This is a genomic window from Kitasatospora sp. NPDC023120 (assembly GCF_055560835.1).
This window is the reverse complement of the sequence record NZ_JBVHHY010000005.1, coordinates 1-55,312: the sequence shown is the minus strand read 5'-3', so window position 1 is coordinate 55,312 and position 55,312 is coordinate 1. Positions and strand designations below refer to the sequence as shown.

The following is a 55,312-nucleotide window of genomic DNA, read 5'->3' as shown; positions in this document are numbered from 1 at the left end:
CCCGAGCGGGTGTACGAGGCGCTGGCCGACTACCAGGTGACCCGCCCGAAGCTGCTGCCCGCGCAGTACAGCGAGTACGAGGTCCGGGTCGGCGGCACCGGCGCGGGCACCCAGGTGCACTGGAAGCTGCAGGCCACCGAGAAGCGGGTGCGCGACTGCCTGTTCACCGTCTCGGCGCCGAAGCCCGACCAGCTGGTGGAGAAGGACGCCAACTCCAGCATGGTGATCACCTGGACCGTCTCGGCCGCCGGCGAGGGCCGCGCCAAGGTCACCGTGACCGCCACCTGGCAGGGCGCGACCGGCATCGGCGGCTTCTTCGAGCGCACCTTCGCCCCGAAGGGCCTGAACCGGATCCACGACCAGGTGCTGGCCAACCTGGCCGCCGAGGTGCGTTAGGACACGGGTCCGACATTTCCCGCCGGGCGAATCTCCGGACAGGCTCCGGAGCCGCACGGCGCGAATCGAGCGCGTGAATCGATCGCTGATCCGTCAACCCGCATGAATCGCTCGGCAATTCGAGCGGTTCGGCCGCCCGTACGACCGGAAAGCCGTACGGGTGGCCGAACCGCCACCTCCGGGTGACGCGGGCCGCCCGGCACGGGGGAGCCACCCTAGGCTCGCCGCCGTGCATATGACGATCCTTCACATTTCGCAACCGGTGGACGGCGGCGTCGCCCGCGTCGTCACCGACCTGCTCCGGGGGCAGCGGGAGGCCGGCCACCGGGTGCTGGTCGCCTGTCCGCGCGACGGGCGGCTGGCCGAGGAGGCCGCCGCGGTGGGCGCGCTGGTCCAGGACTGGCCCGCCGACCGCTCGCCGGGCGCGGGCACCGCCGCCGAGGCCTGGCGGCTGCGCCGGATCGTCCGGGCGGCCGCCCCCGACGTGGTCCACCTGCACAGCGCCAAGGCCGGGCTGGCCGGCCGGTTGGCGGTGCGCGGCGCGGTCCCGACCGTCTTCCAGCCGCACGCCTGGTCCTTCGCCGCCGTCGACGGGCCCCTGGCCGCGGCCACCCTGCGCTGGGAGCGCTTCGCCACCCGCTGGGCGCACCGGCTGCTCTGCGTCAGCGTCCAGGAGCGGGCCGACGGCGTGGCCGCCGGGGTGCACGCCGACTGGGCGGTGGTGCCCAACGGGGTGGACGTCCGGCACTACGCGCCCACCGACCGTCGGGCCGCCCGGATCGCGCTCGGCCTGGACCTGGACGCCCCGCTCGCGGTCTGCGTCGGTCGGCTGTGCCGGCAGAAGGGCCAGGACGTGCTGCTGGCCGCCTGGCCGGAGGTGCTGCGCCGGGTGCCGCAGGCCCGGCTGGCGCTGGTGGGCGGCGGGCCGGAGCAGCAGCGGGTGGCGGAGCTGGTCCGGGCGAGCGCCGAGCCGGCCCGGATCCGGCTGGTGGGGGACGTGGCGGACCCGCGCCCGTGGCTGGCGGCGGCCGATCTGGTGGTGCTGCCCTCGCGCTGGGAGGGGATGGCGCTGGCCCCGCTGGAGGCGATGGCGGCCGCCCGTCCGGTGCTGCTGACCGATGTTCCGGGGGCGCGGGAGTGCCTGCCGCCGGCCGAGCGGGAGCAGGCGGTGGTCCCGCCGGAGGACGCGACGGCCCTCGCCACCCGAATGGCGGAAGCGCTGTCCGATCCGATCGAATGCGAGCGACGCGGCGCCCGGCTGCGCGAGCACGCGGTCGTCCGGCACGACGTGCGCACCGTGGTCGAACAGGTGGACGTCCTCTACCGGCACCTGCTGGGCGCGGGACCGTCGTCGGGGCGGCGCCGGGCCCGTGTCCCAGAGCGGATCTGATCGTTTCACATGCCGTGAATGCCCGCCGTTCCGGCGCTGTCGTATTCGCACCCTCAACCGGATATGGGGTGAGGCATCAAATCCGCAATACCTATTAATGGGCGGCTGGAATGAAACGGCAAGTCACCTTCCTGCCCTTAGCTCCCGGTTCGGTATTGTCGGATTTTGCCTGCTTCGTTCAGATTCCATACCGGGAATTCACGGCAGAGCCCCTCGCAACCGAGTCCTCCATGACCGGCCCCTCCGCGATCGGCGCCGCCACCGGAGATCCGAAAGCCGCCAGCGGCAGCAGGTGCTGTCAGGACCGCGCCCACCAGGCCGGGACGGCCGCCTCGCGCCAGTCGGTGCCGGGGAACCGTCACCCCGGGCACACAGCAGGGGAGATCGTGCGCTGATGACCATTGACCACGACAGTGTGCCGCGCTCGGGCGGGCACCTGTCCGGCCCCCCTCGGCCGGGCACCGGGCTGCTCGACCGCCCGGTGGGAGCGGCGCACACCCGGGCGGTGCCGGCGCAGCGCCGGCACCGCGGGGCGGTCCGCAACCGGCTGGCCCTGCCGCTGGCCCTGGTCCAGGCCGACACCATCGCACTGTGCTCCGCCGGCGGCATCGCCAACCGGGCCCTCGACCCGTCCGCCCCGCTCGACCCGCTGCTCGGCGTCCCCGCCGTCCTGCCCCTGCTGCTCCTGCTCAACCTGGCCGGCGGCCTCTACCGGGCCCGGCTCACCCTGTCCGTCCTGGACGAACTGCCCGCGCTGGCCGCCCGGTCGGTGGTCGCCACCGCCTTCGCCGTCACCCTGTCCGGCTGCCTGGGCGGCCACTGGCCCGACTGCGGCCCGGCCACCCCGGCCCGCCTCACCGCCCTGCTCGGTGCGCAGCTGCTGATCGCCGCCGTCGGCCGCGCCGTCCTCTACCACCTGGTCCGACGGATCCGCCGCAGCCGCCCCAGCCCCGCCCTGGTGCTCGGCGCCGGCGGGCTCGGCCGCCGGATCGCCGCCGCCCTCGGCGAGCACGGCGAGTACGGGATGCGCCCGGTCGGCTTCCTCGACGCCGACCCGCCGCTGCTGGCAGGTGCCAGCCGACTGCCCGTCCTCGGCGGCCGCGAGGTGCTCGAGCGCGAGGTGCGCCGGTACCGGGTCCAGCATGTGATCGCCACCGCCGGCGCCGCCGACGAGGCCGACACCGCCGCCACCCTGCGCGAGGCCGCCCGGCTCGGCTGCCAGGTCTGGCTGGTGCCCGCGCTGCGCGAGTTCGGCTCGCTGCCCACCCCTCCGATCGCCGGCGGCGACCACCTGTGGGGCTTCCCCTGCCTGCGGGTCGGCCGACCGGCGATGCGCCGCCCCGGCTGGGCCGCCAAGCGTGCCCTGGACATCACCGCCGCCGGGTTCGGCCTGCTGCTGCTCGCCCCCGTCCTGGCGCTCTGCGCCCTCGCCGTCCGCTTCGACACCGGCCCCGGCGTGCTCTTCCGCCAGCAGCGCACCGGGCTGGACGGCAAGGTCTTCACCGTCCTCAAGTTCCGCACCCTGCGCCCGAGCAGCGAGCACGAGTCGGCGACCCGCTGGAACATCTCCCAGGACCACCGGATGGGCGCCGTCGGCCGGCTGCTGCGCAAGAGCTCGCTGGACGAGCTGCCCCAGCTGTGGAACGTCCTGCGCGGCGACATGAGCCTGGTCGGCCCGCGCCCCGAACGCCCGTACTTCGTCATGCGGTTCGGCCAGGCCTACCCCGAGTACGCCGACCGCCACCGCGTGCCGGTCGGCCTCACCGGCCTCGCCCAGGTCCACGGCCTGCGCGGGGACACCTCCATCGAGGACCGGGCCCGGTTCGACAACCGCTACATCGAGAGCTGGAGCCTCTGGCAGGACGTCAAGATCCTGTGCCGCACCGCGCTGCTGATGCTCCATCCGGACGGGAGCTGACCCACGTGGCCCTGACCCTTCCCGCCGATCCCGCTTCCAGTCCGAGGGGCGCGCCGCCGCCGGAGCACGGCGACACCCGCCGATCGCCGGGCCGGGCGAGCGCGTCGGCAGGGGACCCGAGCGCCCCGCAGGCGAACGGGCGAGCGGCACTCCTGCGCCGGGCGCTGCCCGCGCTCGCCGACCGGACCAGCCTGCTCGCCGCGGCCACCGTTCTGCTGGTCTGCGTGCCGACCGGCGAGAAGGACGTCACCGCCGCCGTCCACATCACCGCCGCCGACCTCGCCTCGCTGGCCCTGGTCGCCCTCACCGCGCTGAACCTGCTGCGCGGGCGGCTGCCCGTCGTCGACCGGACCACCTGCGCGCTGCTCGGCGGGATCGTGGTCGCCGCCGCCGTCGCCACCGTCGGCTCGATCGACCCGGTCGGCAGCGTCACCGGCTTCGTCCGGCTGGTCCAGGTGTTCGTGCTGGTGCCCGCCGCGGTGCTCTGCTCGCTGCGCGACCGCACCGACCAGCGGCTGGTCCTCGGCTCCTTCGTGCTCGCCGCCCTGATCCAGGGCGTAGTCGGCGCCAAGCAGTACCTCACCCACACCGGCGCCTCCTACACCGGCCAGCCGATCCGGGCCGTCGGCACCTTCGGCGCGCTGGACATCATGGCGATGTCCACGGTGGTCAGCTTCGGACTGCTCGCCGCCCTCGCCCTGGCGCTCGGGGAACGGAGGCCCGGGGGCAGCGCCCGGCTGCGGCGGTCGATGTTCGCGGCCGCCGCCTTCCTCGCCTTCCCGCTCGCCGTCTCCTTCAGCCGCGGCAGCTGGATCGCCACCGGCATCGCCGCCACCGTGCTGCTGCTGCGCGCCGACGCCCGGCTCGCGGTCCGCGGCGCCGTCGTCGGCCTGGCCGCCGCGGTCGTCCTGGTCGGCGGGCTCGGACTCGGCGGTTCCGGCGTCACCAAGCGGCTCAGCTCGATCGGCTCCGTCTCCGAAGCCCCCGACCAGTCCGTCTCCGACCGCTACGACCTGTGGGCCACCGCCGGGCGGATCTGGCAGGACCACCCCGTCCACGGCGCCGGGCCGAAGGCCTTCCAGCAGCTGCGCGACAGCCGCGCCCCGCTGCGGCTGTCCTCCGGCAGCGACGCCGCCGACCCCACCATCGGCTTCCAGCGCGAGCCGCTGCTCTCCCCGCACAACATGTACTTCCTGGTCCTCAGCGAGCAGGGCCTGATCGGCATCACCGCCTACGCGGCGCTGTTCCTCGCCCTTCTGCTCGGCTGCCTGCGCCGCTCCCGGGGCTCCGGCCTCGCCGCGCTCGCCCTGCTCACCTGGGTGCTGGTCGACTACCTGTACGCGGACATCGGCGGCACCACCACCGTGCTGACCTCCGTCGTCCTCGGCCTCGCCGCCCGCGCCGCCGGCGGGGAGGCGGACCGCCCCCAGTCGAAGGGGCGATGACACCGTGACCACCGACCAGCCCGCCGCCGCCGTGGCCTCCACGCTCCCGGCCCCGCGCAGCGCCCCCGGCGGGCACCCGGTGCCCGCCTCCGGCCCGGCGCCCCGGCGCGGCTTCCTCGCCAGGGCCTTCGGCATCACCGCCCTGCTCAGCGCTGCCGGCTCCGGCCTCGGCCTGCTGCGCGACCTCCTGCTGGCCCGCTACTTCGGCGCCAACCAGGGCACCGACGCCTTCCTGGTCGCCTGGACCGTCCCCGAGACGGCCGCACCGCTGCTGATCGAGGACGCCATGTCCTTCCTCATGGTGCCCGCCTTCGCCCTCGCCCTGGTGCTGCGCGAGGAGGACCCGGACGCCCCCGACCCGGTCCGCCAGCTGGTCCGCGCCACCCTGCCCTGGCTGCTGCTCGCGCTCAGCGTCCTCGCCCTGGCCGCCGCCCTCGGCGCCCCGCAGCTGGTCGACCTGCTCGCCCCCGGCCTGCCCGACCCCGGCCTGGCCGTCACCTGCACCCGGATCACCGCGGTCACCGTGCTGCCCTTCGGCGTGGCCGGCTTCCTGGCCGCCGCGCTGCGCGCCCACCACGGCTTCACCGCTCCGGCCGGCATTTACGTGGTCTACAACCTCGGCATCCTCGCCGTCCTGCTCTGCTTCCACGCCGCCCTGGGCGTGCGCTCCGCCGCCCTCGGCGTCGCGGCGGGCAGCCTGCTGATGGCCGGCCTGCTGGTGGGCCCGTTCCTGCGCCGGCTGCGCGAGGGCGACTCCGGTACCGGTACCGGCAGCGGCCGCAGCCGCCGCGCGCGCAAGGCGCTGGTGCTGATGCCGCTCGCCCTGCTGCCGGTCGGCGCCTTCACCCTGACCCGCCAGGCGCAGGTCTTCGTCGAGCGCTACCTCGGCTCGGCGCTGCCGCCCGGCACCATCTCGCACCTCAACTACGCCGCCAAGGTCTCCCAACTCGCCATGACGGCGGGCATCCTGATCTGCACCGTCACCTTCCCGCTGGTCGCCCGGGCGCTCGCCGCCGGGGACCTCACCGCCGCCCGGGACCGGGTGGAGAAGGACCTCGGCCAGGCGGCGGCGGTCGTCCTGCTCGGCACCGCCTTCCTGATGGCCTGCGCCCCCTCCGTCGTCTCGCTGCTGTTCGAGCGCGGCGCGTTCGGCCCCCGCGACACCGCCGCCACCGCCGACGTCATCCGGGTGTACAGCTTCGGACTGCCCGCCCAGGCGCTGATCGGCGTGATGATCCGCCCGTACTTCTCGCTGCGCCCGGTGGTCCGCCGGGCCGACGACCCAGGCACCGACGACGGCCGCCGCCGGCTGCTGGACTGGTACCCGGCCGCCGTGATGGTGCTCGGCCTCGGCGTCACCGTCACCACCGGCCTGCTCGCCACGCCCGGCTTCGGCGCCCTCGGGCTCGCCGCCGGCAATGCCGCGGGCATCACGACCTCCGCCGCCCTGCTGCTGCGCGGCCTGGTGCTGCGCGGCATCCCGCTGCGGCTGCGCCGGGTGCTGGCCGGCCACGGCCGGCTGGTGGCCGCCGCCGCCGGGGCCACCCTGCTCGGCACCGCCGCGGCCGGACTGGTCGCCGACCCCCTGCTCTCGACCCTCCTCGGGGGCCTCACCGTGGCGCTGGCCTTCGCCGCCCTCGGCACCGGATTCGGTGCCCGCGAGGTACGCGGCCCGGTCCTCGCCGCCGCCCGGCTCCTCAACCCGCCAAAACTCGCCGAAGAAGGGAAGCGTCCCCATGGACAATGAACGGGGCACCGTCCGTTCGGCCCAGGCGGGCGTCAGCAGCGCCCCGCCGCACCGGGCGCGACTGCCCAGGAGCCGCCACCCGGTGGGCGAGCCGCCGATTCCCGGCCCGTCCTCGCCGTGGATCCTGATGTACCACTCGGTGGCGGTCGAGAAGGAGGACCCGTACCGGCTCACCGTCAGCCCCGAGCGGTTCGCCGAGCAGATCGCCTGGCTGCACCGGCGCGGGCGGCGGGGCGTCTCGGTCCGCGAGCTGATGCGGGCCCGCGCCCTCGGCCGGGACGAGAAGCTGGTCGGCCTCACCTTCGACGACGGCTACGCGGACTTCGCCCGGTACGCCGTGCCGATCCTCCAGGCCTACGGTTTCACCGCCACCGCGTACGTGGTCGCCGACCTGCTCGGCCGCGACAACGACTGGGACACCGAGGGCCCCCGCAAGAAGCTGCTCACCGTCCAGGAGGTCACCGAACTCGCCGCCGCCGGCTGGGAGATCGGCTCGCACGGCCTCGGCCACCAGGCGCTGCCCGGCCTGTCCGCCGAGGACCTCGCGGTGCAGGCCCGGGAGAGCCGGCGCCTGCTGGAGGAGGTCGTCGGCGGCCCGGTCACCGGCTTCTGCTACCCGTACGGCGCCGTCGACCTGCCCGCCACCCTGGCCGTGCGCGACGCCGGGTACGACTACGCCTGCGCCATCGCGCACTCCCCGCTCACCGGCCGCTTCGCGCTGCCCCGCTGCTACGTCGGCGACCGCGACGGCGCCTGGCGGCTGCGCGCCAAGAAGGGCCGGCACCGGCTGCGCGACGCCGTCGCCGAGCTGCGCCGCGCGCACCGGGAGCGCCCCGAGCCGAGGACGGAGCGCCCCGAGGCGAAGACGGAGCACCGGTCATGAGGGTGCTGCACATCGTCACCGGGCTCGCCTCCGGCGGCGCCGAGCGCCAACTCCACCTGCTGCTGCGGCACCTGCCACCGCACCAGCAGTGCGAGGTGCTCGCCCTGACCAACCCCGGCACGGTCGCCGCCGCGCTGCGCGCCGACGGCGTGACCGTCCACCACCTCGGCATGCGCGGCAACCGGGACCTCGGGGCGTTGCCCCGACTGGTCCGGCTGGTCCGGGCCGGCCGCTACGACCTGGTGCACACCCACCTCTACCGGGCCCAGCTGTACGGCCGGCTGGCCGCGCGGCTGGCCGGGGTGCGCGCGGTGGTCTCGACCGAGCACTCGCTGCACGCCGGGGTGATCGAGGGCCGGCCGGTCACCCGGGGCGTCAAGGGCCTGTACCTGGCGGCCGAGCGGCTCGGCAGCACCACCGTCGCGGTCTCCCGGCAGGTCGCCCAGACGCTGCGCTCCTGGGGGGTGCCGCCGGCCCGGATCGAGCTGATCCCCAACGGCATCGACACCGGCCGCTACTGCCTCCCGCCCGCCGAGCGGGTCGCCGCGCGCCGCCGGCTGCGGGCCGAACTCGGCCTGCCGGAGGGGAGCTGGGTGGTCGGCGGGGTGGGCCGACTGGTCCCCGGCAAACGCTTCACGGTGCTGGTCGAGGCGCTCGCCGAGCTCGACCCGGCCACCCGGCTGGTGCTGGTCGGCGAGGGTCCGGAGCGCGCCGCGCTGGAGCACCGGGCCGCCGAACTCGGCGTCCGGGAGCGGCTGGTGCTCACCGGCGAGCGCGACGACGTGCCCGAGCTGCTGGCTGCCCTGGACGTGCTGGCCGCGCCCTCCACCGCGGAGACCTTCGGACTCGGTGTCCTGGAGGGCCTCGCGGCCGGGCTGCCGGTGCGGCACAGCGCCTGTCCCGCGCTCGACGAACTGCCGCCCCGCGCCGCTCCGCAGGCCCGCCGCGTTCCGTCCGAGCCCGCCGCCTACGCGGCCGAGCTGCGCGACCTGCGGCACCTGAGCGAGCACATCGCCGACCCGCTGCCGCACCCCCCGGCCGTCGGCCACTACGACATCGCCCGGGTCGCCGCCCACCTGGGCGCCCTCTACGACCGGCTGGCCCGCGCTTGACCGCCCGCCACCGCCGGAACCGCCGTCCCATATCCAAGGAGCCACACCCATGACCACACCGCACCGAAGCGCCCGCCGCCTGGTCCGCCGCTGGTGGCCGGTGGCGCTCGCGGTTCCGCTGGGCGCCGCGGCCGGCGCCGGGTACGCCGTCGTCTCGCACCCCTCGTACGCCGCCAACGCCTACGTCCTCGTGGTCCCGCAGAACCCGGGGGAGGCCGCGACCGCGACCAACTTCGCCCAGGCGTACGGGCGGCTGGCGGGCCAGCCGCAGGTGCTCGCGGTGGCGGCCGCCGAGACCGGCCGCACCCGGGCCGAGCTGGAGTCCCTGGTGCACGGGACGACCTCCCCGGACGCGCCGATGATCGAGATCACCGGCACCGGGACGCGCGCTCAGGAGGCCGCCCAGACCGCGGACGCGGTGGCACGCTCGCTGGTCGCCTTCGCCAACACCAGCAGCAAGGACACCAACGTCCGGCTGGTGACGCTGGCCCCGGCCGCGGCGCCGGACGAGCCGACCACGCCCTCCGCCGAGCTGGACGTCGCGGTCGGCGGCTCGGCCGGGCTGCTGGTGGGCACGCTGGTGATGATGACCCGCCGCCGGGGCGGGGCCGGTGACCCGGAAGCCGCCGAGGCCACCGCGGTCCCGGATGCCCCTGCGCCCGCCGAACCGGCCGGGGCTCCGACGACGCCGCGACCGCGCAGCGAGGAGCAGCCGGCCGGTGCCGGGCCGGACGCGAAGCCCGACACCGCGAAGGAAGCCCTCAAGGCCGCGGCGAAAACCGCTGTGAAGACTGCTGAGAAGACCGCAGCGAAGACCCCGGCGAAGACCGCGGCGAAGACCGAGGCGAAGACCGAGGCCGAGCCCGAAGCGGCGGCGAAGTCCCCGGCCGAGGAGAAGACCGCGGCCGGGAGCCGTCGATGAGCACCGAGACCCGCGACGCCGCCGGACTGCCGGCCCAGTCCGCCGCGCCGTCCTGGACCACCGAGCTGCGCTGCGAGGACGACGCCCTGGACACCCTCGCCGAGGAGTGGGACGCCCTCGCCGCCCGCTGCCGGAGCGCCACCTTCTTCCAGGCCGCCGACTGGCAGCGCTCCTGGTGGCGCCACTACGGCCGCCCGGGCGCCCTGGTCGTGGTGCTGGTCCGCCGGGACGGCCGGCTGGTCGGTGCGGGCGCCTTCCGGCGCCGCGGCGGTCCGTTCGGCGGGCTGACCGGCCTCGGCGCCGGACTGGTCGACTACACCGACGTGCTGCTCGACGACGAGTGCGCCGACCGGGCCGCCGCCGAGTTCGCCGCCGCGCTCCCGCTCACCCGCCCCTGGCACTGGTTGGAGCTGCGCGAGGTGCACCCCGAGGCGGCGGTGCAGCGGGTGTTCGAGCACTGGCGCGGCAACCGCCGCCGCTTCGAGGACTCGCCCTGCCAGTACCTGCCGGCCGTCCCGATGGAGCGGCTGCTCAAGCGGATGCCCGGCAAGACCGCCCAGCGCAGCAGGGTGAAGCTGCGCAAGATCGCCGAGGCCGGGGTGCGGGTCAGCTCGACGCCGCCGGCCGAGGTGCCGGAGGCGGTGGAGGGGCTGCTGCGGCTGCACTTCCTGCAGTGGCAGGCGCGCGGCGTCACCCCGGAGCACCGCACCGAGCGGTTCGCCCGGCACCTGACCGAGTCCACCACCGGCCTGGTCGCCACCGGCAGGGCCGCCGTCCACCGGTTCCACCTGGACGGCGAGCTGGTCGCGGTGAACCTGCTGCTGCTCTGCCCCTCCTTCGGCGGGCTGTACCTGTACGGCGCGCACCCGACGCTGCGCGAGCGGCTGGACATCGCCGGGCTGCTGTTCAGCGCGGCGCTGGACGAGACGGTCGGCGCGGGCATCCCGGTGCTCGGCCTGCTGCGCGGGCAGGAGCCGTACAAGCAGCGCTGGCGCCCGGACCGGCTGTCCAACCAGCGGCTGCTGCTCGGCCCCGCCGGGCCGGCGCCGGCCGCGGCCGTCCGGGCGCAGCTGGTGCGCGCCCGCCAGGCGGCGGCGCACGAGCTTCGCACCCGCTTCCCCGAACTCAAGGAAGCGCTGCTGGCCCGGCGCCGCGGCTGACCGCTCAGCGCCGGGCGGGCGTCGGGCTCGCCGACGGGCTCCGGGTCGGGCTCGCCGACGGGCTCCGCGTCGGGCTCGCCGACGGGCTCTGGGTCGCGCCCGGCAGGGCGGGGACGACCGGCGCGACGGGCGGGGTCGGCACCGGGGGAGCGGTGGGCACCGGGGGCGCCGTCGGGACGACCAGCGGCGCCCCCTTCGACCCGGACATCAGCTGCCTGAACCGCGCCGCCGAGCGCGGATTGCTGCGGCACTGGAAGAAGCCGTGCGGGCAGTAGTCGGTGATGGTCTGGTAGGCGGTGTCGTGGGTGCGGACCCAGTCGAGCATCCGCTGGACGTACTCGGGGTTGTCGCCGTTGCGGAACAGCCCCCACTCCGGGTACGAGACCGGCTTGCCGCGCTTGGCGGCGAACTCGACCTGGTCCTGCAGGCCGTACGGCTCGCGCACGTAGTCGTCGAAGGTGCCCCCGGCGGGCTGGTCGTAGCTGTCCATGCCGATGATGTCGACCACGTCGTCGCCGGGGTAGCACTTGGTCCACGGGATGGCGTCCAGGCCCCGGTTGGGGGCGAAGTCGAAGCGGAACCGCTGCCCGGGCACCGAGCGCATCACCCCGACGATCCGCCGCCAGTACGCCTTCCACGCGGAGGGGTCGGGCTTGCAGCGGTGGGTGTAGGTGGTGCCGTTCATCTCCCAGCCGAGGGTGAGCACGGTGTCCGTGCCGCCCAGCGCGACCAGCCGCCGGGCGAGCTTGAGGAAGTGCGCGTCGAAGTCCCCGCGGACCCCCTGGGCCAGCAGCTGGGCGACCTCGCCGTCCGGCACGTTCGCCTCGTTGGGCACCAGCATCGGCACGCCGAGCACCAGCAGCCGGGACGGGTCGGCCAGCCGCCACTGCGACCACAGGCCGAGCACCACCGACTCGCCCTCGATGTCGGCCCAGTCGTTGCCCGCCAGGTAGGTGTGGCCGACCTGCAGGTTCGCGTCGCCCAGCCACTGGGCGTACCGGGCGATCTGCGGGATGTACCTGTCCCAGGAGCCGACGAAGGCGCCGAACGGCGGCTCGTGCCTGGGCCGCTGGACCGGCGGGCGGGAGGTGGCGCCGCGCGGCTCGGAGGCGTCCGCGGAGAGGGTGTGCCGTTCGGTCTGGCTGAGCGGCGTCCCCGCGGGGACGCTGGCCGTGGCCATCAGCAGCAGGGCGGCGGCGGCCAGCGTCAGGCGGCCGATTCGCATGATCTCTCCTCCGGACGTCGCGTGGACGGGGCGCCCGGTCTCGGCGTGGACGGACCGTGGCACCCCGGTCGCCGACAGTAGGGCCGCCGGAGGACGGAAAAGCCGAATGTCACCCTAAAGTGGGCGATATTCGAACGCCGTCTGCCGCAACGGTCGGCGACCGGCCGCCATGTATCAGATCTGTAACGGTCCGGCCGGGCCCGCGCGGCCCGCTCCGGCACGGTCCGCGGAGCGGTCGGGGTGCCGACGACGCAGGTGGGCGGGCGGGCGTACGGGCGGGGCGCGCGCGGCCGAGCGTGCGGATCGCGGCGCGGGCGGGGCCGGGAACCGGGCTGACTCCCGCGCCCGCCGAAAGGTACGCTCCGGCCGTGTCCCGGAAGCCGCTGCGTGTACTGACCCCCCGCTCGATCCTGCCTGCCCTGGCGGTGATGCTGGTCCTTGCGGCGGGAGCGGCGGCCCACGCGAACAAGCCGGTGCCGTTCGGCGACCGGGTGGCGGGGCCGGGCGACGCGGAGGCGACGCCGGTGAACTCGGAGTCGCTCAGCGCGGCCGACCTGGACCTGCGGGTGGGCCCGGGCCTGGAGGCCTTCCACAAGCAGACCGGCGAGCAGGCCTGGTCCTACCGCCGCGAGGGCGCCGAGGCGCTCTACCTGGCGATGGCCGGGGACAACGCGATCGTGCTCTGGGACGACGGCATGGTCACCTCGGTGCGTCCGGGCGACCACCAGGTGCGCTGGCACCGCGCGGTGCCGGGCCTCGCGGACTGGCTGCGCGGCGACGGCGAGCCCGGCGCCGACAAGCGGACCGACGCCCAGCGCAAGCAGCTCGCCAAGCAGCGGGCCGCCGCCGCGCTGCACACCGTCCAGCGCGACGGCTCGCCCTGGCTGGCCCTGGTGACGCCGAACCTGACCATGGGCCTGCGCGACGCCGACGGCGACCTGCGCTACAACGACAAGCCGGCCAACGGCTGCGCCTACGACCCGCTGCGCGCCGTGCACACCGACTACGCCGTGCTCATCCCGCGCACCTGCACCAACAGCAGCGGGCAGGCCGTCTCCGGCGGCATCACCGGATACCGGCTGGACAGCAACGGCTGGGCGATGAGCACCGGCCCGGCCGCGACCGTCAAGGTGATGGACCGCAGCCGGGTGGAGATCACCGACGGCCCGATCCTCCCGCCCAGGGTCTTCGACACCAAGGCGGCCGCGTCCGAGACGGCCTGCGGCGCCCCCGCCGCGCCCTTCGCCGCCGTCCGGCCGCAGGCCGGCTGCGTCGACCCGTCCGCCGCCCCGACCGGGGGCGCACCGGTGGCCCCGGCCACCCCGGACGCCCCGGTCGTCCCGGCGGCGACCGACACCGCCGCCCCCTCGGCTCCCGCGGGCGACCAGCCGTCCGCGCAGCAGCCGTAGTCGTCGTCACAGCCGTGGCCGACGGGCCGTCGGGTCCGCGGGTACCCCGGGGCGGTCCGTCCCCCGGGGTGTTCCGCACGGCCCGGTAGACTTGCCGCCATGGCCATCTCCTCCGGGCAATAGCGGGCGGCGGCGCCCCACGTACCGCGCCGACCGCCGATTGAAGCCCCTTCCCGCTCGCCCGGCCCCGGGCCCCAGCCCGGCCGCCCGCCCACGTCCCAGGAGTAGTTCCCAGCCATGATTTCCGCCAATGCCCTCGAGCTGCGCGCCGGTGCCCGGATCCTGATCGAGTCCGCGAGCTTCAAGGTCGCCGCCGGTGACCGGATCGGCCTGGTCGGGCGCAACGGCGCCGGCAAGACCACCCTCACCAAGGTGCTGGCCGGCGAGGGCCTGCCCGCCGCCGGGACCGTCACCCGTTCGGGCGAGGTCGGCTACCTCCCGCAGGACCCGCGCACCGGCGACCTGGACGTCCTCGCCAAGGACCGCATCCTCTCCGCCCGCGGCCTCGACACCGTGCTGAAGAAGATGCGCGAGAACGAGGAGCGGATGGCGAACGGCAAGGGCGCCACCCGGGACAACGCGATGAAGAAGTACGCCCGGCTGGAGACCGAGTTCCTCACCAAGGGCGGGTACGCCGCCGAGGCCGAGGCCGCCACCATCGCCGCCGCGCTGGGCCTGCCGGACCGCATCCTGAACCAGGAGCTGCACACCCTCTCCGGTGGTCAGCGCCGCCGCGTCGAGCTGGCCCGGATCCTCTTCTCGGACTCCGACGTGCTGCTCCTCGACGAGCCCACCAACCACCTGGACGCGGACTCCATCGCCTGGCTGCGGGACTTCCTGAAGACGTACAAGGGCGGCTTCATCGTCATCTCGCACGACGTCGACCTGGTCGAGACGGTCGTCAACAAGGTCTTCTACCTGGACGCGAACCGGTCCGCCATCGACGTCTACAACATGGGCTGGAAGCAGTACCAGCAGCAGCGCGAGGACGACGAGAAGCGCCGCAAGCGCGAGCGGGCCAACGCCGAGAAGAAGGCCGCGACCCTCAACGCCCAGGCCGACAAGATGCGCGCCAAGGCGACCAAGACCGTGGCCGCGCAGAACATGGCCCGCCGGGCCGAGAAGCTGCTGTCCGGGCTGGAGCAGGTACGCCAGAGCGACCGGGTCGCCAAGCTGCGCTTCCCGGACCCGGCCCCGTGCGGCAAGACCCCGCTGACCGCGGCCGACCTCTCCAAGTCCTACGGTTCGCTGGAGATCTTCGCGGGCGTGGACCTGGCGATCGACCGCGGCTCCCGGGTCGTCGTCCTCGGCCTCAACGGCGCCGGCAAGACCACCCTGCTGCGGATGCTCGCCGGGGTCGAGGAGCCGGACACCGGCGAGGTGATCCCGGGCCACGGCCTGAAGATCGGCTACTACGCCCAGGAGCACGAGACCCTGGACCCGGAGCGCACCGTCCTGGAGAACATGCGCTCCGCCGCGCCGGACACCGACCTGGTGCAGATCCGCAAGATCCTCGGCTCCTTCCTGTTCTCCGGCGACGACGTGGACAAGCCGGCCGGGGTGCTCTCCGGTGGTGAGAAGACCCGTCTGGCGCTGGCCACCCTGGTGGTCTCCTCCGCCAACGTGCTGCTGCTCGACGAGCCCACCAACAACCTCGACCCGGCCAGCCGCGAGGAGATCCTGGGCGCGCTGCGCGAGTTCTCCGGCGCGGTCGTGCTGGTCACCCACGACGAGGGCGCGGTCGACGCGCTCCAGCCGGAGCGGATCATCCTGCTGCCGGACGGCGTGGAGGACCTCTGGAGCCCGGCCTACGCCGATCTGGTCTCGTTGGCCTGACCGGAAGTAGACGCGGCATCCGCTTTTCGGACCAGAAAAACTAGTCCTTACGGCGTGTCCGGGAATGAAGTAGACCCGGATTCCGTTTAAGGACTTCCTGTCGGCCCGCCACTCGATCGTGGTCGGGCCGACACTGCTGATCAGCCCTTTCGCGGCGAACGGCGGAATCAGCCCGGGGGCGTGCACTCTGCGTGAGCGCCCTGGTGCGCTCGGATCACCACCGGAGGACCACGCATTTCCGACATCGACCTTGTCGAATGGGTGGCCAGGAGGCGGTGGATGGGTGATCATGGGAATCTGACCGAGCAACGCTACGAGGAGGCACGGGTGGCCGAGACTCTGAAAAAGGGCAGCCGGGTGACCGGTGCCGCGCGTGAGAAGCTCGCGGCCGATCTCAAGAAGAAGTACGACTCCGGGGCGAGCATTCGCGCTCTCGCGGAGGAGACCGGTCGTTCGTACGGCTTCGTGCACCGGATGCTGAGCGAGTCCGGAGTGATCCTCCGGGGCCGCGGTGGTGCCACGCGTGGCAAGAACAAGGCAACTGCCGGGGCCGGTTCCTGACGGTTCGTCAGCTATTGGCTGGATGACGCGGCGGCAGGGCGCCGACCGAGGAGACGACGGCTGACCGACAGCCGGGCGTCCGCCCTCGGGTCGTGTGGACCGGCCGCCGATCGTCATGTCCGGGGCGTCCGTCCGCCCCGATCCGCTCTCCGCGCGGGCCCGTCGATCTTTCCGGGCCGCGCCCCTGCCCGCGCGCGCCCAGGTTTGTTACTCTCCGGTAGCCACCATCCCCCGCCACCGGAGGTCCCCGCATGACCGCCCCCGCCACCGAACCGCAGGCCCCGAGCTGGGAGCGGGACGGCGTCCGTCTGGAGATCGAGGGCGAACTCGCCGTCGTCACCCTCTGTCAGCCCAAGCGGCGCAACGCCCAGTCGCCCGCGCTCTGGCGCGCCCTCGCCGACGCCGGCCGCGAGCTGCCCGGCAGCGTCCGGGTGGTCCTGCTGCGCGCGGAGGGCGTCTCCTTCTCGGCCGGGCTGGACCGGGCCATGTTCACCGCCGAGGGCATCCCGGGCGAGCCCACCTTCCTGCAGCTCGCCGCCGCGAGCGACAAGGAGCTGGACGACACCATCGCCACGTACCAGGAGGCCTTCACCTGGTGGCGCCGTCCGGACCTGATCTCCATCGCCGTCGTCCAGGGCCACGCCGTCGGTGCCGGCTTCCAGCTGGCGCTCGGCTGCGACCTGCGGGTGGTGGCGGAGGACGTCCAGTTCGCGATGAAGGAGACCTCGCTCGGGCTCGTCCCGGACCTGGCCGGCACCAAGCCGCTCACCGAGCTGGTCGGCTACGCCCGGGCGCTGGAGATCTGCGCCACCGGCCGCTGGGTCGGCGCCGAGGAGTCCGCCGCGATCGGGCTGGCCAACCTGGCCGTGCCGGGCGCCGAGCTGGACACGGCCGCCCGCGAGCTCGCGGCGGCCCTGCTGGCCGCTCCGCGCGGAGCGGTGATCGAGACCAAGGCCCTGCTGCAGGGTGCCGCGGGGCGCTCCTTCGAGGAGCAGCGTTCGGCCGAACGGGTCGCGCAGGCACGCCGGCTGCGGGAGCTCGCCGGGATCGGCGACTGACCCCCCTCTTCGATCGAAGGCCCGGCCCCGGGGACACCCCGGGGCCGGGCCTTCGGCGTTGCCGGGGCGTCTCGCGGCGGGGCCGGGCGGGTGCCGCTCGGCGGGCGCGGAACGTGGCGAAATGTCAGAGTTGGGGAGGTTTGCGATATAGCTGGAGCCGTACGACGGGAGATACGCCCATGCCTGACACTCCGACGCCCGCGACCCTGCACAAGAACGCCGGCGGCGCCCCGACCCCCGGTCCGCCGCCGGGCTCCTCCGGCGGTGCGAAGCCGCTCGCGGAGCGCGGCCGTACGGCGCTGGCCGTCGGCGTGGTGGAGAAGATCGCCGGGATGGCCGCCCGGGAGGTCTCGGGCATCCACGCGCTGGGCTCCGGGCTCGCCCGTACGTTCGGCGCGATGCGGGACCGGGTGCCCGGCGGCAAGTCCAGCATCGGCCGGGGCATCAAGGCCGAGGTCGGCGAGAAGCAGACCGCGATCGACATCGCCCTGGTGGTCGAGTACGGCGTGGTCATTCCCGAACTCGCCCGCCAGGTGCGGGAGAACATCATCACCGCGGTGGAGCGGATGACCGGCCTGGAGGTCGTCGAGGTCAACATCGCGGTCAACGACGTCCACCTCCCGGACGAACCCGAGTTCGAGGAGGAAGAGGAGCCGGTGACGGCGCCGGGGCAGCGGACCAGGCTCAAGTAGCGGGTGGCGGGAGCGGAGCGCGAGGCAGCGCGGAACGAGGGAGTAGCGGATGAACCTGGCCATCGTCGGCCTGGTGGTGGGCATGGCCCTCGGCTTCGCCGGGTACTTCGGGGGGTTCGCGGCGTTCCTGCTGGTGGCGGCGCTCGGGCTGGTCGGCTTCGTGGCCGGGCGCCTGCTGGAGGGCGACATCGAGCTGGGCGAGCTCGGGGACCTGCTCCGCGGCCGCGACCGGCGTCGTTGATGGCGAGCGCTGCCTCCGGCCCGGCCCCCGGGCCTGGTCTCACCGCGGGGCGGCGGGGGCGGCTGCGCGTCGCCGACCGCGTCTACGCCCGGATCGCCGCCCGGGCGGCGCACGAGGTGCTGGCCGCGGCCTGGCCCGCCGGACGGCGGAAGGGGGCGCCGCCGCGGGTCTCGGTGGCGGTGCCCGGCAGCACGGTGACCGTCCGGGTCGAGCTCGACCTGCCCTTTCCGGCGGATGTCGCCGGCCTGGCGAAGGCGGTGCGCGCGGCGATCGCCGCGCGGGTGGCGGGGCTGACCGGGACCAAGGTGTCGGACGTGGTGGTCGTGGTCGAGAAGCTGGTGACGGGGGGAGCGGAGTGAGCGCCACCGAGACGGCCGAGGAAGCGCTCCCGGCGGCGGACGGCGGGATGGTGACGGCGAAGCGGCTGCGGGCACCGCGGACGGCGGCCGCGGTGGTGGTGGCCACGGCGGTGCTGGTGGTCGCGGGCGCCCTGCTGTACGACGTGATCGCGGTCCGGGCCGGGCAGCCGCCGCGCAGGTGGCGGGCGCAGATCGCGGACGAGCTGGCGACCCGGCACCTCGACGACCCGTGGGTGCTGGTGGGCGCCGGGGCGGCGACGCTGCTCGGTGGGTGGCTGCTGTGGCTGGCGATCGCGCCCGGGCTGCGGCAGTGGTTGGTGCTGCGCCCGTACGGGGGGACCGCCGCGGCCGTCGACCGGGCCGGGATCGGGCACCTGCTGACGGACCGGGCGGCGGGGCTGACCGGGATCGACCACCTGCGGATCCGGGTCGGGCGGCGGCGGGTGCGGGTCTCGCTGGTCGGGCCGGCGGACCCGGCGTCGGTGCAGCGGCAGTTGCGGGAGGAGCTGGACCGGGTCGGGTTGGCGCGGCCGCTGCGGCTGGATGTCCGGGCGGCGGGCAGGCGCGGGTCGGGGCAGGGCCCGCAGGCCGAGGCCGAGGCAGAGACGGGGACAGAGGCAGAGGCAGAGGCAGAGACGGGGACGGGGACAGAGGCAGAGACGGGGACGGGGACGGGGACGGGGGCGGCGGGGTGAGGCGGACGGTTGTCAACCGGGTGCTGCTGGGGGTGGTCGGGGTCGTCCTGCTGGGTGTGGGGGTGCTGGTGCTGGCGGGCGGGCTCGATCTGTACCGGCGCTTGGGCGTGCACCCGCCGGCGTCGTGGCCGCTGACGTCCCCGGACCAGCCGGTGGTGAGTGCGCGGACGCGGGGGCGCTGGGTGTCCTCGACGTGGTGGTGGCCGACGGTGATCGGCGGTCTGGCCGTGCTGGTGGCGGGGATGGTGTGGTGGCTGGTGGCGCAGCTGAGACGCACCGGGCTGTCGAGCATCGAGGTCCCGACGCCGGGGGTGAGCGGGCTTCGACTGCGGGTCAGCGCGCGGGCGTTGGAGGAGGCGCTGGCGACCGGGACGGCCGTACTGCCCGAGGTCGAGCGGGCAGGGGTCCGGCTGGTTCGGGCGCCGAGGCATCCGCGCCTGCGCGGCGCGGTGCGGCTGACGCCGGGCGGGGACCCGGCCGGACTGGTGGAGCACTTCGAGGACGGACCCCGGACCGACGCGTGCGGCAGTCTGGGGCTGCCGGAGCTGCCGGCGGATCTGCGGATCCGGGTGCTGCAGGCCGCCCCCGCCGAGCCGAGGCACCGGTGGCCCCGGCGGCGGCGGAAGCAGTCGCGGGTGGTCTAGGTGTTCTGAGCCGCATTCCCAACCTCACGGGACAGAACTCCTGGGGCATCCGGTCAGAGGGTGCGCAGGGCGCCGCCGTCGACCGGGACCATCAGGCCGGTCAGGTAGGAGGCGGCGGGGGAGAGCAGGAACGCGGCGACCTTGCCGAACTCCTCGGGGGTGCCGTAACGGCCCAGCGGGATGCCGGCGTTGGCCTCGGCCCGGGCGGCCTCCGGGTCGGCGGCGAGGGCGTCGAGCTCGCGGACCCGGTCGGTGTCGATCCGGGCCGGGAGCAGGCCGACCACGCGGATGCCGCGCGGCCCGAGCTCGTCGGCGAGCGCCTTGGCGGCCATCGCGAGGCCGGGGCGCAGGCCGTTGGAGATGCCCAGGCCGGGGATCGGCTGGCGGACCGAGCTGGAGAGCACGAAGCCGATCACACCGCCCTCGGGGAGCGTGGCGGCGGCAGTGCGGGCGAGGCGGAGGGCGCCGAGGAAGACGGATTCGAAGGCGTCGCGCCAGGCTTCCTCGGGGGTGGTCTCGACCGGGCCGGCCTGGGGGCCGCCCACGCTGATCAGGATGCCGTCGAGACGGCCGAACTGCTGCCGGGCCTCGGCGACGAGGCGTTCGGCGGTGTCGGGGGAGGCGTTGTCGGCCACCAGCCCGTGGGCGGTGCCGGGAGCGCCGAGTTCGGCCACGGCCTTGTCGACGGCCTCCTTGCTCCGGCCGCTCACCAGTACCCGGGCGCCGTCGGCGGCGAGCTCCCGGGCGGCTGCGAAGCCGAGGCCGCGGGTGGCGCCGGTGACGATGTACGCCTTGTCTTTCAGTCCGAGATCCATGAGGACATCCTGCAGGGTGCCGGGCGGTCGGGGTAGTGCCGGGCGGGATCGTGGACGCAAGTTGACGGGCGCACGAAGTTAGGGAAACCTACCCTTGCTTCCCCCCCCCGACGCACCACCGCGGAGCCCCCCATGTCCGAGTCCCACCCGATCGTCCCGCTCCCGGGGGGTTCCGCCGCCACGTCGGAGGAGGCGCAGCAGCGCAGGGCGCGCCTGGCCGTCGCCACCGTCGCGGTGTTCCTGCTGTGGGCCGTCAGCGCCTGGACGGCCGGCCACCTGCACGCCGATCCCGCGCTGCACACCGCCGCGCTGTTCGTGCACCTGGCCTCGCTGGTGGTCGGGCTCGGCGCGGTGCTGGCGATCGACTACTACGGGCTGCTCTGGCTGCTCGGCCGACGCACGCTGCGCCAGGTGGTGGAGTTCACCGCGCCGCTGCACGTACCGGTGTGGGGCGGGCTGGCCGGGCTGACGCTCAGCGGGATGCTGCTCGAACCGCAGCTGTCCTCCGGGCTGACCCAGATCAAGCTGCTGCTGGTCCTGCTGATCGGATTCAACGGGCTGTACGCGAGCGTGCTGCACCCCCGGCTCGCGGCCTACGGCGAACTGCGTCCGCCGGCGCGGCTGCTGACCCGCGGTGCGGTCTCCGCGGCGGTCTCCCAGGCCGGCTGGTGGGGCGCGGTGCTGATCGGTTTCCACAACTCGCAGCACTGAGGCCTCCGCGCGCTGGCGTTGACGTCCGGGGGAAGGTTTACCGTCGTTGCCGGAAGCGCGGGAGGAGCGGGTCGGGCATGCGGATCGGGGAGTTGGCGGAGCGGGCGGGGACGACCACGCGGGCGTTGCGGTACTACGAGCAGTTGGGGTTGTTGCCGGCCCGGCGGGCGGGCAACGGGTACCGGGCGTACGACGAGGGGGATCTGCGGCTGTTGCGGGAGATCCGGATGCTGCAGGACTTCGGGTTCGGGTTGGAGGAGACCCGCCTGTTCGTGGAGTGCCTGCGGGCGGGGCACCCGGAGGGGGACTCGTGTCCGGCGTCGCTGGAGGTGTACGAGCGCAAGCTCGCCGAGCTGGACGACTGCATCGCGCGGCTGCAGGAGGCACGGGCGCGGGTGGCCGGGCAGTTCGAGCGGGCGGTGCGGGCGCGGGACGACCTCGCGGCTTCCGAGCAACCACCACTGTGCGAGCTGACGGAGGAGTAGACGATGGTGCGGATCGAGGGAGTGCCGGCGGTGACGGACGAGACCTTCGCTGCGGAGGTGCTGGCGGCCGAGGGGCCGGTGCTGGTGGACTTCACGGCGGACTGGTGCCCGCCGTGCCGGATGATGGCGCCGGTGCTGGCGGACATCGCGCGGGAGGAGGCGCACCGGCTGCGGGTGGTGAGCGTCGACGTGGACCGCAATCCGCGGACGCAGGCGGCGTACGGGGTGCTCTCGATGCCGACGCTGATGGTGTTCCGGGAGGGGCAGCCGGTGCGGTCGGTGGTGGGGGCGCGGGCGAAGGCGCGGCTGCTGCGGGAGCTGGCGGACGTGCTCTAGGACGGGCCCTAGGCCGGGACGGGCTCGGTGGCGGTCTCCGGTTCGGCGGCCTGCTTGGCGCGGTCCTTGGCCTCGCGGCGGGCGAGGATCCAGACGCCGACCGGGATCATCGCGGTGAACAGCCACCACTGGATGGCGTAGGCCATGTGCGGGCCGATGTCGGAGTGGTTGGGCTCGGGGATCAGCTGGGGCTGGTCGGCCGGGGCCGGGGTGGTGGCGGCGAGTTCGAGGTAGCCGCCGAGGAGGGCGGCGCCGCTCTCCTTGGCCTGCTCGTCGGTGTTGATCAGGTTGTACTGGCGGTCGGGCAGGCCGCTGCGGTCCTTGATGCCGCTGGCGCCGTAGGTCTCCTCGGCGCGCAGGCGGCCGGTGAGGGAGACCTCGCCGGCGGGGGCGGCCGGGACGGGCGGGTACTGGGTGGCGCCGGTGCCGGAGGCGACCCAGCCGCGGTTGACCAGGACGGTGCCTCTGCCGTCGGAGAGCTTGAGCGGGGTCACGACGAAGTAGCCGATGGTCCCGCTGGAGTCGGTCCGCTTGCGGACCACGAACTCGTGTGCCGGGTCGTACTGGCCGGTGGCGGTCACCGCGCGCCAGGTGAGGTCCTTGGGGACCGCGAAGCCCGGGGTCGGCGACAGGGTGTCGAAGGGGACCGGGGCGGCCGTGAGGGCCTTGCCGATCAGCTCGTTCCGGGCCACCCGTGCCTCGTGGCGGTGCAGCTGCCAGAAGCCCAGCTTGATCGTCGCGGGGATCAGCAGCAGCGCGATCAGGATGGTGATCAGCCACTGGCGGGTCAGCAGAAAACGGTACACATGGGAACGGTACGCCGACCTCACAACCGGCTCACGCACCGGGGTGCGGGGCGACCTCGCGCAGCAGTTGCAGGAACGCGTCCTCGGTGACCACCGGGGTGCCGACCTCGCGGGCCTTGCGGGCCTTGCCACTCCAGCTGTCCGGCTCGTTGGTGACCAGCAGGCTGGTGAGGCGGCTCACGGAGGTGGCGATGTGCAGTCCGGCCTCGACGGCGCGGTCCTCGAGGAGCTCGCGGTCGGTGGCGGTGTCGCCGGTGAAGGCCACCCGCATGCCCTGGACCAGCGGTCGCCCGTCCTGCCAGCGCCCCGGGTTGGGGTACGGGCAGGGCGGGCGCTTCTTGGCCTGGCGGTAGTTCGAGCCGGTCCAGGAGGCGCGGCCGGGGGCGGCGGGCTCGTCCTCTCCGAGGTCGGTGACCGCGACGCAGTTCTGCAGCGGCAGTGGGACGCCGCCGAGCCGGGCGAGGTGCAGGCTGGGGCGGAAGGCCTCGGCGAGCACCCGGGCGTCGTCCAGGGCGTTGTGGGCGTGGCGCTGCTGGACGCCGAAGTGGGCGGCGAGCGAGGCCAGCTTGCCGTTGGGCAGCGGCAGGCGCAGGTCGCGGGAGAGGACCATGGTGCAGATCCGCTGCTCGACCGGGGCGCGCAGGCCGGCCCGGGAGAACTCGCGGGAGATCATGTTCCAGTCGAAGAGCGCGTTGTGCGCGACCAGGACCCGGCCGCGCAGCCGCTCGGCGAACTCGTCGGCGATCTGCGGGAAGGTCGGGGCGCCGGAGAGCAGCTCGGCGGTCAGGCCGTGGATCCAGACCGGGCCCGGGTCCCGCTCGGGGTTGACCAGGGTGTACCAGTGGTCGGTGACCTCGCCCTCGGGGTCCAGCTGGTAGACGCCGGCCGAGATGACGCGGTCGGAGCGCCCGAGACCGGTGGTCTCGACGTCGACGACCGCGAAGCCCTCGGTGGGGGCGGCGGAGCGCTGGGCGGGGACCAGGGTGGTCCTCGGCGCGGGCGGGATCGGTTGCATGGTCCAACAGGATAAGGGGCGGTGCGCGGGGGCTCGGCCGGAGTGTTCCGACCGACCGGCCGGAATAGAGTGGTCGGCGGGGGTGTCGTACACCTGGTCGAGATCGTTTTCAGTGAGGAACAGCGCATGCGTGCCACCGTGATCCACGGCCCCAACGACATCCGGATCGAGGACGTTCCGGACCCGGTGATCCAGCACCCGACGGACGTGGTGCTGCGGGTGGTGAACGCCTGCATCTGCGGCAGCGACCTCTGGGCCTACCGCGGGGTGGCCCAGCGGGTGGCCGGGCAGCGGATCGGGCACGAGTTCCTGGGCGTGGTCGAGGAGGCCGGCGCCGAGGTGCGCGGCTTCGCCAAGGGCGACCTGGTGGTGGCGCCGTTCGTCTGGTCGGACGGGACGTGTGATTTCTGTCGCGAAGGCCTGCAGACCTCCTGCCCGCACGGCGGGTTCTGGGGGCAGGTCGGCTCGGACGGCGGCCAGGGCGAGGCGGTGCGGGTGCCGTTCGCGGACGGGACGCTGGTGAAGCTGCCGAAGGAGGCGGCGGGTGACGAGAAGCTGCTGCCCGGGCTGCTGGCGCTGTCGGACGTGATGTCAACCGGGCACCACGCGGCGGTCTCGGCGGGCGTGCGGCCCGGGTCGACGGTCGCGGTGGTCGGCGACGGCGCGGTGGGCCTGTGCGGCGTCCTGGCGGCGCACCGGCTGGGCGCGGGCCGGATCATCGCGCTGGGCCGGCACACGGCCCGGACCGAGCTGGCCCGGCGCTTCGGGGCGACGGACGTGGTGGCCGAGCGCGGCGACGCCGCCGTCGAGGCGGTCAAGGAGCTGACCGGCGGCCAGGGCGCGCACGCGGTGCTGGAGGCGGTCGGCACCGAGGAGTCGATGCGGACGGCCATCTCGATCACCCGGGACGGCGGTGCGGTCGGGTACGTCGGGGTGCCGCACGGCGGCAGCGCGGGCGTGGACATCGGTCAGATGTTCGGCCGAAACGTTTCGTTGAACGGCGGCGTCGCGCCGGCCCGCGCGTACATCCCCGAGCTGCTGCCGGACGTGCTGTCCGGGGCCATCGAGCCGGGCCTGGTCTTCGACCGCACGGTCGACCTGGACGGCGTGCCGGACGGCTACCGGGCGATGGACGACCGCTCGGCGCTCAAGGTCCGGATCGCCTTCTGACCGCTCCCTGATCGATTTCTGACGCGTCGTCACGAGGGGCGGCACCGCTGGTCGGTGCCGCCCCTCGCGCATGGGGCGGGGGAGGCGCGGGGTGACACGGGTGGTGATTTTCGGCCATTCGTGTGGCGTGAGGGGGTGAACGGATGGCTGATCGCGGTCAACCCCTTTCGGGGCGGGCACGACGCTCCTAGCATTGCGCGGCGCCGCGAAATGTGACGCCCCTCACGTTCGATCGTTCCCCGTGTGCCAGCTACGCCGAAGGAGTGAGGAGAGAGAGTGGATTCGCCGCCGATCACCACATCCGCCACGGAAGTCCAACTCATCGACGACAGCGAGGAGTTCCGTGCCCTGCGGCGCTCGTTCCGGAGCTTCGCCTTCCCGGTCACCATCGGCTTCGTGCTCTGGTACCTGCTCTACGTCCTGCTCTCGTGCTACGCCCCGGGCTTGATGGGCGCCAAGGTGTTCGGGCACGTCAACGTGGCCCTGGTGCTCGGGCTGCTGCAGTTCGCCACCACCTTCGCGATCGCCGCCTGGTACGCCCGCTACGCGGACCGGCGGATCGACCCGGCCGCCACCGCGATCCGCGAGGCGCACGGAGCCGTCGTCCACGCCCCCCGGGAGTCCGCCGAATGACATTGCTCGCCAGCTCCGCCACCGAGCACCGCGGCCTGACGATGAGCCTGTTCGGGGCCTTCGTCCTGGCCACCCTGGTCATCACAGTCTGGACCGGGCGGCAGAACCGCAGCGCATCCGACTTCTATGCCGGCGGCCGCGGCTTCACCGGCTTCCAGAACGGCCTGGCGATCTCCGGCGACTACATGTCCGCCGCCTCCTTCCTCGGCATCGCCGGGCTGATCGCGCTCAACGGCTACGACGGCTTCCTGTACTCGATCGGCTTCCTGGTCGCCTGGCTGGTCGCGCTGCTGCTGATCGCCGAGCCGCTGCGCAACTCCGGGCGGTTCACCATGGCGGACGTGCTCGCGTTCCGGATGCGCCAGCGCCCGGTGCGCACCGCGGCCGGGGTGTCCACCATCGTGGTGTCGATCTTCTACCTGCTCGCCCAGATGGTCGGTGCCGGGGCGCTGGTGGCCCTGCTGCTGGGGGTCACCGGGGAGGGCGCCAAGCGCTGGACCATCCTCGCGGTGGGCGCCCTGATGATCATCTACGTGGTGATAGGGGGCATGAAGGGCACCACCTGGGTGCAGATCGTCAAGGCGGTGCTGCTGATCGCCGGCGCCGCGCTGATGACCGTCCTGGTACTCGCCAAGTACCACTTCAACCCCTCGGAGCTGCTCGGCGCCGCCGCCTCCGCGAGCGGCAAGGGGGCGGCCTTCCTCGAACCCGGGCTGAAGTACGGGGCCAGCAACACCTCCAAGCTCGACTTCATCAGCCTGGGGATCGCCCTGGTGCTCGGCACCGCGGGCCTGCCGCACATCCTGGTCCGCTTCTACACCGTGCCCACCGCCAAGGCGGCCCGGAAGTCGGTGCTCTGGGCGATCGGCATCATCGGCGTCTTCTACCTGATGACCCTGGCGCTCGGCTTCGGCGCGGCGGCGCTGGTCGGCCGCAGCGGCATGGTGGCCGTCGAGGGCAAGACGCCGTCCGGGAACACCGCGGCGCCGCTGCTCGCCGAGCAGCTCGGCGGCGGGGCCGGCACCACCGGCGGGGCGATCATGCTCGCGGTGATCTCGGCGGTCGCCTTCGCCACCATCCTCGCCGTGGTCGCCGGTCTCACCCTGGCCTCCTCGGCCTCGTTCGCGCACGACCTGTACGCCAACGTGATCCGGCGCGGCAGGGCGAGCGAGAAGGAGGAGGTGCTGTCGGCGAAGTGGGCCGCCGTCGCGATCGGCGCGGTCTCCATCGTGCTCAGCCTCTACGCGGGCAAGCTCAGCACCGCCGCCCTGGTCGCGCTGGCCTTCGCGGTGGCCGCCTCGGCGAACCTGCCGACCCTGCTCTACTCGCTGTTCTGGAAGCGCTTCACCACCGCGGGCGCGGTCAGCTCGGTCTACGCCGGACTGATCTCCTCGGTGGTGCTGGTGGTGTTCTCCCCGGTGCTGTCCGGAACCCCCAAGTCGCTCTTCCCGAACTCCGACTTCCACTGGTTCCCGCTGGAGAACCCCGGGCTGGTCTCCATCCCGATCGGCTTCCTGGCGGGCTGGATCGGCACCCTGCTGTCCACCGAGCGCCCCGACCCGGCGAAGTACGCTGAACTGGAGGTCCGCTCGCTGACCGGACTGGGCGCCCATTGATCGTCCCGCGATGACTATGCTGGCCCGGCCCGCCTGACGGTGGCCGGGCCGGCCGCATTTCGGGAAGGACGCACGTGCTGCTCGACACCTTCGGACGCCAGGCCGTCGACCTGCGGGTCTCCCTCACGGACCGGTGCAACCTGCGCTGCACCTACTGCATGCCGGAGGAGGGGCTGCAGTGGCTGGCCAAGCCGGACCTGCTGACCGACGAGGAGATCGTCCGGCTGGTCACGGTCGCCGTGCGCGACCTGGGCGTGCGCGAGGTCCGCTTCACCGGCGGCGAGCCGTTGCTGCGCCCCGGGCTGGTCGCCATCGTGGCCGCCTGCGCGCAACTGGAGCCGCGGCCCGAACTCTCGCTGACCACCAACGGCATCGGGCTGTCCCGCACCGCGACGGCGCTGCGCGAGGCCGGGCTGGACCGGGTCAACGTCTCGCTGGACACCCTCGACCCCGAGGTGTTCCACACCCTCACCCGCCGGCGACGCCACGGGGACGTCCTGGACGGGCTGGCCGCCGCCGAGGCCGCCGGGCTGACGCCGGTCAAGCTGAACGCGGTGCTGATGCGCGGGGTCAACGACCACGAGGCGGCCGACCTGCTGGGCTGGTGCCTGGAGCGGGACTACGAGCTGCGCTTCATCGAGCAGATGCCGCTGGACGCCCAGCACGGCTGGGACCGGACGTCGATGGTCACCGCGGAGGAGATCCTCGAACTGCTCCGCACCCGCTTCACGCTCACCCCGGAGCCGTCCGCCCATCGCGGCGCGGCGCCCGCCGAGCGCTGGCAGGTGGACGGCGGCCCGGGCCGGGTCGGTGTGATCGCCTCCGTCACCCGGCCGTTCTGCCGCGCCTGCGACCGGACCCGGCTGACCGCCGACGGCCAGGTGCGCAACTGCCTGTTCGCGACCGGGGAGACGGACCTGCGCACCGCGCTGCGCTCGGGCGCGGACGACGCCGAGCTCGCCGCGCTGTGGCGGGCGGCGATGTGGGGCAAGAAGGCCGGGGCCGGGATCGACGACCCGGAGTTCCTGCAGCCCGAGCGGCCGATGTCCGCGATCGGCGGCTAGACCGCTTCTCGCTGGACCGCTTCTCGCTAGACCGTCTCGCCGGGGGTCTCGGGGGTCCAGTCGGCGAAGGCGACGACCTCCTTGAGGAAGCCGCGCACACCGAGGAACTGGGACAGGTGCTCGCGGTGCTCGTCACAGGCGAGCCAGGTCTTGCGGCGGTCCGGGGTGTGCAGCTTGGGGTTGTTCCACACCAGCACCCAGCCGGCGTCCGCCCGGCAGCCCTTGGCGGAGCAGATCGGCGTCTGCGGGGTGTCCATCGGGCCGTCCTCAGCGATAGGCGGGTCAAACAGGCGGGTGAATCCGCACCGCCAGTCTGTCACGCCCGGTCGGGACGGCCGGATCCGGGCATGGCGACGCCGGGCAGCCACGGGGGGAGCCGCCCGGCGTCGGTCCGTCGCTCCGACGGGGGATGCGGAGCGCGTACGCAGTATGTCACGCCGAGACCTGAGGATGGGGAGGTCTTGCATGATTAATCTGAGCTTCTTTTGAGCTTCGGCCCGGCCGGATGTGGTCGGACCGGGGTGAAGCGGACAGTCAGTCCACGTCCTGTGAAGGATCGGTGGCAGCGGCCTTCGTCCCTCCCGTACCGGTGGTCGCACCCGCCCCACCCCTCCCACCGGGGCCCAGCATCAGCGGGGTGTCCAGCGGGATGTCGAAGGTGCTCGGCAGGCCCGGGGCCCGCTCCCGGCCCGCGTTGGCGATCAGCACCGCGAAGTACGGCAGCAGCACGCCGCCCGCCAGCGCCGCGACCGCCAGCCAGCGCTGGACGTCCCACAGCACCACCGCGAGCAGCACGCAGACCGTGCGGAGCAGCATCGAGATGACGTAGCGGCGCTGGCGCCCCCGGACGTCCTCGGTGAGGCTGCTGCGCGCCCCCGTGATCCGGAAGACCTGCCCGTCGCCGGCGCTCTTGCCCATGTGTCCTACCGCCCTCGTCACGCTCCTCCGCGCCTGGCCGCGCGGCCTCCTCACGGTACGCCCGGGCGGTCCCGACGACGAGACCGGGTGGGGCGGACCCACCCGGTCGGGTAGCCGAAGGGCCTGTCCGGCGGAGCGGACAGGCCCTTCGGGCGTGGCGGCGTGCCTGCCCCCTACGAGCGCCGGGAGAGGTACTGCGGGGGGACGGCGTCGGTGAGCCAGACGCCGTTCTCGCTGAGCCGGAACTCGTGGCCGGCCGCCGTCATCGCGGCCGCGTTCACCGTCAGCACCACCGGGCGGCCGTGCCGGGCGCCGACCCCGGTCGCCGTCTCGGGGTCCGCCGAGAGGTGGACGTCCCCGCGGGACATCGGGCGCAGGCCCTCGCGGAAGATCGCCGCCAGGTGCCGGTCGGCGGTGCCGTGGTAGAGCACGTGGGGCGGCACGGCGGCGGCCAGGCCGAGGTCGACCGCCACCGTGTGGCCCTGGTTCGCGCGGATCGAGAGACCGTCCGGCGAGTAGCCGAAGCGGCGCTTGTCGTTGGTGGCCACCACGTGGTCCAGCTCGGCCCGGGTGAGCGGCCTGCCCTTCTCCGCGAGCGCGGCGAGCAGGACGTCGATCCGCACCCAGCCGGACCCGTCCAGCGTGACCCCCACCAGTCCGGGCTCGTGCCGCAGGATGCGCGACAGCATCCTGCTCGACCTGACCAGCCGTTTCTCGTCCATCATGTCTCTCGTATCCCCCGTTGGTCAGCGGCTAAGAGGCCTGGCTGACCGAACTCATGTTGAAGTCCGCGACACGCACGGGTGGCATCGCGGTGCGGGTGAACCAGTCGCTCCACTCGCGGGGCAGGCAGCGTTCGGTGCGGCCCACCTCGGTGATCCGGTCGAGGAGGTCCACCGGGGACTCGTTGAACCGGAAGTTGTTGACCGCGCCGACCACCTCGCCGTTCTCCACCAGGTAGACGCCGTCCCGGGTGAGGCCGGTGAGCAGCAGCGTCGCCGGGTCCACCTCACGGATGTACCAGAGGCAGGTGAGCAGCAGGCCGCGCTCGGTGCGGGCGATCATCTCGTCCAGGGTCGGCGCCGACTCCTGGTCGGCCGTCTCCAGGACGAGGTTGTCGATCGCCGGGCGCACCGGCAGCCCGGTGAGGCCGGCCGAGTGGCGGCTGGTGACCAGGTCGTTCAGCACGCCCTCGCGGATCCACTCGGTGGCGGAGACCGGCTCGCCGTTGTCGAAGACCGAGGCGTCCCCGCCGGTGGAGTGGGTGAGCACGAACGGCGGGGCCTGCAGGCCGTCCTCCTGCGGGTCGGAGCGCAGGGTCAGCGGCAGGCCGCTGAGCTTGTCGCCGATCCGGGTGCCCCCGCCGGGCTTGGAGAAGACCGTCCGGCCCTCGTGGGCGTCCCGGCCGCCGGAGGACCAGCTGAGGTAGACCATCAGGTCGGCGACGGCCGAGGGCGGCAGCAGCGTCTCGTAGCGGCCGGCCGGCAGGTCCACCTTGCGGGCGCCCCAGCCGAGGCGCCTGGTCAGCTCGGTGTGCAGGTCGGCGACGTCGACGTCGGTGAAGTCCCGGGTGGCGGCGCCGACCCAGGCCGAGCCGGACAGGTCGGCGGTCTTGGCGTTGATCTCGACCATGCCGGTGGGCTGGTCGTGGCGCAGCCGCAGGCCGGTGGAGGTGCCCAGGTAGCTGGAGGTCAGCTCGTGGCGGGCGAAGCCGTACAGCAGCTCGCCCTGGGCGGCGGCGCGGGCGAAGGCCTCGCCGAGGGCGGGGCCGAAGGCGTCGAAGACCGCGATCGAGGTCTCCGCGGGCGGCTCGGTGAAGTCCGGGGAGGCGGGCCGGTCGGCGACCAGGGGCTGGGCGTCCTCGGCCGGGCCGGCCGCGCGGGCGGCCTCCTCGGCGGCCCGCACCAGGCCTTCGACGTCCTCCTGGGTGACGGCCTCGCGGGAGACCACGCCGGAGGCGGTGCCCTCGGCGCCGGCCACGGTGGCGATCACCGTCAGCCGACGGCCGCGGGTGACGCCGTTGGTGGTCAGGGCGTTGCCGGCCCAGCGCAGGTTGGCGGTGGACTCCTCGTCGGCGATCACCACGCAGCCGTCGGCGCGGGAGAGGCCGAGCGCCAGCTCGACGAGTTCGTGGGGCTGCATCGCGGTCATCAGTGACCCGCCTCCTGCTGGGTGTTGAGCACGTTGACGTTCCGGAACAGCGCCGACGGGCAGCCGTGGCTGACCGCCGCGACCTGGCCGGGCTGCGCCTTGCCGCAGTTGAAGGCGCCGCCGAGCACGTAGGTCTGCGGGCCGCCGACCGCCGCCATCGAGCCCCAGAAGTCGGTGGTGGTGGCCTGGTAGGCGAAGTCCTTGACCTGGCCCGCGAGTTCGCCGTTCTTGATGGCGTAGGCGCGCTGCCCGGTGAACTGGAAGTTGTAGCGCTGCATGTCGATCGACCAGGAGCGGTCGCCAACGATGTACAGACCGTTCTCCACCCCGGCGAACAGGCCCTCGGTGTCCGGGCCGTCGGCGGCGGGCTGCAGCGAGACGTTGGCCATCCGCTGTACCGGGACGTGTGCCGGGGAGTCCGCGAAGGCGCAGCCGTTGGAGCGCTCGAAGCCCTTCAACTTGGCCATGCCGCGGTCCAGTTGGTAGCCGACCAGGACGCCGTCCCGGACCAGGTCCCAGGACTGGGTGGCGACGCCCTCGTCGTCGTAGCCGATGGTGGACAGGCCGTGCTCGGCGGTCCGGTCGCCGGTGACATGCATCAGGTCGGAGCCGTAGCGCAGCGAGCCGAGCTTGTCGAAGGTGGCGAAGGAGGTGCCGGCGTAGGCGGCCTCGTAGCCGAGCGCGCGGTCCAGCTCGGTGGCGTGGCCGATCGACTCGTGGATGGTCAGCCACAGGTTGGACGGGTCGATGACCAGGTCGTACAGGCCGGCCTTGACGCTCGGGGCCTTCATCTTCTCGGCCAGCAGGACCGGCAGTTCGGCGAGTTCGGCGTCCCAGTCCCAGCCGGTGCCGGTCAGGTGCTCGAAGCCGCGGCCGACCGGCGGGGCGAGGGTGCGCATCGAGTCGAAGGCGCCGGTGCGCTCGTCGACCGAGGTGGCCTCCAGCTCCGAGTGCAGCCGGATCCGCTGCTGGGTGGTCACCGTGCCCGCGGTGTCCGCGTAGAACTTGTTCTCCTGGACGGTCAGCAGGGCCGCCTGGACGTGCGAGACGCCCTCGGCGGCCAGCAGCCGGGAGCTGCGCTCGGCGAGCAGCGCGGTCTTCTCGGCGTCCGGCACCTCGAAGGGGTTGACCTCGTACGAGGAGACCCAGGTGACGTCCCGGTGGACCGGCTCGTCGGCCAGCTCGACCCGCTCGGCGGAGCCGGCCGCCCGGCTGATCCCGCCGGAGAGGCGGGCCACCGCGACGGCCTGCTCGGCGACCTTCGCCGCCGCGGCGGTGGTGAGGTCGACGCCGGCGGCGAAGCCCCAGGCGCCGTCGAGCAGCACCCGGACGGCGAAGCCGAGCTGCACGCTGTCGGAGGTGCCGGCCGGACGGGCGTCGCGCAGCCGCCAGGAGGCGCTGCGGATCCGCTCCAGGCGGAAGTCGGCGTGGCTCGCGCCGAGTTCACGGGCCCGGGTGAGGGCGGCGTCGGCGAGGGTGCGCAGCGGCAGGGCGAGGAACAGCGGGTCGACGGCGCGGTCGGGCCTGGCGCCGGCGAGGTCGGCCGGAGGGATCGGAGGCAATCGGGCTCCCAGGTCGCGGAGGGTGGCGGTGCGGGGCCACAGGGGCTCCGCACCGCATCATTTCCCGTCCACCGGGTTTCCGGCCAGCGCATTTCGTCGGGTGTGCTGCGGTTTCTCTCGGTACGACCGTAGGATCGATCCCCGGTTCGGGGCCGTCAGCCGACGGACTCCCACCAGCCGTCGAGCTCCGGCGGGTTGTCCACGTCCACCCGCTCGCCGGGCCGCGGCACCGCCAGCGGGACGGCGTGCTCCTTGGCCTCCTTCAACAGCCGTTCGATCGGCTCCGCCCACGGGTGCAGGCCCAGGTTGAAGGTGCACCAGTGGACGGGCACCAACAGGCCGGCCGTCAGGTCCCGGTGGGCGAGGACGGCGTCCTCGGGGGTCATGTGGATGTCCGCCCAGGCCGCGTCGTAGGCGCCGATCTGGACCAGCGCGGCGTCGAACGGGCCGTGCTGCTCGCCGATCCGGGCGTAGCCCTCGAAGTAGCCGGAGTCGCCGGTGTAGAAGACCTTGCGGTTCGGGCCGGCGATCACCCAGGAGCCCCAGAGGGTGGTGTTGCGGGTCAGACCGCGGCCGGAGAAGTGGTGCGCGGCGGTGAGGGTGAGCACCAGCTCGCCCAGGTTGCAGGTCTCGTCCCAGTCCAGCTCGATGATCCGGTGCTCAGGGACGCCCCAGCGGCGCAGGTGGGCGCCGATACCGAGCGGCACCGCGAAGGGCGCGGACTGGCTGCGCACCAGTCGCTTGACCGTGGCCATGTCCAGGTGGTCGTAGTGGTCGTGCGAGATCAGCACCGCGTCGACCGGCGGCAGCTCCTCCAGCTCGACCGGCACCGGGTGCAGCCGCTTGGGGCCGATGTGTGCGGAGGGGGAGCAGCGGTCGCTCCAGATCGGGTCGAGCAGCACCCGGAAGCCCTCGATCTCCACCAGCGCGGAGGCGTGCCCGTACCAGGTGATCTCCACGCCCTCGGCCGCCGGACCGGGCGGGGTGGCGGGGCGGACGGTCGGCACCGGGTGGGCGGGGACGCGGCCCTCGCGCTCGAAGAGCATCCGGCGGGCGGTGGCGCGGTCGAAGCCGGGCGCCCCGGCGGTGCGGGCGAGTATGGACGGCGCGTTGTGGAAGACGCCGTCGCGGTACTGCGGGGAGTTGCGCACCCGCTCCTCGCGCTCGCCGTCCGGGCGCCGCCCGAACGCCGCCGGCAGGTCGCGCAGCGACCAGACGGTCGCGCCCAGGCCGGCCGCCAGGGCGGTGAGGGCCAGCAGTCGTCCGCGTCGGGGGGTGTCCCCGGGCCGTGCCTTGGTCATCCGCTGCTCTGCCTTCGTCGCTCGCCGGGATGGGTCGGGTGAACGGTACGACAGGTCCCGGGCCGACCCGTACCCACGGGGGGCAACGGGCGCACCGGTTCGTGTTGTTCCCGTACAGTCGCCCCGACCCGGGCAGTGCCCGGGCCTGGGCGGTCTCGCCGGGCCGGGCCGCTGCGGCGGGCGTGGATTGTCGGATTGCGACAGTTCCTCCGGTGCGGCGCTGTGGGAGCCCGATGCGCCGCCACCGTCGACCGCCCGATAGCGTCACACTGCGTACGCAATCCGACGTACGCGCTCACACACGGAGAGAGGTGGATCGTTGAGCCGCTCGGTTCTCGTCACCGGAGGAAACCGGGGCATCGGCCTCGCGATCGCCCAGGCCTTCGCCGAGGCGGGCGACAAGGTGGCCATCACCAGCCGCTCGGGCGAGGTGCCCGAGGCGCTGGCCAAGTACGACGTCCTCGCGGTCCGCTGCGACATCACGGACGCCGCGCAGGTCGACGCCGCCTTCACCGAGATCGAGCAGAAGCACGGCGCGGTCGAGGTGCTGGTCGCCAACGCGGGCATCACCAACGACACCCTGCTGCTGCGCATGTCGGAGGAGGACTTCACCTCCGTCGTGGACACCAACCTGACCGGCACCTTCCGGGTGGTCAAGCGCGCCTCCAAGCTGATGATGCGCGCCAAGAAGGGCCGCGTCGTGCTGATCTCGTCCGTGGTGGGCCTGTCCGGCTCGCCGGGCCAGGCGAACTACGCCGCCTCCAAGGCCGGCCTGGTGGGCTTCGCCCGGTCGCTGGCGCGCGAGCTCGGCCCGCGCAACATCACCGTCAACGTGGTCGCCCCCGGCTTCGTCGACACCGACATGACCGCCGTGCTCAGCGACGAGCGCCGCGCGGAGATCGTCTCGGGCGTGCCGCTGGGCCGCTACGCGGCGCCCGCCGAGGTCGCGTCCACCGTGCGGTTCCTCGGGTCGGACGAGGCCGCGTACATCACCGGAGCCGTCATTCCCGTCGACGGCGGATTGGGCATGGGTCACTGATCATGAGTGGAATCCTCGAGGGCAAGCGGATCCTGATCACCGGCGTGCTGATGGAGTCCTCCATCGCCTTCCACACCGCCAGGCTCGCGCAGGAGCAGGGCGCGGAGATCATCCTCACCGCCTTCCCGCGCCCGAGCCTGACCGAGCGGATCGCCAAGAAGCTGCCGAAGCCGGTCAAGGTCCTGTCGCTGGACGTCTCCAACCCGGAGGACCTGGCGGGCATCGCGGACCAGGTCCGCGAGCACCTGCCGACCCTGGACGGCATCGTCCACTCGATCGGCTTCGCCCCGCAGGACGCGCTGGGCGGCAACTTCCTGGACACCCCGTGGGAGTCCGTGGCCACCGCCATGCACGTCTCCGCGTACTCGCTGAAGTCGCTGACCACGGCGCTGCTGCCGCTGATGCAGGACGGCGGCTCGGTGGTCGGCCTGACCTTCGACGCCCAGTTCGCCTGGCCGCAGTACGACTGGATGGGCCCGGCCAAGGCCGCCCTGGAGTCGACCAACCGCTACCTGGCGCGCTACCTGGGCCCGCGGGACATCCGCTGCAACCTGGTCTCGGCCGGCCCGATCGGCTCGATGGCCGCCAAGTCCATCCCGGGCTTCGGCGACCTGGCCGACACCTGGAATCACCGCTCCCCGCTGAAGTGGGACCTGAGCGACCCGGAGCCGGCCGGCCGCGGCGTCGTCGCGCTGCTGTCGGACTGGTTCCCGAAGACCACCGGCGAGATCATCCACGTCGACGGCGGTCTGCACGCCATCGGCGCCTGACGCTCCGCCCGTAACGCCGCTGCCCGGCACCCCTCCCGTGGGGGTGCCGGGCAGCGGCGTTTCCGTCCGGCCGTACGCCCGGGCCGTACGCCCGGGCCCGTACGCTCACCCCTCGGCCGTCCCGCAGGCGCCGATGGCGCGGCCGGCCTCGACCGAGGCGCGTTGGGCGTCCCCGGCCCGGATGGCGTCCACGATGGTGTCGTGGCCGATGTAGCGCTCGGCGATCAGCTCAGGTCCGACGTCGTGGCGCAGGTGTTCGCGGGTGACCTCGCCGAGGTCGGCGTAGACGGCGAGCAGCACGTCGTTGTGGGCGGCGGCCACCACGGCCTGGTGGAAGGCGGCGTCGGCCTGGACGAAGTCCTCGGCGTCACCGGAGCGCCAGGCGTCGTCCCGGCGGGCGAGCGCGCCGTCCAGCAGCTCCAGGTCGCGCTCGGTGCGGCGCCGGGCGGCCAGGCCGGCCGCCGAGGTCTCCAATGCCGCCCGTAGCTCGGCGACCTGCGCCTGCTCGGCGTCGGCGAAGCGGCGGTGCATCACCCCGGCCAGCTCGCTGGTGGCCAGCACGTACGTGCCGGAGCCCTGGCGGATGTCGAGCAGCCCGTTGTGGGCGAGGGCGCGGACGGCCTCGCGGACGGTGTTGCGGGCGACGCCCAGCTGCTCGACCAGGGCCGCCTCGGTGGGGATGCGCGAGCCCACCGGCCACTCCCCGGACGTGATCTGGGCGCGCAGCTGGGCGATCACCTGGTCGGACAGCGGGGTGCGCCTCGGTGAGGACAGCGCCACGGGGACTCCTTGCGACTACGGCTCGGGGCGGCCTGGGTGGAATGTGGCCGGTGGATGAACGGTCGGCACATCATGCCAATTCCAGGGTGCATCAATTCATCCCATCATTCTATGATGGCCCACATGCCCGCAGCAGAGACCACCGCTTCCCCCGCTTCCGCGCGGAACCAGGCCGGGCCGCAGACCGAGCGGCCCGCCGACTCCGCCCCCTCCTCCGCCAAGTACCTCGGCTGGCTGTTCGCCGTCGCGATCGCCGCCGCCGCCTTCAACCTGCGCCCCGTCGTCACCAGCCTCGGGCCGCTGCTCGACCAGGTCCGCGCCGGCCTCGGGATGAACCCGACCCTCGCCGGGCTGCTCACCGCCGTCCCGTCGCTGTGCTTCGGGCTGTTCGGCTTCGCCGCACCCGCGATGGCCCGGCGGATCGGCCCGATCGCGGTGATCACGGCCGGCATGGGCGCCATCACCGCGGGCGTGCTGGCCCGCTCCTTCGCCGGCGGCACCGCGGTGTTCCTGCTGCTGACCGCGCTCGCCCTGGCCGGTGTCGCGGTCTCCAACGTGCTGATCCCGGTGGTCATCAAGCGCTACTTCCCGCAGCAGGTCGGTCCGATGATCGGCCTGTACTCGATGGCGCTGTCCGCCGGCACCTCGCTGGCCGCCGCCGTCACCGTGCCGCTGACCGGCTCCCTCGGCGGCGACTGGCGCTACGGCCTGGGCGTCTGGGCCGCGCTCGGCGCGCTCGCCCTGCTGCTCTGGCTGCCGGTGCTGATCGCCAAGCGCGAGCGCGGCGAGCGGGCGGGCGGCGCCGCAGCCCCGGCCAGGCTGCCGATCACCCGCAGCCGTACCGCCTGGGCGATGGCCTGCTTCTTCGGCCTCCAGGCCACCGGCGCGTACGTGGTGATGGGCTGGCTGCCGAAGATCTTCCAGGACGCCGGCGTCGACAAGGGCACTTCCGGGGTGCTGCTCGCGGTCACCATGGTGATCGGCGTGCCGGTCTCCTTCGTGCTGCCCAACCTCGCCGCCCGCCGCGGCGACCAGCGGCTGTTCGTCGTCGTGCTGGCCTCCTGCGGCATCGCCGGCTACGCCGGGCTGGCGCTCGCCCCGGGCGGCGCACCCTGGGTCTGGTCGATCCTGGTGGGCCTGTCCAACTGCGCCTTCCCGCTGGTGCTGACGATGATCGGGCTGCGCGCCCGGACGGCGGGCGGGGTGGCGCAGCTGTCGGCCTTCGCCCAGGGCGTGGGCTACCTGATCTCGATTCCCGGCCCGATCCTGATCGGGCGGATCTACCAGGTCACCGGCGAGTGGTACTGGCCGCTGGGCTTCCTGGCGCTGCTGCTGGTGCCGCAGATGCTGTTCGGGCTGCGGGCGGCGATGGCCCGGCACATCGAGGACGAGGTGCTGCGTCCGGCGGAGTCGGTCAAGGCCTGACCAAGGCCGGACCAAGACGGCGGGCCCGACCGGGGGCGGGCGTGTTCGGGATGGGAGAATCCCGGACATGCCCGTTCTCGACCCCAATCCGACCGACGGCCGCAAGCAGCTCGGCCGTATCGCCCTGGCCTTCGCCGGCATCGCGGTGCTGGTGGCGGTGATCGCCACCATCGCCACCTCGATGGGCTGACGGCCGTCCGACCGAAGCCCGCGCGGCGTCCGACCTGGTCCAGCCGACGGCCGACCGCCGTTCGCAGCCCCGGTGAACGGTGCGTGACGGCACCCGACACCCCTGGGGGTGGCGGCAGCCGGGAGCGCCGCGCCCCGGGGCCGCTTTTCTGCCAAGCTTGCTGGGTATGAGCGCCGACACGCCCCGCAGGATCATCGTTCTCCGCCACGCCAAGGCCGACTGGCCGAACGGCGTGGACGACCACGAGCGGCCACTGGCCGACCGGGGCCGCCACCAGGCCCCGGACGCCGGCCGCTGGCTGGTCGATTCCGGCATCGCCCCCGACTACGTGCTCTGCTCCACGGCCCTGCGCACCCGCGAGACCTGGAAGCTGGCGGTGCACGAGCTGCCCAAGCGGCCCCGCAAGACCGTGTACGAGGACCGGATCTACGAGGCCAGCCCCGGCGAGATCATCGCGGTCCTCCAGGAGACCCCGGAGGAGTACGCGGACGTCGTGCTGGTCGGCCACAATCCCGGCGTGCTGGGCCTGACCCAGGTGCTGGCCGGGGACGCGGGCGACCCGGACGCGCTGGAGCGGCTGCGGGTCGGCGGCTTCCCGACGGCGGCGATCGCGGTGCTCAGCTTCAGCGGCTCGTGGAAGGGCGTCGAGCCGGGCGTGGCCGAGCTGGTCTCGTACCACACGCCGCAGGACTGACCACGGAACGTACGTGAGGGGCGCGCGGATTCGGTCCGCGCGCCCTCGACTGCATCCGCAGGCCCTGTTCGGCGGGCCCGGATCGGGTCGGCTGCTACTCGTCCTCGGTGGGGGTGCCGTGCAGCGCGTCGGCCGCCTCGACCTCCTCGCGGGTGATGCCCAGCAGGTACAGCACGGTGTCCAGGAACGGCACGTTCACCGCGGTGTCGGCCGCCTCGCGCACCACCGGCTTGGCGTTGAACGCCACTCCCAGCCCGGCGGCGTTCAGCATGTCCAGGTCGTTGGCGCCGTCGCCGATCGCCACCGTCTGCTCCAGCGGCACCTTCGCCTGCTCGGCGAAGCGGGCCAGCCAGCGGGCCTTGCCGGCCCGGTCCACGATCTCGCCGACCACCCGGCCGGTGAACTTCCCGTCCACCACCTCCAGGGTGTTGGCCGCCGCGAAGTCCAGCCCCAGCTGCTCCACCAGGTGGTCGGTGACCTGGGTGAACCCGCCGGACACCACCGCGACCTGGAAGCCGAGGCGCTGCAGGGTGCGGATCAGGGTGCGCGCGCCCGGCGTGAAGCGGACCTCCGCGCGGACCTTCTCGGTCACCGAGGCGTCCAGCCCCGCCAGCAGCGCCACCCGGGCCCGCAGCGACTCGGCGAAGTCCAGCTCGCCGCGCATCGCCGCCGCCGTCACCTCGGCGACCTGCTGCTCGCAGCCCGCGTGGGCGGCGAACAGCTCGATCACCTCGTCCTGGATGAGCGTGGAGTCGACGTCCATGACCACCAGGCGCTTGGCCCGGCGCTCCAGCCCGGCCGCCACCACCGCGACGTCCACCCGCTGGGTGGCCGCCTCCTGGGCCAGCTCGGCCCGCAGCTCCTCGGTCGCCACACCGGAGACGGCCAGCTCGACCGCCGTCACCGGGTACTTGGCGAGCCGGAAGACACGGTCGATGTTGCCGCCCGCCGCGGTGATCCGGGAGGTCAGCGCGGAGACGGCGGCGGCGGTCAGCGGGTGGCCGAGCACCGTGACGTGCGAACGGCCCTCGCGGCGCGGCCGGTTGTCGCCGATGCCGGAGAGGATCTCGGCCTGCAGCTTCTGCTCGTCCGCCCAGCGGTGGACGGTGGCCCGCAGCCCGCCCTCGGCGCCGGGCGCGGACGGCGGGGTGACCAGGGCGCACAGCGTGATGCGGCCACGGGTCACGACCTGCTCGATGTCGATGACGTCGACGCCGAAGCCGGCCAGCGTCGCGAAGAGGCCGGCGGTGATGCCGGGGCGGTCCTTGCCGAACACCTTGACGAGCAGGGTGCGCTCGTCCGTGGTCCGGGGCTGGGCGGCGGGGAGGGGCTCAGCGGCCAGGGGCGATGCGTTCATGGTGCCTCCCACGCTACCCGTCGCCCGGTGGCCCGGGGGCACCCGTCCCACCTCGCGGGACACCGGGTGCCCGTGTTCCGGTAGCAGGCTGGTCACAGTCACCCGGGGTGACTTTCATCGGCGGTCGGCGGGCTGGAATGATTCCCCCCGTCAGTCGCAGAACAGGGCACCCCCGGCCGGGGGCCACAATTCGGGGGACCGAGAGAGCGGGGCAGGCGAGAAGTGCCGCAACTCGTCATTGAGATCAACGGACAGCAGCGGACTCTGGAGCCCGGGCGGTCCTACACCATCGGGCGCAATCCGCAGTCGGACTTCCCGTTCGACGACGCCAGGGTCTCCTGGCACCACGGGACCATGTCCTTCAACGGCAGCGGTTGGCAGCTGGACGACCACGGCAGCACCAACGGCACGTACGTGGCCGGCGCCCGCACCATGCAGGCCCAGCTGTTCCCCGGAGCCGTCGTCAACCTGGGCAACCCGGAGAACGGCCCCCGGCTCGGCTTCTCCGCGCCGGCGCACGCCGCCGCCCCGCAGGCCACCCCGATCCACGAGGCCGCCACCAGCCGCGGCCCGGTGCCGCAGCCCCAGCAGCCGGGCTGGCAGCAGCAGGACCCGTTCCAGCAGCCGCAGCAGCAGGGCTGGGCGGGTCAGCCGCAGGGTCAGCAGCCGTTCCCGCAGCAGCAGTACGCGCCGCAGCCCCAGCAGGGCGGCTTCCCGCAGCAGCAGGGCTTCCCGCAGGACCAGGGCTTCCCGCAGCCGCCGCAGCACGGCGGTGGCGGCGGCCCGCAGCCGACGATGATCCGCAACCTGACGTCGGGCATGAACACCGTCCGGATCGGTCGCGCGCTCGACAACGACATCGTGGTGTCCGACCTCCAGGTCTCCCGCCACCACGCCGAGCTGCGCCAGCTGCCGGACGGCCGCTACGAGATCGTCGACCTCGGCAGCCACAACGGCATCTTCCTCAACGGCCAGCGGGTCCAGCGTCAGCTGATGGGACCGCAGGACCGGCTGACCGTCGGCCACTCCAGCTTCGTGCTGGTCGGCGACCAGCTGCAGGAGTTCGTCGACACCGGCGCCGTCTCCTTCTCCGCCCGCCACCTGACCGTCGAGGTCGAGCACAAGGGCGCCAAGAAGATCCTGCTCAACGACGTCAGCTTCGGCGTCCCGGAGAAGTCCTTGGTCGCGGTCATCGGCCCGTCCGGCTCCGGCAAGTCCACCCTGCTGCGCGCCCTCACCGGCTACCGCCCCGCCGACCGCGGCGAGGTGCTGTACGACGGGCGCAACCTCTACAAGCAGTTCGCCGAACTCCGCTCGCGCATCGGCCTGGTGCCGCAGTCCGAGATCCTGCACCGCGAGCTCACCGTCCGAAAGGGCCTCAAGTACGCGGCCCGGCTGCGCTTCCCCGGCGACACCGAGGCCCGCGAGCGCGACGCCCGGATCGACGAGGTGCTGTACGAGCTGCGCCTGGACAAGCGCGCCGACAACAAGATCACCGCGCTCTCCGGCGGCCAGCAGAAGCGCGTCTCGGTCGCCCTGGAGCTGCTCACCAAGCCGTCGCTGATCTTCCTGGACGAGCCCACCTCGGGCCTCGACCCGGGCATGGACCGCGAGGTCATGCAGATGCTGCGCGGCCTCGCCGACGACGGCCGCACCATCCTGGTCGTCACCCACTCGGTGGCCGAACTCGCGCTCTGCGACCGGCTGCTGGTGATGGCGCCGGGCGGCTCGGTGGCCTACTTCGGCCCGCCGGACGAGGCGCTGCACTTCTTCGGGTACGAGACCTGGGCGGACGTCTTCCAGGCCTTCGAGAACTACCCGGACCACGACTGGGCCGGCCGTTACCGCGGCTCGGTGCACTACCAGCAGTACTCCGCCCCCACCGCGGAGGCGGGCGAGGTCCAGCACGTGCAGGTGGCCCAGGACGCCGTCCGGCCGCCGAAGCCGCAGAGCTGGGGCTCCCAGCTGTGGACGCTGATGCGGCGCTACATGTCCGTGCTCGCCTCGGACCGCGGCTTCCTCGCCCTGTCGGTGCTGCTGCCCGCGGTCATCGGCGCGGTCAGCGTGCTGATCCCCAACGAACCGGGGCTGGCACCCAACCCGAAGACGCAGCTCCACCTCAACAGCGGCGCCGCGACGATCATGCTGATCCTGGCGATCGGCGCCTGCTTCTCCGGAGCGGCCAACTCGGTCCGAGAACTGATCAAGGAACGGGCGATCTACGAGCGAGAACGAGCCACCGGGCTCTCCCGCTCGGCGTACATGATGTCCAAGATCATCGTGCTGGGCTTCTTCAGCGTGATCCAGGGCGCCATCATCTCCGCCGTCGGCTTCCTGCCGCGCAAGCTGCCCGAGCACGGCCTGATCGTCAAGAACCTGCCGATCATCGAGATGACCATCGGCATGATCCTGCTGAGCTTCGCCGCGATGATGTTCGGCCTGATGATCTCCGCGCTCGTGAAGACCGCCGAGAAGACCATGCCGCTGCTGGTCATGTTCGCCATCGTCCAGGTCGTCTTCACCGGCTGCCTCTTCCAGATCTTCAGCAAGCCCGGCCTGGAGCAGGCCGCCTGGCTGATGCCCGCCCGCTGGGGCACCGGCATCGTCTCCACCACGCTGGACCTGTCCACGCTGATGGGCCCCTGGAACAAGGACTTCCAGCACCCGAACTACGACCCGCTGTGGAAGCACTCGGTGGCCCAGTGGGCGATCGACGCGGGCGTGCTGGTCGTGATCTCGGTCCTCATCGGCATCCTCGTCACCCGGCTCCAGCGCCGGCACGAGCCCGAGGTCATGCAGAAGGGCTGACAGCCGGCTGATCCCGAAGGGCGGCTCTCCCCACCAGGGGAGGGCCGCCCTTCGGCGTTTCCGGCCCGGGGCAGCTGGGCCCCTCGGCCTAGGTCCCCGGACCCGCGGCCGTAGCGGCCGGAGGCGGACGCGAGGGCCCGGGCCGCGGCGGTAGTTTGGCGGTATGTCGAGCATCACCCGAGACCACCCGGCCCACCAGGGCCCGTTGCCCGCCTGCGACCCCTGCCTGTCCGGGATCGAGGCCGTCAGCCAGGCCCTGCTCGCCATGAGCCGGCACCTGGAGGTCCGCGAGGTGCTGCGCCGCATCACCGCCTCCGCCCGGGAGCTGCTCGGCGCCGAGTACGCGGCCCTGGGCGTGCCCGACGACCACGGCGGCTTCGCCCAGTTCGTGGTCGACGGCGTCACCGACGAGCAGTGGCGGGCGATCGGTCCGCTGCCCCGCCAGCACGGCGTGCTCGCCGCGATGCTGCACGAGACCGGCCCCACCCGCCTCGCCGACGTCCGCAAGGCGCCCGCCTTCGAGGGCTGGCCCTCCGCCCACCCCGAGATGGACGCCTTCCTCGGCATGCCGATCCTGGACACCGACGCGGCCGAGGACGAGCCGCAGGTGATGGGCGTCGTCTTCCTCGCCAACAAGCGCGGCGGCGGCCTGTTCACCGATCACGACGAGGAGTTGCTGCGGATCCTCGCCGCGCACGCCGCCCTCGCCCTGTCCAACGCCCGGCTGTACGAGCGCAGCCGCGAGCTCACCCTGGCCGGCGAGCGCGCCCGGATCGCCCACGACCTGCACGACGCCGTCTCGCAGAAGCTCTTCTCGCTGCGTCTCACCGCCAAGGCCGCCGCCAAGCTCGTCGACCGCGACCCGGCCCGGGCCCGCGCAGAGCTCGCCGAGGTCGCCCGGCTCGCCGCCGAGGCCGCCGACGAACTGCGCGCCGTCGTCGTGGAGCTGCGCCCCGCCGCGCTGGAGGAGGACGGGCTGAGCGCCACCCTCGCCTCCCAGGTGCAGGTCCTCGACCGCGCGCACACCGCCGACGTCGCCTTCGCCGCCGACGGCGTCCGCGCCCTGCCGCCCGCCCAGGAGGCCGCGCTGCTGCGCGTCGCCCAGGAGGCGCTGCACAACGCGCTGCGGCACTCCGGCGCCGGCCGGGTCACCGTCACGCTGGCCGGGACGCCCGCGCGCGGCGCGGTGCTGCGGGTGCGCGACGACGGGCGCGGCTTCGACCCCGTATCCGTCCGCCGGGCCGGCCGCCACCTCGGCCTGGCCTCGATGCGCGACCGCGCGGCCGCCGTCGGCGGCACGCTCACCCTGGAGTCGGCCCCCGGCCGGGGGACGCTCGTCGAGATGGAGGTCCCCGGTGCCTGAGAGCACACCGTCGATCCGCGTCCTGCTGGTCGACGACCACCAGGTGGTCCGGCGAGGACTGCGCACCTTCCTGGAGGTCCAGGACGACATCGAGGTGGTCGGGGAGGCCGCCGACGGTGCCGAGGGCGTCGAGCGGGCCCGTGAACTCGACCCCGACGTCGTCCTGATGGACCTCAAGATGCCCGGCGTCGACGGGATCGAGGCGCTGCGCACGCTCAAGGGCGAGGGCAGCCGAGCCCGGATCCTGATCGTCACCAGCTTCACCGAACACCGCACGATGGTCCCCGCGCTGAGGGCCGGCGCCGCCGGGTACGTCTACAAGGACGTGGACCCGGAGGCCCTGGCCGGAGCGATCCGCTCGGTGCACGCCGGCCACGTGCTGCTCCAGCCGGAGCTGGCCGAGGCCCTGCTGTCCGACGACGGCCCGCGCGCGCCGCAGGGCCGCGGCGGCACCCTCACCGAGCGCGAGCGCGAGGTGCTCGGCCACATCGCCGACGGCCGCTCCAACCGGGAGATCGCGCGCAGCCTGCACCTGTCGGAGAAGACGGTGAAGACCCACGTCTCCAACATCCTGATGAAGCTGGACCTCGCGGACCGCACCCAGGCCGCGCTCTGGGCCGTCCGCAACGGCGAGGCCCGGGAGGGCGCCGTCGGCGGCTGACCGACGCGGGCGGGGGTCGGATTCCGGCCGACTGCCGGGGCCGCCCCCGCGAGCCGTCAGCGAGCGGTCAGCGGGCCTCGCGCTCGTCCACGATGGCGTTGTAGGCGGCGACCTGGGCCCGGCGGGCGGTGCGCCACAGCGGGGCCAGGACGGACTGCCGGGCGGCCATCTCGGAGGCGCTGACGGCCGCGCCGTGCCCGCCGGAGGCGATCGACAGCAGGGCGGACACCTGGCGGGCCGACTCCAGCACCCGGACGGCGGGCGGCGGGTAGCCGGGCGCGAGCAGCTCGGCGTGCCCGCGCCGGCGGTACGCCTCCAGGGCGCGCATCGCCTCCGGTCCGGCGCCGGCCACGTCGAGCCGGGTGAGCAGCACCGTCGCCTCGCGCAGCCCGTCCGCGAGCTCGCGCTCGGCCTCGTGCAGCGAGGGCACGTCCGCCGGCGGTCTGTCGTCCACCTCGAAGCAGCGCCACAGCACGGTCGCCGAGCGGTCCCCGGCCGGGCCGTACACCTCGACCTCCGGCACCAGCCCGAGCGGGACACCCACGGCCAGGACCGCCTCGCCCGCGGCCATCGCGCGCTCGTTGAACGGCGGCGGGCCGGTCAGCCCCAGCGGGTGCCCGGCGGAGGGCAGCGCGAGGCGCAGGCCCTTCACCCCCAGCACCCGCAACCGCCCCAGCGCCCAGGTCAGCCCGTGCTGCTCGCCCGGCTCGTCCCCGGGCAGCCCGGTCACCCGGTGGCTCTCGTCGGCGCCCAGCACGGCCTCGGCGGCGTTGTCGGGCGGCACCAGGCCCGCCAGCAGGGCGTTGCCCCAGGCGGCCAGCCGCCCCGAACGGGGCTCTTCGTACGGATTGTCGGCAGGAGTCGCGAGCATCCGGCCAGCCTACGGAATCGGCGGTTATCCGCGTGGCGTAGGTTTGCCCATGCGTGTGCGGCGCACCCACCCCGTGCCCACCGGCTGCCGGGGTAGGCGCGCCGCCCGCACCGACGGCCGAGAATCTTGTTTTTTTGGGGAAGGCGTAGGCATGAGCGACGTGCTGGAGCTGGTGGACGTATCCGTGGTCCGGGAGGGGCGCGCGCTGGTCGACCAGGTCTCGTGGTCCATCTCCGAGGGTGAGCGCTGGGTCATCCTGGGCCCGAACGGCGCCGGAAAGACCACCCTGCTGCAGATCGCCTCCTCGTACCTGTTCCCGACCTCGGGCAAGGTCAGCGTGCTGGGCGAGAAGCTGGGCGAGATCGACGTCTTCGAGCTGCGCTCCCGGATCGGCCTGGCCGGCGCCGCCATGTTCGACAAGCTGCCGGCCGAGCAGACCGTGCTGCAGACCGTGCTCACCGCCGCGTACGGCATGACGGTCAGCTGGCAGGAGACCTACGAGCAGTCGGACGAGTCCCGCGCCCTCGCGCTGCTCGACCGCCTCGGCATGGCCGGCCTCACCGACCGCAAGTTCGGCACCCTGTCCGAGGGCGAGCGCAAGCGCACCCTGATCGCCCGCGCCCTGATGACCGACCCCGAGCTGCTGCTGCTCGACGAGCCCGCGGCCGGCCTGGACCTCGGCGGCCGCGAGGACCTGGTCCGCCGGCTCGGCGCGCTCGCCCAGGACGAGTTCGCCCCGGCCATGGCGATGGTCACCCACCACGTCGAGGAGATCGCCCCGGGCTTCACCCACGTCCTGATGATCCGTCAGGGCAAGGTGCTCACGGCCGGCCCGATCGACACCGAGCTGACCGCCCGCAACCTCTCCAAGTGCTTCGGCCTGCCGCTCACCCTGGAGCGCCACGGCGACCGCTGGTCGGCCCAGGGCCTGCCGCTGGGCTGACGCACCGTCCACCACTCCTCGGCCCGTCCTCTGCCCTCCTCCGCCCGTCCTCCGGAAGGCCGTCGGAACCGGTCGCACGTGCGACCGGTTTCCGCCCCTCGACCTGCGGGAACTGTCCGCCTCGAAGGCCTTCGCTCCCTAGGATGGACGTGTGGACAGCTGGATCTGGTGGCTCCTGGCCGCCGCAGGGCTCGGCATACCGCTGGTAATCACCGCGATGCCGGAGTTCGCCATGTTCGCGGTCGGAGCGCTGGCCGCCGCGGGCGTGGCCGGGCTGGGCGGGGGAGTGGTCCTGCAGACGGTGACCTTCCTCGTGGTCTCGGTCGCGCTGGTGGCCTTCGTGCGCCCCATCGCCTACCGGCAGCTGCAGAAGGGCCCGCAGGTCAAGATGGGCATCGAGGCGCTGCAGGGCGCCACCGCGGTCGTCGCGGAAACCGTCGACGGGGAGGGCGGACGGATCAAGCTGAACGGCGAGATCTGGTCGGCCCGCGCGCTCCACCCGGAGCAGGTGTACCAGCCCGGGCAGCAGGTCGACGTCGTCGAAATCCAGGGCGCGACCGCCCTGGTCGTCTAGGGGAGAGTCCGTGGAACCCGTCCTTATCGTCCTGGTCGTCCTGGTCGTGGTGGCCTTCATCGCGCTGATCAAGACGATCCAGGTCATCCCACAGGCCAGCGCGGCGATCGTGGAGCGCTTCGGCCGCTACACCCGGACGCTCAACGCAGGGCTGAACATCGTCGTCCCGTTCATCGACCGGGTCCGCAACCGGATCGACCTGCGCGAGCAGGTCGTGCCGTTCCCGCCGCAGCCGGTGATCACCCAGGACAACCTGGTCGTCAACATCGACACCGTCATCTACTACCAGGTGACCGACCCCCGGGCCGCCACCTACGAGGTCGCCAGCTACATCCAGGCCATCGAGCAGCTGACCGTCACCACCCTGCGCAACATCATCGGCTCGATGGACCTCGAGTCCACCCTGACCTCCCGCGAGGTCATCAACGCCGGCCTGCGCGGCGTCCTGGACGAGGCCACCGGCAAGTGGGGCATCCGGGTCAACCGCGTCGAGCTGAAGGCGATCGAGCCGCCGACCTCCATCCAGGACTCGATGGAGAAGCAGATGCGCGCCGACCGCGACAAGCGCGCCGCGATCCTCACCGCCGAGGGCCAGCGCCAGGCGCAGATCCTCAAGGCCGAGGGTGAGAAGCAGGCGGACGTGCTCAGGGCCGAGGGCGAGGCGCAGGCCGCGGTGCTGCGCGCCGACGGTGAGGCGGCCGCGATCCGCACGGTCTTCGAGGCCATCCACGACGGCGACGCCGACCAGAAGCTGCTCGCCTACCAGTACCTGCAGACCCTGCCCGAGCTGGCCAAGGGCGACTCCAACAAGCTCTGGATCATCCCCAGCGAGGTCGGCGACGCGCTCAAGGGCCTCGGCGGCGCCTTCACCGGCCTGACCGGCAACGGCGGCGGGGTCAACGGCGGCGCGGTCGCGGCGCCCAGCGTCCCGCAGGCGCCCCCGGCGGCCACCCAGGTGCCGATCGACCCGGCCTCCGGGCCGCGGCCGGTGGACACCGACAAGGGCGCGGCCCGTCCCCGGGTGGAGCCGACCCGGGAGTACCCCAAGATCGACCCGGAGTGACCTGCCGGTTCCCGTGCTTCGCCGAGGGCCCGCCGCCGTACGCCTCCCGTACGGCGGCAGGCCCTCGGGGCTTCGAGGCTTCGGGGCTTCGAGGCTTCGGGGGTTCGGGGCTTCGGGGGTCGGGGCTTTCGCGGTGCGGCTTCCGGGGTGGTGGCCCCCCGGGGGTTCGGCTCCCCGAAGCTGTGGCGTACGTCCCGAATGGTGGGCGGGCCTGGTCCGGCGGGTGGGCGGTCCGGCATGATCCCCTCGGACAGGACCGAGAGGAGAAGTGACCCATGACGCTCTGGGAGGCGGTCGCCGTCCTGATGGCCGGGGTCGGCGCCGGGATGATCAATGTCATCGTCGGCTCCGGGACCCTGATCACCTTCCCGGTCCTGCTCGCCGTCGGCATCCCGCCGGTCACCGCCAACGTCTCCAACTCCTTCGGCCTGGTGCCCGGTTCGCTCAGCGGCGTGATCGGCTACCGCCGCGAACTGGCCGACCAGGGACGCCGGGTGCTGCGCCTGGGCACCGCCTCGCTGCTCGGCGGGCTGGTCGGCGCGCTGCTGCTGATCAAGCTGCCGAGCGCGGCCTTCGACGCGATCGTCCCGGTGCTGATCCTGCTCGCGCTCGTCCTGGTGGTCATCCAGCCCCGGGTGGCCAAGGCCGTCGCCGCCCGCCGCCGGCCCGGCGGCGACCCGGACGGCGGCCCGGTGCTGCTGGTCGGGGTCTTCCTCACCGGCATCTACGGCGGTTACTTCGGCGCCGCGCAGGGCGTCCTGCTGATGGCGCTGATGGGCATGCTGCTGCAGGAGGAGCTGCAGCGGATCAACGCGGTGAAGAACGCCCTGGCGATGATCGTCAACGCCGTCGCCGCGCTGTTCTTCCTGTTCACCTCGACCGTGAACTGGACGGCGGCCGGGCTGATCGCGGTGGGCTCGCTGGTCGGCGGCCTGGTCGGCGCCAAGGTCGGCCGCCGCCTGCCGCCGACCGTGCTGCGCGGGGTGATCGTGGTGGTCGGCCTCGTGGCCGTCACCAAGTTGCTGCTGGCCTGAGCGGAGTCGCTGCCGAGCCGAACGACCGTCAGATCGTCAGATCGTCGGACCGTAAGAGAGCAAAAGAGTAAGAGAGTCGGAGGAATACGCCATGGCCCTGGAGATGCGCGAGACCTGCGAGCGCTGCGCGGTGTCGCTGACCGCCGACGGCCCCGCCTCGATATGTTCCTACGAGTGCACCTTCTGCCCGGACTGCACCGAGGCCATGGCCGGTGGCTGCCCCAACTGCGGCGGCGAGCTGGTGGCCCGTCCGCGCCGGAAGGCCGCCTGACCCCGACGACCCGGGTACTCCGGACCGACGACGCACCAGGAGCGCAGCGATGAGCAACAGGGCACGGCTGAGCGAGGACGAGATCACGGCGGCCCTGTCGGAGCTGCCGCAGTGGTCCCGGGAGGGCGACAGCATCGTCCGCAGCGCCGACGCCCCGGACTTCCCGGCGGCGATCCGGGTGGTCGTCGCCGTCGCCGAGCAGGCCGAGGCGCTCGACCACCACCCCGACATCGACATCCGCTGGCGCACGCTGCGCTTCGTCCTGTCCACCCACAGCGCCGGCGGCCTCACCGGCCTGGACTTGGCGATGGCCGCCCGCATCGACGAGGCCCTGCGCGACGAGTCCGCGACCTGAGGCGGGATCGGGACGCGGGCGGGAGCGCACCCCGAGGGCCCGGGTTGTCCCCCTGGACGGGCGTGAGATGCTGACTGCCGCATCGGCAGGCAGGCGCGGCTCGGGAGGGACGGAACGGATGGCGCAGGAGCCCTTCGGAGACGCCCACGCCGGGCAGCAGCAGCCGTGGCACCCCCAGGGCCGGCCGGACTGGCAGGGCGGCGGGTACTACGGGCAGCACGAGCAGCCGCAGGAACAGGCGCACTGGCAGCAGCAGACGGGCTACGGCTCGGCCGGCTACGGGCAGCAGGCGCAGTACGACCAGCCGCAGTACGACCAGGCGCAGTACGACCAGGCGGGCTACGGGCAGAGCGGTCACGGGCAGTCCGGATACGACCAGGGCGGCTACGGGCAGTCCGGGTTCGGGCAGACCGCGTACGTCGAGGGCGGTTACGTCGACGGCGGTTACGTCCAGGGGCAGGGCCAGGGGCACGGGCAGTACGGAGGCCAGGAGCAGTACCAGCCGGTCCCGGAATACGCCCAGTACCCGCAGTACCCGCAGCCGTCCGACTACGCGCAGCAGCAGTACACGCCGTACGCCGCTCCGCAGCCGTCCGCCGAGGAGGCGCTGTACGTCCCGGCGGGGGCGGAGTACTCGGCGGACGGCTACGTACACCTGGAGGAGGCCGAGCCGGAGCCCGCACCCCTCCCGGAGAAGGCCTCGGAGGTACCCCCGGAGTCGGCGGCCGGGCCCGCTGGGCGCTCCCGGGCCGCTGCCCGCCGGGGCGGTGGCGGATCCGGGTCCGGGTCCGGTTCCGGTCAGGCGGCCGGTTCGGCGTCCGGCTCCTCTGCGTCCGGCTCCTCTGCGTCCGGCACGTCTGCGTCCGGCTCGTCGTTCTCGGCGAAGGCCCGGAAGGCCGCCGATGCGGTGCTGACCGGGGAGCACGTGCCCAGCCGCAAGGTCCTGCTGGTGCAGGCCGGCGCCGGGGTCGCCGCGCTGGGCGTGCTGGTGGCGGCCGGGCTGATGGTCGGTGCCGAGGGCGGCGGCAGCGCGGTGGCGAGCAGCGGTGGCGAGCCCGGGTTCACCGTGGCACACACCCGGGCGTGGTCCGCGCAGCCCGCCGCGGCCGGGCAGCCCGCGGGCGACGACACGCTGGTGGGCAGCTGGCTGCTGGCGGACGCGGTGGTCCGCGCCGACGGCTCCGGGGTGCACGCCTACGACCGCGCGAGCGGCAAGCCGACCTGGTCGGTGGAGCCGCCGGCCGTCGGGGGCGTCCCGTGCGGGCTGTCGGCGGGCGTGAACCAGGCGGGCCTGGGCGCGGTGCTGTTCCGTCCGCAGGCCGATCCGAAGAGCGCCTGTGCGCTGGTGACCGTCGTGGACACCAAGACGGGCAAGACGGCCTGGACCAAGACCCTCTCGGACGCCAAGGGCACCTACTCCGCGCGGGTCGGCGTCACCGAGGACAAGGTGGTCGCGATCGGCGACGACCGTGCGGTGGCCTGGGAGTCGGCCGAGGGCAAGGACGTCTGGCAGTACACCGGGCAGGGCAAGTTCTGCACCCTCTCCGGCGGTGTCAGCGGAAAGACCGTGCTGGTGGCCTCCTCCTGCGCCGACTCGACGCCCGCCGACCAGGCGGTCGCGCTGAACGTCGCGGACGGCAAGGTCAGTTGGTGGCGGGGCCTGAACAACCAGCCGAAGACGGTGACCGTGCTGTCCGCCGAGCCGGCCGTGGTCCTGACCACCGGGGACAAGCCGGAGAACGACCGGGTGTTCGCCTGGGGCACCGCCGGAGACCCGGCCGCCGAGATCCCGGTGGTCAGCGAAGGCGGCCGACTGGACGTCGCCCACGGCACGTTCGCGGCCGCCCCCGAGGTGTTCTTCGAGGGCCGCACGATGGTCACCACCCTGACCCCGCCGAACGGCGGCGGGCCGACCGCCGCCGTCGGCTACGACCTGGACACCGGCAAGCAGCGCTGGAAGGTCCCCACCGCCGCCAAGGGCACCGTCAGGGCGGTCGGCATCGACGGCGGCTCGCTGGTGCTCGCGGCCGACGAACGCCGCGACCAGCCCGCCCACCTCACCCGGTTCCCGCTGGCGGGCGGCCAGGAGGCGACCGGCGGCAACTTCCCGCTGGGGACCGGCTCGCTGCTGGTCTCCGGGCGGGTGCTGATCGGCGGCGGGCAGGTGGTCGTGGTCCCCGAACACTCGGCCAACTACGGCACGGCGGCCGGGTACCAGGCGAAAGACTGAGAGAGCCTTCCGTACACGGCGGGGGCGGGTACGCGGCAGGGCGGCTACGCGGCCCGGGGGCCACGCCGCCCGGTGGCTACGCCGCCGGTACCGGCAGACCCTGGACGGGCGGCAGCCACTGGGCGAGGTCCCGCGCCTCCGAGCCGCGCAGGCCCAGCGCCAGCATCAGGCTGGCCTGCGGGGTCGGCACGAACGGGCGACGCAGCAGTTTCATCCCGGCCTGCTCCGGCGTCCGGTCCGCCTTGCGCTGGTTGTCCTCCGCGCACGCGGCCACGGTATTCAGCCAACTGTCCGCACCGCCGCGCGACTTGGGCTGCAGGTGGTCCACCGTGGTGGCCCGCCGTCCGCAGTAGGCGCACAGGTGCTGGTCCCGGGCCAGGACACCCCGCCGCGTCCACGGCGCTTGTTGTCGGAACGGCACCCTTACGTACCGTTGCAGTCTGATCACCCTCGGGACCGGAACCGTGACGCCCGTCCCCCGGACCGAGCGCAGCGGATGCGCCTGCTCCACCACCGCCTTGTCCTGGAGCACCAGGACGACGGCGCGCTGGAGCGACACCGTCGTCAGGGGCTCGTAGCTCGCGTTCAGAACCAGCGTGTTGCGCACTCGGCACACCCTTCCCACGGGCGTGCCACGGCGGCACGACCGTCTCCACACACGTCACTGCCGCCGCACGGCGGTGACACCACTGTGAATGGGCACACAGCCGACGAACAACGGAATTTCCGGTGTCGCGGAGGGGCCCGCGGGAGGTGCGGCCGGTCCCGACGGGGTGCCTCGGGGCAAACTCGCTGGCCGGAACCGCGTAGGCTCTATCAGGCTGGAGCCGTACCGACCCGGGGCCCGACAGAATCGGGCCGTCACCCGGCGGGCGCCCGATAGAAGGAGAAGCGTGACCGTGACGGACATCGTCGACGAGCTGCGGTGGCGTGGGCTGATCGCCCTGTCCACCGACGAGGACGCACTGCGCAAGGCGTTCGCGGACGGCCCGGTCACGTTCTATTGCGGCTTCGACCCGACGGCCCCCAGCCTGCACCTCGGCAACCTGGTGCAGATCCTCACCATGCGCCGCATCCAGCAGGCGGGGAACTTCCCGCTCGGCCTGGTCGGCGGCGCCACGGGCCTGATCGGCGACCCGAAGCCCACCGCGGAGCGCGTGCTGAACGACCCCGAGACGGTGGCGGGCTGGGTCGAGCGCCTGCGCGGCCAGATCTCGCGCTTCCTCGACTTCGAGGGTCCGTACGCGGCACGCATGGTCAACAACCTGGACTGGACCTCCGGGATGTCGGCGATCAGCCTGCTGCGTGACGTGGGCAAGTACTTCCGGGTCAACAACATGATCGCCAAGGAGGCCGTCGCCCGACGGCTCAACTCCGACGCGGGCATCAGCTACACCGAGTTCAGCTACCAGATCCTCCAGGGCATGGACTTCCTGGAGCTGAACCGCCGCTACGGCTGCACCCTGGAGACCGGCGGCAGCGACCAGTGGGGCAACCTGACCGCCGGCACGGACCTGATCCGCAAGGCCGAGGGCAAGTCCGTCCACGCGCTGGCCACGCCGCTGATCGTCAAGGCCGACGGCACCAAGTTCGGCAAGACCGAGTCCGGCACGGTCTGGCTCGACCCCGAGCTGACCACCCCGTACGCCTTCTACCAGTTCTGGCTGAACGCGGACGACCGGGACGTCTCCAACTTCCTGCGGATCTTCAGCTTCCGCTCGAAGGAGGAGATCGAGGAGCTGGAGCGCGAGACCGCCGAGCGCCCCGCCGCTCGCCTCGCCCAGCGCGCCCTCGCCGAGGAGCTCACCACCCTCGTCCACGGCGCCGACCAGTACGAGCGCGCGGTCGCCGCGTCCAAGGCGCTGTTCGGCCAGGGTGACCTCGCCGACCTGGAGGCCCCGACCCTGGCCGCCGCCCTGGCCGAGGTCCCGAAGGCCGATGTGGCCGAACTCCAGCCGGTGGTCGACCTGTTGGTCGCCGTCGGCCTGGCGCCGAGCCGCTCGGCCGCCCGCCGGACGATCAAGGAGGGTGGTGCCTACCTCAACAACGTCAAGGTGACGGACGAGGAGGCGGTGCCCACCGAGGCCGACCTGCTGCACGGCCGCTGGCTGGTGCTGCGGCGCGGCAAGCGAAACCTCGCGGCGACGGAGCTGGTCTCGGCCGGCTGAACATGGTCAGCCGAGAGGCTTGGCTGAAAGTGCACCCGCTCTGAGCTGTGGCTTCGAGCACCGAGGGCCGGATCTGGACAGATCCGGCCCTCGACGTTTGACGATGCCGTCCGGGTGGCCTAGTGTTGAACGAGTCGCTGGAGCGGCCACCCCACTCAGCAAGACCAACCCCTCACTCCTCTCAGCCCATTCGATTGGGTTCGTTGGCGTTTTCGTCGACAGGGTGTGAGTGTGAATTTCGAGTTAACTCTCGGAATGCGCTAACGTGGTGGTTGTCGCAGAAAGCGAACCCGGCCAGTTCGGGAAATCGGATGAATGAAGTTCCGGAAAACGGAGCGGAAAACATCTGATAAGCTGGAAACACGAAAGAACGAAGCCCGGAGGGTCCGCTGGAAGGCGGTCCGAAGGAAGCGTCCGTTCCTTGAGAACTCAACAGCGTG

56 protein-coding genes (1 of these 56 cut by a window edge) are annotated in these 55,312 nt (G+C 73.3%); 41 read left to right on the top strand and 15 right to left on the bottom strand.

Features of this window, described 5'->3' with window-relative positions; all coding sequences use genetic code 11:
- The 9 genes from ACZ3TI_RS09075 to ACZ3TI_RS09035 all read left to right on the top strand — a co-directional run.
- Positions 1-396, top strand: partial view of an SRPBCC family protein gene (locus ACZ3TI_RS09075; RefSeq protein WP_465725014.1) — the 3' portion only. Its footprint begins 45 nt before the window's first position; only the last 396 of its 441 coding nucleotides appear in the window; the start codon falls outside the window, past its left edge; it ends in the stop codon at positions 394-396.
- Between the two features lie 235 nt (positions 397-631).
- Positions 632-1,786, top strand: a complete 1,155-nt coding sequence (locus ACZ3TI_RS09070; RefSeq protein ID WP_465725013.1) for a glycosyltransferase — start codon at positions 632-634, stop codon at positions 1,784-1,786.
- 394 nt (positions 1,787-2,180) lie between these two features.
- A complete protein-coding gene (locus tag ACZ3TI_RS09065) occupies positions 2,181-3,704 on the top strand; it encodes a sugar transferase (protein WP_465725012.1) in 1,524 nt (507 codons plus the stop codon).
- Between the two features lie 5 nt (positions 3,705-3,709).
- On the top strand, positions 3,710-5,149 hold the full coding sequence (locus ACZ3TI_RS09060) for an O-antigen ligase family protein (RefSeq protein ID WP_465725011.1): 1,440 nt from the start codon (positions 3,710-3,712) through the stop codon (positions 5,147-5,149).
- 4 nt (positions 5,150-5,153) lie between these two features.
- A complete protein-coding gene (locus ACZ3TI_RS09055) occupies positions 5,154-6,896 on the top strand; it encodes a lipid II flippase MurJ (protein WP_465725010.1) in 1,743 nt (580 codons plus the stop codon).
- Positions 6,886-7,779, top strand: a complete 894-nt coding sequence (locus ACZ3TI_RS09050; protein WP_465725009.1) for a polysaccharide deacetylase family protein — start codon at positions 6,886-6,888, stop codon at positions 7,777-7,779. Before ACZ3TI_RS09055 ends, ACZ3TI_RS09050 begins: the two co-directional genes overlap by 11 nt.
- Complete coding sequence (locus ACZ3TI_RS09045) at positions 7,776-8,891, top strand: glycosyltransferase (RefSeq protein ID WP_465725008.1); 1,116 nt, start codon at positions 7,776-7,778, stop codon at positions 8,889-8,891. The genes ACZ3TI_RS09050 and ACZ3TI_RS09045 overlap by 4 nt, the downstream gene beginning before the upstream one ends.
- Positions 8,892-8,940: 49 nt before the next feature.
- Positions 8,941-9,813 (top strand): Wzz/FepE/Etk N-terminal domain-containing protein, encoded by an 873-nt coding sequence (locus tag ACZ3TI_RS09040; RefSeq protein WP_465725007.1) that lies wholly within the window; start codon positions 8,941-8,943, stop codon positions 9,811-9,813.
- Positions 9,810-10,973 carry a GNAT family N-acetyltransferase gene (locus ACZ3TI_RS09035; RefSeq protein ID WP_465725006.1) on the top strand — a complete coding sequence of 388 codons (1,164 nt, stop codon included), beginning with the start codon at positions 9,810-9,812 and terminating at the stop codon, positions 10,971-10,973. The genes ACZ3TI_RS09040 and ACZ3TI_RS09035 overlap by 4 nt, the downstream gene beginning before the upstream one ends.
- 4 nt (positions 10,974-10,977) lie before the next feature.
- Here ACZ3TI_RS09035 and ACZ3TI_RS09030 read toward each other — a convergent pair whose 3' ends face one another.
- Positions 10,978-12,198 (bottom strand): glycoside hydrolase family 26 protein, encoded by a 1,221-nt coding sequence (locus tag ACZ3TI_RS09030; RefSeq protein WP_465725005.1) that lies wholly within the window; start codon positions 12,196-12,198, stop codon positions 10,978-10,980.
- Between the two features lie 368 nt (positions 12,199-12,566).
- On the opposite strand from ACZ3TI_RS09030, the gene ACZ3TI_RS09025 reads away from it, so the two are divergent.
- The 9 genes from ACZ3TI_RS09025 to ACZ3TI_RS08985 all read left to right on the top strand — a co-directional run bounded on the left by ACZ3TI_RS09025 (position 12,567) and on the right by ACZ3TI_RS08985 (position 19,693).
- Positions 12,567-13,607: a hypothetical protein gene (locus ACZ3TI_RS09025; protein ID WP_465725004.1), complete on the top strand. Its 1,041-nt coding sequence runs from the start codon at positions 12,567-12,569 to the stop codon at positions 13,605-13,607.
- A gap of 237 nt (positions 13,608-13,844) precedes the next feature.
- Positions 13,845-15,443 (top strand): ABC-F family ATP-binding cassette domain-containing protein, encoded by a 1,599-nt coding sequence (locus ACZ3TI_RS09020; protein ID WP_465725003.1) that lies wholly within the window; start codon positions 13,845-13,847, stop codon positions 15,441-15,443.
- A 327-nt stretch (positions 15,444-15,770) separates the two neighbouring features.
- The gene (locus tag ACZ3TI_RS09015) at positions 15,771-16,004 is read left to right on the top strand and encodes a helix-turn-helix domain-containing protein (protein WP_030059940.1); all 234 of its coding nucleotides are present in this window, start codon (positions 15,771-15,773) and stop codon (positions 16,002-16,004) included.
- 251 nt (positions 16,005-16,255) lie between these two features.
- The gene (locus ACZ3TI_RS09010) at positions 16,256-17,062 is read left to right on the top strand and encodes an enoyl-CoA hydratase/isomerase family protein (protein WP_465725002.1); all 807 of its coding nucleotides are present in this window, start codon (positions 16,256-16,258) and stop codon (positions 17,060-17,062) included.
- Between the two features lie 179 nt (positions 17,063-17,241).
- A complete protein-coding gene (locus ACZ3TI_RS09005) occupies positions 17,242-17,754 on the top strand; it encodes an Asp23/Gls24 family envelope stress response protein (RefSeq protein ID WP_465725001.1) in 513 nt (170 codons plus the stop codon).
- 49 nt (positions 17,755-17,803) lie between these two features.
- Entirely contained in the window at positions 17,804-17,995 is a 192-nt protein-coding gene (locus ACZ3TI_RS09000) for a hypothetical protein (RefSeq protein ID WP_030242122.1), read from the top strand.
- On the top strand, positions 17,995-18,354 hold the full coding sequence (locus ACZ3TI_RS08995; RefSeq protein WP_465725000.1) for a hypothetical protein: 360 nt from the start codon (positions 17,995-17,997) through the stop codon (positions 18,352-18,354). Before ACZ3TI_RS09000 ends, ACZ3TI_RS08995 begins: the two co-directional genes overlap by 1 nt.
- Positions 18,351-19,049: a DUF6286 domain-containing protein gene (locus ACZ3TI_RS08990; protein ID WP_465724999.1), complete on the top strand. Its 699-nt coding sequence runs from the start codon at positions 18,351-18,353 to the stop codon at positions 19,047-19,049. Before ACZ3TI_RS08995 ends, ACZ3TI_RS08990 begins: the two co-directional genes overlap by 4 nt.
- On the top strand, positions 19,046-19,693 hold the full coding sequence (locus ACZ3TI_RS08985) for an alkaline shock response membrane anchor protein AmaP (RefSeq protein ID WP_465724998.1): 648 nt from the start codon (positions 19,046-19,048) through the stop codon (positions 19,691-19,693). The genes ACZ3TI_RS08990 and ACZ3TI_RS08985 overlap by 4 nt, the downstream gene beginning before the upstream one ends.
- Before the next feature lie 53 nt (positions 19,694-19,746).
- On the opposite strand, the gene ACZ3TI_RS08980 is transcribed toward ACZ3TI_RS08985, so the two are convergent.
- Positions 19,747-20,508 (bottom strand): SDR family oxidoreductase, encoded by a 762-nt coding sequence (locus ACZ3TI_RS08980; RefSeq protein WP_465724997.1) that lies wholly within the window; start codon positions 20,506-20,508, stop codon positions 19,747-19,749.
- Between the two features lie 132 nt (positions 20,509-20,640).
- Here ACZ3TI_RS08980 and ACZ3TI_RS08975 point away from each other — a divergent pair, with 132 nt between their 5' ends.
- From ACZ3TI_RS08975 to trxA, 3 genes are all read left to right on the top strand, one after another.
- Entirely contained in the window at positions 20,641-21,219 is a 579-nt protein-coding gene (locus ACZ3TI_RS08975; RefSeq protein ID WP_465724994.1) for a hypothetical protein, read from the top strand.
- Between the two features lie 77 nt (positions 21,220-21,296).
- On the top strand, positions 21,297-21,704 hold the full coding sequence (locus tag ACZ3TI_RS08970; RefSeq protein ID WP_465724992.1) for a MerR family transcriptional regulator: 408 nt from the start codon (positions 21,297-21,299) through the stop codon (positions 21,702-21,704).
- A gap of 3 nt (positions 21,705-21,707) precedes the next feature.
- Positions 21,708-22,040, top strand: coding sequence for a thioredoxin (trxA, locus tag ACZ3TI_RS08965; RefSeq protein WP_465724990.1), 333 nt, complete (start codon positions 21,708-21,710; stop codon positions 22,038-22,040).
- An 8-nt stretch (positions 22,041-22,048) separates the two neighbouring features.
- Here trxA and ACZ3TI_RS08960 read toward each other — a convergent pair whose 3' ends face one another.
- Together ACZ3TI_RS08960 and ACZ3TI_RS08955 are read right to left on the bottom strand one after the other, a co-directional pair.
- Positions 22,049-22,846 carry an SURF1 family cytochrome oxidase biogenesis protein gene (locus ACZ3TI_RS08960; RefSeq protein ID WP_465724988.1) on the bottom strand — a complete coding sequence of 266 codons (798 nt, stop codon included), beginning with the start codon at positions 22,844-22,846 and terminating at the stop codon, positions 22,049-22,051.
- A 31-nt stretch (positions 22,847-22,877) separates the two neighbouring features.
- Positions 22,878-23,861: a DEDDh family exonuclease gene (locus tag ACZ3TI_RS08955; protein WP_465724986.1), complete on the bottom strand. Its 984-nt coding sequence runs from the start codon at positions 23,859-23,861 to the stop codon at positions 22,878-22,880.
- Positions 23,862-23,987: 126 nt separating this feature from the next.
- On the opposite strand from ACZ3TI_RS08955, the gene ACZ3TI_RS08950 reads away from it, so the two are divergent.
- From ACZ3TI_RS08950 to moaA, 4 genes are all read left to right on the top strand, one after another.
- Positions 23,988-25,031, top strand: a complete 1,044-nt coding sequence (locus ACZ3TI_RS08950; protein WP_465724984.1) for a zinc-dependent alcohol dehydrogenase family protein — start codon at positions 23,988-23,990, stop codon at positions 25,029-25,031.
- 276 nt (positions 25,032-25,307) lie between these two features.
- A complete protein-coding gene (locus tag ACZ3TI_RS08945; protein WP_465724982.1) occupies positions 25,308-25,664 on the top strand; it encodes a DUF485 domain-containing protein in 357 nt (118 codons plus the stop codon).
- Positions 25,661-27,280 (top strand): solute symporter family protein, encoded by a 1,620-nt coding sequence (locus tag ACZ3TI_RS08940; RefSeq protein WP_465724980.1) that lies wholly within the window; start codon positions 25,661-25,663, stop codon positions 27,278-27,280. Before ACZ3TI_RS08945 ends, ACZ3TI_RS08940 begins: the two co-directional genes overlap by 4 nt.
- Positions 27,281-27,354: 74 nt before the next feature.
- The gene (gene moaA / locus ACZ3TI_RS08935; RefSeq protein ID WP_465724978.1) at positions 27,355-28,344 is read left to right on the top strand and encodes a GTP 3',8-cyclase MoaA; all 990 of its coding nucleotides are present in this window, start codon (positions 27,355-27,357) and stop codon (positions 28,342-28,344) included.
- Between the two features lie 26 nt (positions 28,345-28,370).
- On the opposite strand, the gene ACZ3TI_RS08930 is transcribed toward moaA, so the two are convergent.
- The 6 genes from ACZ3TI_RS08930 to ACZ3TI_RS08905 form a co-directional block, all read right to left on the bottom strand.
- Positions 28,371-28,601 (bottom strand): hypothetical protein, encoded by a 231-nt coding sequence (locus ACZ3TI_RS08930; protein ID WP_465724976.1) that lies wholly within the window; start codon positions 28,599-28,601, stop codon positions 28,371-28,373.
- A gap of 277 nt (positions 28,602-28,878) precedes the next feature.
- Positions 28,879-29,262, bottom strand: a complete 384-nt coding sequence (locus ACZ3TI_RS08925) for a DUF3099 domain-containing protein (protein ID WP_465724974.1) — start codon at positions 29,260-29,262, stop codon at positions 28,879-28,881.
- Positions 29,263-29,435: 173 nt separating this feature from the next.
- Complete coding sequence (locus ACZ3TI_RS08920; RefSeq protein WP_465725465.1) at positions 29,436-29,984, bottom strand: RNA 2'-phosphotransferase; 549 nt, start codon at positions 29,982-29,984, stop codon at positions 29,436-29,438.
- 31 nt (positions 29,985-30,015) lie between these two features.
- The gene (locus tag ACZ3TI_RS08915; RefSeq protein WP_465724972.1) at positions 30,016-31,413 is read right to left on the bottom strand and encodes a metallopeptidase TldD-related protein; all 1,398 of its coding nucleotides are present in this window, start codon (positions 31,411-31,413) and stop codon (positions 30,016-30,018) included.
- Positions 31,413-32,966 (bottom strand): TldD/PmbA family protein, encoded by a 1,554-nt coding sequence (locus tag ACZ3TI_RS08910; RefSeq protein ID WP_465725463.1) that lies wholly within the window; start codon positions 32,964-32,966, stop codon positions 31,413-31,415. The genes ACZ3TI_RS08915 and ACZ3TI_RS08910 overlap by 1 nt, the downstream gene beginning before the upstream one ends.
- Before the next feature lie 164 nt (positions 32,967-33,130).
- Positions 33,131-34,276 carry an MBL fold metallo-hydrolase gene (locus ACZ3TI_RS08905; RefSeq protein ID WP_465724970.1) on the bottom strand — a complete coding sequence of 382 codons (1,146 nt, stop codon included), beginning with the start codon at positions 34,274-34,276 and terminating at the stop codon, positions 33,131-33,133.
- Between the two features lie 319 nt (positions 34,277-34,595).
- On the opposite strand from ACZ3TI_RS08905, the gene fabG reads away from it, so the two are divergent.
- Positions 34,596-35,315: a 3-oxoacyl-[acyl-carrier-protein] reductase gene (gene fabG, locus ACZ3TI_RS08900; protein WP_392878259.1), complete on the top strand. Its 720-nt coding sequence runs from the start codon at positions 34,596-34,598 to the stop codon at positions 35,313-35,315.
- Between the two features lie 2 nt (positions 35,316-35,317).
- Positions 35,318-36,085, top strand: a complete 768-nt coding sequence (gene fabI / locus ACZ3TI_RS08895; RefSeq protein ID WP_465724968.1) for an enoyl-ACP reductase FabI — start codon at positions 35,318-35,320, stop codon at positions 36,083-36,085.
- 105 nt (positions 36,086-36,190) lie between these two features.
- Here fabI and ACZ3TI_RS08890 read toward each other — a convergent pair whose 3' ends face one another.
- Positions 36,191-36,865 carry a FadR/GntR family transcriptional regulator gene (locus tag ACZ3TI_RS08890; protein WP_465724966.1) on the bottom strand — a complete coding sequence of 225 codons (675 nt, stop codon included), beginning with the start codon at positions 36,863-36,865 and terminating at the stop codon, positions 36,191-36,193.
- 123 nt (positions 36,866-36,988) lie between these two features.
- On the opposite strand from ACZ3TI_RS08890, the gene ACZ3TI_RS08885 reads away from it, so the two are divergent.
- The 3 genes from ACZ3TI_RS08885 (at position 36,989) to ACZ3TI_RS08875 (ending at position 39,174) form a co-directional block, all read left to right on the top strand.
- Complete coding sequence (locus tag ACZ3TI_RS08885) at positions 36,989-38,290, top strand: CynX/NimT family MFS transporter (protein ID WP_465724964.1); 1,302 nt, start codon at positions 36,989-36,991, stop codon at positions 38,288-38,290.
- 67 nt (positions 38,291-38,357) lie between these two features.
- On the top strand, positions 38,358-38,480 hold the full coding sequence (locus tag ACZ3TI_RS08880; RefSeq protein ID WP_465724962.1) for an SGM_5486 family transporter-associated protein: 123 nt from the start codon (positions 38,358-38,360) through the stop codon (positions 38,478-38,480).
- Positions 38,481-38,646: 166 nt separating this feature from the next.
- A complete protein-coding gene (locus tag ACZ3TI_RS08875) occupies positions 38,647-39,174 on the top strand; it encodes a SixA phosphatase family protein (RefSeq protein WP_465724960.1) in 528 nt (175 codons plus the stop codon).
- A 94-nt stretch (positions 39,175-39,268) separates the two neighbouring features.
- On the opposite strand, the gene serB is transcribed toward ACZ3TI_RS08875, so the two are convergent.
- Entirely contained in the window at positions 39,269-40,531 is a 1,263-nt protein-coding gene (gene serB / locus ACZ3TI_RS08870; protein ID WP_465724958.1) for a phosphoserine phosphatase SerB, read from the bottom strand.
- 222 nt (positions 40,532-40,753) lie between these two features.
- Here serB and ACZ3TI_RS08865 point away from each other — a divergent pair, with 222 nt between their 5' ends.
- The 3 genes from ACZ3TI_RS08865 to ACZ3TI_RS08855 all read left to right on the top strand — a co-directional run bounded on the left by ACZ3TI_RS08865 (position 40,754) and on the right by ACZ3TI_RS08855 (position 45,363).
- The gene (locus ACZ3TI_RS08865; protein ID WP_465724956.1) at positions 40,754-43,339 is read left to right on the top strand and encodes an FHA domain-containing protein; all 2,586 of its coding nucleotides are present in this window, start codon (positions 40,754-40,756) and stop codon (positions 43,337-43,339) included.
- 265 nt (positions 43,340-43,604) lie between these two features.
- Positions 43,605-44,702 (top strand): GAF domain-containing sensor histidine kinase, encoded by a 1,098-nt coding sequence (locus ACZ3TI_RS08860; protein ID WP_465725461.1) that lies wholly within the window; start codon positions 43,605-43,607, stop codon positions 44,700-44,702.
- Positions 44,695-45,363: a response regulator gene (locus ACZ3TI_RS08855; RefSeq protein ID WP_465724954.1), complete on the top strand. Its 669-nt coding sequence runs from the start codon at positions 44,695-44,697 to the stop codon at positions 45,361-45,363. Before ACZ3TI_RS08860 ends, ACZ3TI_RS08855 begins: the two co-directional genes overlap by 8 nt.
- Before the next feature lie 67 nt (positions 45,364-45,430).
- Here ACZ3TI_RS08855 and ACZ3TI_RS08850 read toward each other — a convergent pair whose 3' ends face one another.
- Complete coding sequence (locus ACZ3TI_RS08850; RefSeq protein WP_465724953.1) at positions 45,431-46,234, bottom strand: hypothetical protein; 804 nt, start codon at positions 46,232-46,234, stop codon at positions 45,431-45,433.
- A 151-nt stretch (positions 46,235-46,385) separates the two neighbouring features.
- Between ACZ3TI_RS08850 and ACZ3TI_RS08845 the strand changes: the two genes are divergently transcribed.
- The 7 genes from ACZ3TI_RS08845 to ACZ3TI_RS08815 all read left to right on the top strand — a co-directional run bounded on the left by ACZ3TI_RS08845 (position 46,386) and on the right by ACZ3TI_RS08815 (position 52,704).
- A complete protein-coding gene (locus tag ACZ3TI_RS08845) occupies positions 46,386-47,177 on the top strand; it encodes an ABC transporter ATP-binding protein (RefSeq protein ID WP_218202525.1) in 792 nt (263 codons plus the stop codon).
- A 151-nt stretch (positions 47,178-47,328) separates the two neighbouring features.
- Positions 47,329-47,751 (top strand): NfeD family protein, encoded by a 423-nt coding sequence (locus ACZ3TI_RS08840; protein WP_465724950.1) that lies wholly within the window; start codon positions 47,329-47,331, stop codon positions 47,749-47,751.
- 10 nt (positions 47,752-47,761) lie between these two features.
- The gene (locus tag ACZ3TI_RS08835) at positions 47,762-48,814 is read left to right on the top strand and encodes an SPFH domain-containing protein (protein ID WP_465724948.1); all 1,053 of its coding nucleotides are present in this window, start codon (positions 47,762-47,764) and stop codon (positions 48,812-48,814) included.
- A 275-nt stretch (positions 48,815-49,089) separates the two neighbouring features.
- A complete protein-coding gene (locus ACZ3TI_RS08830; protein WP_465724946.1) occupies positions 49,090-49,848 on the top strand; it encodes a sulfite exporter TauE/SafE family protein in 759 nt (252 codons plus the stop codon).
- 91 nt (positions 49,849-49,939) lie between these two features.
- Positions 49,940-50,119, top strand: a complete 180-nt coding sequence (locus ACZ3TI_RS08825; RefSeq protein WP_465724945.1) for a DUF1272 domain-containing protein — start codon at positions 49,940-49,942, stop codon at positions 50,117-50,119.
- 49 nt (positions 50,120-50,168) lie between these two features.
- Positions 50,169-50,474 (top strand): 4a-hydroxytetrahydrobiopterin dehydratase, encoded by a 306-nt coding sequence (locus ACZ3TI_RS08820; protein WP_465724943.1) that lies wholly within the window; start codon positions 50,169-50,171, stop codon positions 50,472-50,474.
- 118 nt (positions 50,475-50,592) lie between these two features.
- A complete protein-coding gene (locus tag ACZ3TI_RS08815) occupies positions 50,593-52,704 on the top strand; it encodes a PQQ-binding-like beta-propeller repeat protein (protein ID WP_465724941.1) in 2,112 nt (703 codons plus the stop codon).
- Positions 52,705-52,780: 76 nt separating this feature from the next.
- On the opposite strand, the gene ACZ3TI_RS08810 is transcribed toward ACZ3TI_RS08815, so the two are convergent.
- Positions 52,781-53,311 (bottom strand): HNH endonuclease, encoded by a 531-nt coding sequence (locus tag ACZ3TI_RS08810; RefSeq protein WP_465724939.1) that lies wholly within the window; start codon positions 53,309-53,311, stop codon positions 52,781-52,783.
- Between the two features lie 292 nt (positions 53,312-53,603).
- Here ACZ3TI_RS08810 and tyrS point away from each other — a divergent pair, with 292 nt between their 5' ends.
- Positions 53,604-54,872: a tyrosine--tRNA ligase gene (gene tyrS, locus ACZ3TI_RS08805; protein WP_465725459.1), complete on the top strand. Its 1,269-nt coding sequence runs from the start codon at positions 53,604-53,606 to the stop codon at positions 54,870-54,872.
- Positions 54,873-55,053: 181 nt separating this feature from the next.
- Here tyrS and ACZ3TI_RS08800 read toward each other — a convergent pair.
- On the bottom strand, positions 55,054-55,312 hold a 259-nt coding region (locus ACZ3TI_RS08800), incomplete at its 5' end, for a hypothetical protein (RefSeq protein WP_465724937.1).

Bases quoted from the DNA above. Each gene is read 5' to 3' on its own strand.
- ACZ3TI_RS09070 (WP_465725013.1), top strand. From the start codon at position 632: ATGACGATCCTTCACATTTCGCAACCGGTGGACGGCGGCGTCGCCCGC.
- ACZ3TI_RS09065 (WP_465725012.1), top strand. From the start codon at position 2,181: ATGACCATTGACCACGACAGTGTGCCGCGCTCGGGCGGGCACCTGTCC.
- ACZ3TI_RS09050 (WP_465725009.1), top strand. From the start codon at position 6,886: ATGGACAATGAACGGGGCACCGTCCGTTCGGCCCAGGCGGGCGTCAGC.
- ACZ3TI_RS09045 (WP_465725008.1), top strand. From the start codon at position 7,776: ATGAGGGTGCTGCACATCGTCACCGGGCTCGCCTCCGGCGGCGCCGAG.
- ACZ3TI_RS09040 (WP_465725007.1), top strand. From the start codon at position 8,941: ATGACCACACCGCACCGAAGCGCCCGCCGCCTGGTCCGCCGCTGGTGG.
- ACZ3TI_RS09035 (WP_465725006.1), top strand. From the start codon at position 9,810: ATGAGCACCGAGACCCGCGACGCCGCCGGACTGCCGGCCCAGTCCGCC.
- ACZ3TI_RS09030 (WP_465725005.1), bottom strand. From the start codon at position 12,198: ATGCGAATCGGCCGCCTGACGCTGGCCGCCGCCGCCCTGCTGCTGATG.
- ACZ3TI_RS09020 (WP_465725003.1), top strand. From the start codon at position 13,845: ATGATTTCCGCCAATGCCCTCGAGCTGCGCGCCGGTGCCCGGATCCTG.
- ACZ3TI_RS09010 (WP_465725002.1), top strand. From the start codon at position 16,256: ATGACCGCCCCCGCCACCGAACCGCAGGCCCCGAGCTGGGAGCGGGAC.
- ACZ3TI_RS09005 (WP_465725001.1), top strand. From the start codon at position 17,242: ATGCCTGACACTCCGACGCCCGCGACCCTGCACAAGAACGCCGGCGGC.
- ACZ3TI_RS09000 (WP_030242122.1), top strand. From the start codon at position 17,804: ATGAACCTGGCCATCGTCGGCCTGGTGGTGGGCATGGCCCTCGGCTTC.
- ACZ3TI_RS08995 (WP_465725000.1), top strand. From the start codon at position 17,995: ATGGCGAGCGCTGCCTCCGGCCCGGCCCCCGGGCCTGGTCTCACCGCG.
- ACZ3TI_RS08980 (WP_465724997.1), bottom strand. From the start codon at position 20,508: ATGGATCTCGGACTGAAAGACAAGGCGTACATCGTCACCGGCGCCACC.
- ACZ3TI_RS08975 (WP_465724994.1), top strand. From the start codon at position 20,641: ATGTCCGAGTCCCACCCGATCGTCCCGCTCCCGGGGGGTTCCGCCGCC.
- ACZ3TI_RS08970 (WP_465724992.1), top strand. From the start codon at position 21,297: ATGCGGATCGGGGAGTTGGCGGAGCGGGCGGGGACGACCACGCGGGCG.
- trxA (WP_465724990.1), top strand. From the start codon at position 21,708: ATGGTGCGGATCGAGGGAGTGCCGGCGGTGACGGACGAGACCTTCGCT.
- ACZ3TI_RS08955 (WP_465724986.1), bottom strand. From the start codon at position 23,861: ATGCAACCGATCCCGCCCGCGCCGAGGACCACCCTGGTCCCCGCCCAG.
- ACZ3TI_RS08950 (WP_465724984.1), top strand. From the start codon at position 23,988: ATGCGTGCCACCGTGATCCACGGCCCCAACGACATCCGGATCGAGGAC.
- ACZ3TI_RS08940 (WP_465724980.1), top strand. From the start codon at position 25,661: ATGACATTGCTCGCCAGCTCCGCCACCGAGCACCGCGGCCTGACGATG.
- ACZ3TI_RS08930 (WP_465724976.1), bottom strand. From the start codon at position 28,601: ATGGACACCCCGCAGACGCCGATCTGCTCCGCCAAGGGCTGCCGGGCG.
- ACZ3TI_RS08925 (WP_465724974.1), bottom strand. From the start codon at position 29,262: ATGGGCAAGAGCGCCGGCGACGGGCAGGTCTTCCGGATCACGGGGGCG.
- ACZ3TI_RS08920 (WP_465725465.1), bottom strand. From the start codon at position 29,984: ATGGACGAGAAACGGCTGGTCAGGTCGAGCAGGATGCTGTCGCGCATC.
- ACZ3TI_RS08915 (WP_465724972.1), bottom strand. From the start codon at position 31,413: ATGACCGCGATGCAGCCCCACGAACTCGTCGAGCTGGCGCTCGGCCTC.
- ACZ3TI_RS08905 (WP_465724970.1), bottom strand. From the start codon at position 34,276: ATGACCAAGGCACGGCCCGGGGACACCCCCCGACGCGGACGACTGCTG.
- fabI (WP_465724968.1), top strand. From the start codon at position 35,318: ATGAGTGGAATCCTCGAGGGCAAGCGGATCCTGATCACCGGCGTGCTG.
- ACZ3TI_RS08885 (WP_465724964.1), top strand. From the start codon at position 36,989: ATGCCCGCAGCAGAGACCACCGCTTCCCCCGCTTCCGCGCGGAACCAG.
- ACZ3TI_RS08880 (WP_465724962.1), top strand. From the start codon at position 38,358: ATGCCCGTTCTCGACCCCAATCCGACCGACGGCCGCAAGCAGCTCGGC.
- ACZ3TI_RS08875 (WP_465724960.1), top strand. From the start codon at position 38,647: ATGAGCGCCGACACGCCCCGCAGGATCATCGTTCTCCGCCACGCCAAG.
- serB (WP_465724958.1), bottom strand. From the start codon at position 40,531: ATGAACGCATCGCCCCTGGCCGCTGAGCCCCTCCCCGCCGCCCAGCCC.
- ACZ3TI_RS08860 (WP_465725461.1), top strand. From the start codon at position 43,605: ATGAGCCGGCACCTGGAGGTCCGCGAGGTGCTGCGCCGCATCACCGCC.
- ACZ3TI_RS08850 (WP_465724953.1), bottom strand. From the start codon at position 46,234: ATGCTCGCGACTCCTGCCGACAATCCGTACGAAGAGCCCCGTTCGGGG.
- ACZ3TI_RS08845 (WP_218202525.1), top strand. From the start codon at position 46,386: ATGAGCGACGTGCTGGAGCTGGTGGACGTATCCGTGGTCCGGGAGGGG.
- ACZ3TI_RS08830 (WP_465724946.1), top strand. From the start codon at position 49,090: ATGACGCTCTGGGAGGCGGTCGCCGTCCTGATGGCCGGGGTCGGCGCC.
- ACZ3TI_RS08825 (WP_465724945.1), top strand. From the start codon at position 49,940: ATGGCCCTGGAGATGCGCGAGACCTGCGAGCGCTGCGCGGTGTCGCTG.
- ACZ3TI_RS08820 (WP_465724943.1), top strand. From the start codon at position 50,169: ATGAGCAACAGGGCACGGCTGAGCGAGGACGAGATCACGGCGGCCCTG.
- ACZ3TI_RS08815 (WP_465724941.1), top strand. From the start codon at position 50,593: ATGGCGCAGGAGCCCTTCGGAGACGCCCACGCCGGGCAGCAGCAGCCG.